Source organism: Streptomyces sp. NPDC001781 (assembly GCF_053596035.1).
Window position 1 is genome coordinate 111,555 of the sequence record NZ_JBSFFI010000015.1, and the last position, 42,946, is coordinate 154,500.

Here is a 42,946-nt window from a genome sequence, read left to right on the forward strand (position 1 = left end):
GCCGCACCTTCCGGCCGACCCGCAGCTCACCGCCGTGCGCCGCGCGCATGTTGCGCACCCACTGGGAGTGGCCGCGCGCCGAGACGAGGTACTGGGCGCCCTCGCAGGTGTGCGGGTTGACCGGGATGCGCTGCATCTCGCCGCTCCGGCGGCCGCGCACCGACAGCTCCGCGCTGCCCGCCAGGCTGACACCGAGGCGGGCGAGCTTGCCGACCAGCCCGTTGAACCAGGTGCCGAGCGGGCTTGCCTTCAGGTAGTACGGCGTGGACGACATGACGGCCCCCAGGGTTTCGGAGAGCGGTGCTCTCGCTTCGCCTCCCAGTGTGCCGAGATCACCGCTCTCGCGCAAGAGCGGTGCTCTGCTTTGTGTGCACTGCTCCGCCGCGTGGCACACTGATCCGCATGAGCACCGCAGAGGGCGCCCGTGCGCGGGCCAGGACCGAGGTCACCGCGGCCATCAAGGACGAGGCCCGCAGACAGCTCGCCGCCGAGGGTGCCTCGAAGCTCTCGCTGCGCGCGGTGGCCCGCGAGCTGGGCATGGTGTCGTCCGCGCTCTACCGGTACTTCCCGAGTCGCGACGACCTGCTGACCGCGCTGATCATCGACGCCTACGACTCGCTCGGCGCGGCGGCCGAGACCGCCCACGCGGGCGTCCCCGAGGGCGAGTTCCTGCGCCGCTGGACGGTGGCCTGCGAGGCGGTACGGGTATGGGCGCTGGGCCATCCGCACGAGTACGCCCTGATCTATGGCTCGCCGGTACCGGGATACGCGGCCCCCGCCACCACCATCCCGTCCGCCGCGCGGGTGGCCATGGTGCTGATCGGCGTCGTCCGCGACGCCGACCGGGGGCCGGGCCTCACCGGGCCGGCGCTCCCCGCCGAACTGCTGCCCGAGGCCGAGCGGATGGCGGCCGACATCGCCCCCGAGCTGCCCGTGGAGGCCGCGCCCGCCATGGTCGCCGCGTGGGCGGAGCTGTTCGGTCTGGTCGGGTTCGAGGTGTTCGGGCAGTTCGAACAGGTGGTGATCGACCGCGAGCGCTTCTTCCGGCACGCCGTGACCCGGCTCGGTGCGAGCGTGGGCCTGCCCGCCGCCTGATCCGGCCGGCTCAGACGGCCAGCACCCGAACGCCCGCCTCCTCGAACCGGCGGACGGTCTCCGGAGCGACCGCGGTGTCCGTCACCAGGGTGTCCACCGGGTCCGGGCCGCAGATCCGGGCGAACGCCCGCCGCCGAAGCTTGCTGGAGTCGGCCGCGACCACCACCCGCTCCGCGCGCTCGCACAGCAACCGGTTGACCGCCGCCTCCGACTCGTCGTGCGCCGCCGCGCCGTGCACGGGGTCGAAGGCGCCCACCCCGAGCACCGCCACGTCCAGTGTGACCGCGCCGAGCACCCCGTCCGCGAGCGGCCCGACCAGCTCGAACGACTGCGGCCGCGCCACCCCGCCGGTCACCACGATCTTGAACTGCGGCCGTACGGCGAGTTCCCCCGCGATGTTGAGCGCGTTGGTGACCACGGTCAACGCGGGCGAGCCGGCGGCCAGATCGGATCGCACGGCCAGCGCGCGGGCCACCTCCGTGGTCGTCGTCCCCCCGGTCAGTCCCACCGCCTCGCCCGGCGCCACCAGCTCCGCCACCGCCGCCGCGATCCGCTGCTTCTCGGAGGCGTTCCGGGCCGTCTTGTACCGCAGCGGCAGCTCGTACGACACCCCGTGTGCGACCGCCCCGCCCCGCGTCCGTACCAGCATCCGCTGCTCGGCCAGCCCGTCGAGGTCCCGGCGGATGGTCGCCGCAGACACCGCCAGTTCTGCCGCCGCCTCCTCGACCTCCAACCGGCCTCGTTGCGCGAGGAGTTCGAGCAGTGCCTGCCAGCGCGTGTCCCGTGCCATCGGGTCTCCGTTCCTGTGATCCCCGGCGACCCCGACGTACCGGCGATTTCTGTCTCGATGCTTGATCATGCTCGAAAGTCGGCAGTATCTTGCACGAACGATCAGCCTGGGGAGGGTACGCCATGAGCCATGTCGAGAACGAGCTGAGCAGCCAGCCGGAGTGCTGGGAGCGGGCGGCACGGGAGGCGGGCCCGTACGGTGCGGCCCTGCCGGTGCCGGGGGAGAGGGTCGCGGTCGTCGGCTGCGGGACCTCGTACTTCATGGCGCAGGCCGTGGCCGCGCTGCGCGAGGACGCCGGGCAGGGCGAGACGGACGCGTTCGCCGCCTCCGAGTTCCCGGGAGGCCGGGCCTACGACCAGGTCGTCGCCCTCACCCGGTCCGGCACCACCACGGAAGTGCTGGACCTGCTGGCCCGGTTGAGGGGGACGGTACGCACCACCGCGATCACCGCCGACCCCGGGACACCCGTACGGCAGGTCGCCGACGATCTGGTGGTCCTCGACTACGCCGACGAACGCTCCGTCGTGCAGACCCGGTTTGCCACCACCGCCCTCACCCTGCTCCGCGCTCATCTCGGGCTGCACACCCCGGCCGCCGTCACCGACGCCCGCGCGGCCCTCACCGCCCCGCTGCCCGAAGGGCTGCTGGACCGAAGGGAGTTCACCTTCCTCGGGCGGGGCTGGACCGTGGGACTGGCGAACGAGGCGGCGCTGAAGATGCGCGAGGCCTCGCTGTCCTGGACCGAGGCGTACCCGGCGATGGAGTACCGGCACGGCCCGATCAGCGTCAGCGCCGGGGACACCGCGACCTGGACGCTCGGCCCGGCCCCCGAAGGGCTCGCCGAACAGGTGCGCGCGACCGGTGCGCTGTGGATCGAGGGCGCACTCGACCCGCTCGCCGAACTGATCCGCGTCCAGCGGCTCGCCGTCGCCGTGGCCGCAGCACGGGGACTCGACCCCGACCGGCCCCGCCACCTCACCCGCTCGGTGATCCTCGCCCCCTGACAGCGGAAGGGACCAGCCCCCGTGCCCCTCACCACCACCGGCGAACTGATCACCCGGGCGGCCCGGACCCGTACCGCCGTCGCCGCCTTCAACATCATCACCCTTGAGCACATCGAGGCCGCGGTCGCCGGAGCCGAGACGGCCGGAGCGCCTGTGGTGCTCCAAGTGAGCGAGAACGCGGTCAAGTTCAGAAACGGCGATCTCAGGCCCCTCGCCCGCGCAGCCGTGTCCGCAGCCGAACAGAGCGTCGTGCCCGTGGCGTTGCACCTCGACCACGTCCAGAGCGACGACCTCCTGCGCCGCGCCCCGGACGCCGGGTTCAGCTCGGTGATGTACGACGCCGCCCGACTGCCCTACGCCGAGAACCTGGCCGCCACCCGCACGGCCGCCCACTGGGCACACGCCCGAGGTCTCTGGGTGGAGGCCGAGCTGGGCCAGATAGGCGGCAAGGACGGCAGACCCCCGCTGGACGCCCACGCCCCCGGCGCCCGTACCGACCCCGCCGAGGCGCGGGACTTCGTCGCGCGGACCGGTGTCGACGCGCTGGCCGTGGCGGTCGGCAGTACGCATGCCATGACCACCCGCACCGCCGCCCTGGACCACGTACTGCTCGAGCGGCTCTCCGCCGAACTGGCCGTACCCCTGGTGCTGCACGGCTCCTCGGGCGTGCCGGACGGCGAACTGGTCAGGGCGGTCGAGGGCGGCATCGGCAAGGTCAACGTCGGCACGGCCCTCAACACGGCCCTCACCCGGGCGGTCCGCGAGCACCTCGGGCGGCATCCCGACACCGTCGACCCGCGCACCTACCTCGCCGGCGGCCGGACGGCCATGGCCGACGAGGTGGCCCGGATCATCCGCGTCCTGGACGCCCGCCCTTCCTGACCGCCTTCAGCACCACGAACTTCGGGTCGCCGGCCACCAGTTCACAGTTGCCGAACAGCCGCTTCAGCTTCACGTGGTAGCCCAGGTGCCGGTTGCCGATCACCCACAGCTCACCGCCCGGCCGCAGCGCGCGCCCGGCACCGGTGAACATCCGCCAGGACGTGGCGTCGCTGGTCGCCTGGTGGGAGTGGAAGGGCGGGTTGTTCAGCACCACGTCCACGCTGCCGGACGCCACCCCGGCCAGCCCGTCCCCGACCCGGAACTCCGCGTGCCCCGGCACCCCGTTGGCCTTGTACGTGGCCTCCGCCGAGGCGACGGCCTGGAACGACTCGTCCACGAACAGCACCTCCGCCGCCGGATCGGCCAGCGCCACGGCCGTTCCCACCACGCCGTTTCCGCAGCCCAGGTCCACCACCCGGCGTCCGTGTGTCTCGGGCAGGTGCCCGAGGAAGAACCGGGTGCCGATGTCCAGCCGGTCGGCGCAGAAGACGCCCGCGTGATTGACCACCGGCCGTCCCGACGCCGCCCCGATCCCTTCCGGCAGGGTGTAGTCGTACGGCCACGGGTTCTCCGGCGGGACGAGCGCCGGGTCCGGGGTGCAGAAGATCAGCCGGGCCTTCTGCTCGGCCAGCGAGGTCCGGGTCGGCCCGAGCACACGCTCGAACAGCTTCAGTGTCGAGGTGTGGATCTCCTTCACCATGCCGGCGCCGATCACCACCGTCCCCGCGTGAACCGAGGGCGCGAGCCGCAGCAACTGGTCCTCCAGCAGCGCCAGGCTCTTGGGCACCCGCACCAGGAGCACGTCCACCCGCTCCGGTACCGGGTCCTGCGTGGTCAGCAGCCGTACCGCGCCGGGGCCGACCCCGGCCCGCGCCAGGTTGGCCCGCGTGGCCTCCTGGCCCAGGAAGGAGTCGGTGATCTGCGTCGGCCGGTGCGCGGCGAGCGCCGTCACCAGCGCGCCCCAGCGGTCGCCGAGCACCACGACCTCGCCCGACAGATCCACCCCCTCCCCGGCCAGATGCCGCAGCAGATACGCGTCGGAGGCGTCCCAGGCACGCAGCCGGTCGCGGGGGTCGTCGGGGAAACGGGACAGTTCGGTCTCGCCCCACGGAGTCGTCATGCGGTCGCTCATCGCCCCCCAGGCTAGCGGAGCACCAGCTCAGGACCGGTCGGGCGGTCCTGGGGCAGGATGGGGCGCATGGACGTGGAACTTTTCCCGCGGGAGCGGGCCGAAGCCGCACCGGGCGCCGTGCACGTCCCGTACTGGCTGGACGCGGACCGGCAGCACGCGCTGCTCGGCGCCTGCCGGGAGTGGGCCCGGCCGCCGGCCGGACTGCGCACCGTCCGCACCCCCGGTGGCGGCACCATGACCGCCCGGCAGGTCTGCCTCGGCTGGCACTGGTACCCCTACGCCTACGCCCGCACCGTCGTCGACGGCGACGACGCGCCCGTCAAACCCTTCCCGGCCTGGCTCGACGAGCTGGCCCGGACGGCGGTCGGGGACGCTCTCGGCCCCGAGGCGCTCCCCCGCGACCCCTATGACATCGCTCTGATCAACTTCTACGACGGCGACGCCCGCATGGGTATGCACCGCGACGGCGACGAGCGCTCCCCCGCCCCCGTGGTCTCCCTCAGCCTGGGCGACACCTGCGTGTTCCGCTTCGGCAACACCGAGACACGCACCCGCCCCTACACGGACGTGGAACTGCGCAGCGGTGACCTCTTCGTCTTCGGCGGGCCCTCCCGCCTCGCCTTCCACGGCGTACCGCGCGTGCTCCCCGGCACCGCGCCGCCCGCGCTCGGCCTGACCGGACGGCTCAACATCACCCTCCGGGTGAGCGGTCTGGCCGCCCCCGCCGGCTGACCATGTCACATCGGTCACGAGAGAGGTCACGACCGGCGCGGATCATGCGAGACTCGCCCCCATGAGCGGCATGGCGGACCCCCGGAAGGCGGGGGCAGGACCCATCTCACGGGCGCGGCTGGACCGGGGACGCGGTGCCCTCGGCCCCGCGCTGGAGCTGGTGCACACCGGACGTGCCCCGACCCGTGCCGTACTCACCGCCGAACTCGGCGTCACCCGAGCCACCGCCGGTGCCGTCGCCGCCGAACTGGAGGCGCTCGGCCTGATCAGGGTCGACGCCCGCCCCAGCGCCCCCGCCGGCTCCCAGGGCCGCCCCTCGCACCGCCTGGAGGTCGCCGAGGACGGGCCCGTCGCGCTGGCCGCGCAGGTGCACACGGACGGTTTCCGTGCCGCCCTGGTCGGCCTCGGCGGGCGGATCGTGGCGACCACGCCCGGCTGCGAGACCGTCGACGCCGACCCCGCCAAGGTGCTGGGCGCGGTGGTGGAGGCGGGCGCCGACCTGCTGCGTGCCACGGGCCGGCGCTGCGTGGGCGCCGGGCTCGCCGTGCCGTCCGCCGTCGCCGAGCCCGACGGGCTCGCCCTCAACCCCCTGCACCTGGCCTGGCCCGCCGGGGAGCCGGTCCGGCGCATCTTCACCGGCCTGGTGCACGCGGCCGGGATCAGCGGCCCCGCCTTCGCGGGCAACGACGTCAACCTCGCCGCCCTCGCCGAACACCGGCACGGCGCGGGCCGGGGCGCCCGGCACCTGCTCTGCGTGGCCACCGGGCACCGGGGTGTCGGCGGCGCGCTCGTCCTCGACGGCCGCCTGCACACCGGGAGTTCTGGCCTCGCCCTGGAGGTCGGCCACCTCACCGTGAATCCCGAGGGCCGCGTCTGCCACTGCGGCAGCCGGGGCTGTCTCGACGTCGAGGCCGACCCGCTCGCCCTCCTCATGGAGGCCGGCCTCGACCCCGGCCCCGAGATGTCCCTGCTCGCCCAGGCCGACGACCTGCTGCGCACCCGGTACGACGATCCCGCGGTCCGCGCCGCCGCCGAGACCCTGATCGACCGGCTCGGCCTGGGACTTGCCGGGCTGGTCAACATCCTCAACCCGGACCGCGTCATCCTCGGCGGACTGCACCGGGGCCTGCTCAGGGCCGACCCCGAGCGCCTGCGGGCCGTCGTCGCCGAGCGCAGTCTGTGGGGACAGAGCGGCAGCGTCCCCATCCTGCCGTGCACCCTGGACCACGACAGCCTCGTCGGCGCCGCCGAACTCGCCTGGCAGCCGGTCCTCGACGATCCGCTCGCGGCCCTGCGGTGACGGCGGAGCCGTGGGACGTCTCCCGACTCCGCTCCGAACAGAGCACTCCGCCCGTCCTCACCGCTGAACAGCGCACGACGTGCGCGTGAACTCCGTGAGAGACGAGCGGAGTCGGCGTGTGGTGAGAGGGCCTCCGGGGCGGAGCCCCAGTCCGACGGGTCGGAGTCGGTCGGATGTTGTCCGAACTCCGTTCACTGCGGGGCCCGTTGGTGTCCGACCTGGAGTTGGCGGCGGGTCGGTTCCTCGAGGCGGCGTAGCGCGGCCCGGTACGGCGCTCGGAGGCGGGTACCGGGCCGGGCGTTCCTGTCGGTCAGCCGGGTACGGGCGATGCCGCGGGAGCCGCTGCCGCCACCACGGGCTCCGGTGCGGCGGGTTCCGGTGCCGCGTGGGCCAGGGCCGGCTCCGGCGCCGGTGTGCCGGCCGGGGCGTGGGCCACGGCGGGCTCGGGGGACCGGGCCGGACCGTGCGTCACCGACGGCTCGGGCGCCGGGGCGTGGACCACGACCGGCTCGGGCGCGCGGACCGGGGTCCGGACGGTGAGCGGGGCGGGCTCGGGCCGCGGCTGCGCCGCGCGGAGCGGCTTCGGCGCCGGTGGACGGGAGACAGGGGTCGTGGACAGCGCGAACCACACGACCTTGCCGTCCTCGCCGTCCGGCCGGCACCCCCAGCTCTCGCTGACCGCGGCCACCATGCCGAGCCCCCGCCCACAGGTGGCGAGCGGTCCGGCGCCGGACGCATCGTCGCCGTCGGCCACCACGGGAAGACGCGGATCGCGGTCGCGGACCGACACGGTGAGCCGGTCCGACCGGAACTCCAGCTCCACCGTGCACGACTTGTCGGGCCGGGCGTGCCGGTGGACGTTGCTCAGCAACTCGGTCACACCGAGCGCGGCCCGGTCTATCAACGGGTCCAGACGCCAGTAGCGCAATTGCGCAGATACGATTCTGCGGACCTGGCCGATCCGCGACGGCAGGGCTTGGAGCTCCACCGTGCAGTGCCTGTTCGGGTAACTGATCACGGCTGCGACTCCCCGGTGTGAGGTCCGGATTGACCGGAGGAACACGGAGAACAACGGAAATCCGGGAGGGCGCCGACGTCCCTGTGACCGCCGCCGTCGAGGCCGACGGGCTGGTCCGCAGCGTTACCTCCGGTAGACCCAGAGTGACGTGAGATCAGCGTGCCGCAGTGACCGCCCTCCCGCAACTCGCCACGGTGGCCCGCAGGTCAGCCACCCCGGGCGGCGGCGCGGCGCACCGCCTCGACGAACCTGCCGGCAGCGGACGGCCCCGGCTCACCGGGTGCGGCATCACGTTCGGTGAGCGTGAGCTGGTAGCGCCGGCCGTCCAGTTCGGCCTGCGCCCGGCCCTTCGCGGCGAACCACGGTCTGGAGGCCCGCACGGCTCTGACAGGCGCGCTGTCGATCTCGCTGCCCTCACTGGTGAGCAGCTCCACCCTGCCGTCGCCGACCCGGACCCGGCCCGCCCGCGTCAGCGAGCGCACCCCTTTGCCGATGCGCACGCCTCTCGCCGTGAACTCCGGCTCCGCCATTCCGTACCGCCTCTCGTGCCGCCGGTCTACCGGCCCCCGCACGGCGGCCGGTCCACGCGGTGCAGTCTGCCCCGGCGTGGACGGGAGCACCAGTGCGCGAGGACGGGGCGCACGTGGCGCCGGGGCCCTCGCGCCAATGCGCCCCCGCGCCCCCTCGTACGGGTGTGCCCCAGGGCTGCCTTTGAGTGGCTCAAAGATGCGTTGATGCAGGTGAGAAGCGGTGCGATTGATGCCTATGATCGGGCTGCCGACCGCGCCGGGAGTCGTCGGCGCCCAAGGTAAGGAGCCCCGCCGTGACCACCACCCCACCGGCCCGGACCGGCGCCACCCTCGATGTCGACCGCAGTGACGCGGCCTACCGGGACTGGCTGAAAGAGGCGGTGCGCAAGGTCCAGGCGGACGCGAACCGCTCGGCGGACACCCATCTTCTGCGCTTCCCCCTGCCCGAGGAATGGGGCATCGACCTCTACCTCAAGGACGAGTCGACCCACCCCACCGGCAGTCTCAAGCACCGGCTCGCCCGCTCCCTCTTCCTCTACGGCCTGTGCAACGGCTGGATTCGCCCCGGCCGCCCGGTGATCGAGGCGTCCAGCGGCTCGACCGCCGTGTCCGAGGCGTACTTCGCCTCCCTGATCGGTGTCCCGTTCATCGCCGTCATGCCCCGCACCACCAGCACCGAGAAGTGCCGGCTCATCGAGTTCCACGGCGGCCGCTGCCACTACGTGGACGACCCGCGCACCATGTACGCCGAGTCCGCGCGGCTCGCGGCGGAGACCGGCGGCCATTTCATGGACCAGTTCACCTACGCCGAGCGCGCCACCGACTGGCGCGGCAACAACAACATCGCCGAATCCATCTTCCGGCAGCTCGCGCTGGAGCGGTACCCGGTGCCCGCCTGGATCGTCGCCACGGCCGGCACCGGCGGCACCTCGGCCACCCTCGCGCGCTATGTGCACTACCTCCAGCACGACACCCGGGTCTGTGTGGCCGATCCCGAGAACTCCTGCTTCTTCGAGGGCTGGACCACCGGCGACCCGGACGTCACCTGCGACTGCGGCTCCCGTATCGAGGGGATCGGGCGGCCGCGCATGGAGCCCAGCTTCGTGCCCGGCGCGATCGACCGCATGATGAAGGTCCCGGACGCCGCGAGCGTGGCCGCCGTACGCGCGCTGGAGCGGGCGCTCGGCCGCAAGGCGGGAGGGTCCACCGGGACCGGGCTGTGGAGCGCGCTGAAGATCGTCTCCGAGATGGTGGCCGAGGGCCGGAACGGCAGTGTGGTCACCCTGCTGTGCGACCCCGGTGACCGCTACCTCGACAAGTACTACTCGGACAGCTGGCTGGAGGAGCAGAACCTCGACATCGGGCCGTACACGGCCGCGATCGATTCGCTGCTGGCCACCGGGGTGTGGCCGGACTGAGAGAACGGCACCCCGGGCGCCGTCAGTCCTCCTCGGGACCCTCGGGCTCCTCGTCGTCCTCCGGTTCCCCCGCAACCACCAGGCGCCGCAGCCGCTCGGAGATCTCCGCGCGGGCCTCCGCGGGCAGCCCCCCGTCCGTGACGAGCGTGTCCACATCGTCCAGCGCGGCGAACGAACTCAGGCCCACCGTGCCCCACTTGGTGTGGTCCGCGACCACCACGACGCGGCGCGCCGAGCGCACCAGCTGCCGGTTGGTCTCCGCCTCGGCGAGGTTCGGCGTGGACAGCCCGGCCTCCGCGGATATGCCGTGCACCCCGAGGAACAGCAGATCGAAGTGCAGCGCGGCGATGGCCCGGTCCGCGACCGGCCCCACCAGCGAGTCGGAAGGGGTCCGCACCCCGCCGGTCAGCACCACCGTGGCCGCGCCCGGTCGCCGGCCCGAGCTGCGCTGCGCGGTGTGGAACACGTCCGCGACCCGCACCGAGTTCGTCACCACGGTCAGATCGGGCACCTCCAGAAGCTGCCGGGCGAGTGTGTAGGTGGTCGTGCCGCCGGACAGCGCAATCGCCGAACCCGGCGCCACCAGACGCGCGGCGGCCCGCGCGATCTCCTCCTTGGCCGTCGCCTCCAGACCGGACTTGGCCTCGAAACCCGGCTCGTGCGTGCTGGCCTCCACCACCGGGACCGCGCCACCGTGCACCTTCTCCAGCACACCCTGCCGGGCCAGCGCGTCCAGGTCGCGACGCACGGTCATGTCCGAGACGCCCAGCTGACGGGTCAGTTCATTGACCCGGACACCGCCGCGCCGCCGGACCTCGTCCACGATCAGAGCGCGCCGCTGCTCCGCGAGGAGGTTCTGATTCTCGCTCACGTACGCTCCGGTCCTTTCGCCACACCTGTCCGAGCCGCCTGGCGCACGTGCGGTTACCAGCCCGTTCCCGGATCCCACCACATGCGCCGGAGTCTCATCTTGTCACGGGCCGCCATGGGGCGCGCCGCTGGCTGTCACCACCCACACCGGGTGTGCGCGCACATGTGTGCGGCCACCATGGCCGCCGTCGTCACCCGGATCGGGGAGATTCCGTGACGACCCCTCCCGCCAGGTGTACGCCACCCCGGAAACGGAGAACCTGAAGCCCGCACGGACTTGAGACCCCTCAGGTGACGACGGAAGTGCGGACGACAAGTGGAACACGCGCGGGAACGCATCACCGATGCCCGGCCGGACCTCACGGACCCCCCGGACCCGGCGGTCGCGTCGGCGGAGCGCGGCCTGGAACTGCTGGTGCACGGCGTCGGCGGCACCACCTCCGAGAAGATGCTCGCCGACCCGCGCACGATCCGTGTCACCGGCGACGACACGGCCGCCGTCTACCGCCGCGCCGAGGACGTCCCGGAGTCCGCCGGCGGCGCCGGACCCGCACTGGACGCACGCCCCGGCGAGGGCCCGGTGCGCGAGGCGTACGTCTGGTGCAACCTCACCTCCGGCAACGGCACCCGCGCGCTGTGGCTGCTGCTGCTGCCCTTCATGGTGGTCAACCTCGCCCACTGGATGCGCCCCCGGGCCGAGCGCCCCGGCCCCTCGGTCCGCCTCTACGGTCTCCTCGTCCGGCTGGCCGCGCTCACCCTGACCGTCCTCCTGGTCGCCGCCGCCTGCGAGGTCGCGCTGGACCTGGTGGCCTGGCAGTGCGCCGGTGCCCCCGCCTGCGCCCGCCGCCACGCCTGGCTCACCTTCCTCTCGCCCGCCCTCTCCGGCGGAGGCTGGTGGAGCCGGCCCGGCCGCCGTCTCGCGCTCGCCTCCCTGGTGCCCACACTGCTCACCGCGCTGCTCTGGTACCTCTCCCACCGCACCTGGAGCGCGTACGAGTCCCACCGCCCCCTCACCACCACCGCCGAACCGGCCGCCGACGAAGGCGCGCTGGCCCGCCCCGGTTTCTGGTACGGCCGCCGCCTCGGCGCCCGGCTGCGGGCCGCGCACACCGCGGCGGGCCTGCTCACCGTCGCCGCCGCCGTCACCCTGCCCGCCACCCGCTTCGACCACCGCCCCGGCGGACCCGCGTTCCTCCACCTCCTCGGCGTCCTGCTCGTCGCGGGCATCCTCGCCTGGGCCTGCGTCGCCGTCGCGGTGGTGTGCCGCCGGGGCCGCAGCGAGCTTCTTCTCGATCAGACGCTCGACCGCCGTCTGCTGCGCGCCCTCCCGCTCGGCGCCCTCGCCCTGCTGCTGCTCGCCGCCACCTACGCCTGCTGGTCCCGGCCCGGCTGGGAGTCCGCCGGGAGACTGCCCGGCGACCCGGCGTTCGGCGCGACCATGCTGGCCCAGGGCGTCCTGGTCGTCGCCCTCGCGGTCGTCGCCCACCGGCTGCACCGGCGCCTGCCCGACTCCCGCGCCGCGATGCGCGGCCTCGGCGGACCGGCCGTCGCCCTGCTCGCGTGCGCGCTCGGCGGAGTCGCGTCCGGCGGGGTCGCCCAGCGCGTCGCCGACTGGCTGGACGGCACCCACGCCACGATCACCGGGCCGCCCGTCACCCTGACCTGGCAGGCGTCCGCGATCCCGCCCGTACTCGCGGTGCTTCTCGTCCTCGTCGCCGTCCTGGCCCGGCGCACCGCGCGCCTCGCCCGTGCCGAGCGCCGACGGGTGCGCGCCGAGCACCCCGGTGAGCCGGAGGACCCGCACCGCACCCGGCGCATCGCCCACGTCCGCGCGATGGCGACCCTCACCGACCGCGCGCCCCTGATCCTCGCCGTCGGCTCCGCCGCCACCCTGATCGCCGGTGCGGGAGCCCTCACCGGTGCCCTCTCCACCGGGCTGGCGCCCGCGCACGCCGCGCGGCACGCGTGGGCCCCCGTCCGTGTCGCCGCCGAGGTGTGCCAGACGCTCGGCTCCTGGCTGGTGGGAGTCGGCTTCCTGCTCTTCGTCACCTGGGGGCGCCGCGCCTACAAGGACGCCTCTGCCCGGCGGACCATAGGCATCCTGTGGGACGTCGGCACCTTCTGGCCGCGCGCGGCGCACCCCTTCGCGCCCCCGTGCTACGCCGAGCGCGCCGTGCCCGACCTGACCTGGCGCACCGCCACCTGGACCGAGCGCACCGGCGGCCGGCTCGTGCTCTCCGGCCACTCCCAGGGCAGCGTCCTGGTCGCCGCGGCGGCCTGGCAGCTCCCGCCCGCCGTACGCCGACGCGTCGCCCTGCTCACCTACGGTTCACCGCTCGAACGGCTCTACGGCCGCTGGTTCCCGGCCCACTTCGGGCCGTCCGCCCTCGCCGCCCTGCACCGGGACATCTGCTGCTGGCGCAACCTCCACCGCCGCACCGACCCCATCGGCGGCCCGATCCGGCTGCCCGCCGGGCACGGCACCGAGGTCGACCACGAGCCGCTGCCCGACCCGCGCGCCTACGGCCGCACTCCCGAACACCCGCTGCCCGCGCCCATCCTCGGCCACTCCGACTACCAGGAGGATCCGGCCTTCGCCCGCGAACGCGACCTGCTGCTGGCCCGCCTCCACCCCGACCTCCCCGCGCCCCGCCCGGAACGCGGCCCGACGTGACGGTGCCTCAGGGCAGTTCGGGCAGATCCTCCGGGTACAGCAGGGTCAGGTCGTCGGTACTCGGGTCGGCGAACTGAGCGACCCGGCCGGCGTGCCGCTCCACCATCGCCTCGAACGTCTGCCGTGCGGTACGGCCGTTGCCGAACGCCGGCCCCTTCGGCAGCGCCGTGAAGTACTTCAGCAGCGCCTCCGCCGTGCCGGACGCGAGCCGGTACTCGTGCTCGTCGGTCTGCTGCTCCACGATCCGCAGCAGCTCCTCGGGGCCGTAGTCCCCGAAGGTGATCGTCCGCGAGAACCGTGATGCCACACCGGGGTTGACCGACAGGAAGCGCTCCATCTCCGCCGTGTAGCCGGCCACGATCACCACGACCGCGTCCCGGTGGTCCTCCATCAGCTTCACCAGGGTGTCGATGGCCTCCTTGCCGAAGTCCCGCCCGGCGTCCTCCGGCGACAGTGCGTACGCCTCGTCGATGAACAGCACCCCGCCGCGCGCCCGTTCGAACGCCTCCTGGGTGCGGATCGCGGTGGAGCCGATGTGCTCGCCCACCAGGTCCACACGCGACACCTCCACGAGATGCCCTGTCTCCAGCACCCCGAGCGCGGCCAGGATCTCCCCGTACAACCGGGCCACCGTCGTCTTGCCGGTGCCGGGAGAGCCGGTGAAGACCAGGTGCCGCTTCACCGAGGCCGCCTTGAGCCCGGCCTTCCGGCGGCGCCGGCCCACCTCGATCATGTCGGTCAGCGCCCGCACCTCGCGCTTGACGCTTTCCAGGCCAACCAGCGCGTCGAGTTCACCCATCACGGCCTTCGGCGTACGGGTCTCCCGCTCCGGCACGGGCGGCACCGCCGACGGATCGGCGCCGGCCGCACGCTGTCCCGGAATCGCGCCGAGCAGCCCGCCGGTGGAGGCCGGAACCGTCTGCACCGCCGTGTCCTGCGCCGCCGGGGGCCGCAGCGCGCCGCTCTCGTCGCTGGAGCACTCCTCCACCACGGGTCCGGCCCCCGAGCCCGCGTCCGGGCCGCCCTCGGCGAACTCGTAACCACCCCGCACGCACCGCTCCGTACGGCACTTGCGCAGCGTCGTACGGCAGCCGTCGAGCACATGGAAGCCGTAGCCGCCGCTACCGGTCACCCGGCAGCTGACGAAGCTGCCCCGGCCGCCCGCCGAGACGTAGAACCCCGCCTCGGCCGGGCTCTCCACCACGCAGCGCTCGATCGTCGGATCGGCGCCCTTGGTGACGATCACACCTGTCTGGGTGCCGTCCACCGTGCAGTTGCTCAGGGTGCCGCCGCTGCCGTGGTCCCTGAACCAGGCGCCGGTCGCGGCGTCCCGGATACGGCAGTCGTCGAGCTGGGCGGTCGCGCCGTCGCTCACCGAGACCGCCGTGTTGCGCACCTGGGAGAGGTCGCTGTCGACCACGTCCGCGCGGGAGCCCCGGTCCAGGACGAACAGCGCGTCCGGCACGTCGTGCACCCGGCAGGAGTCCAGCACGGCCGTCGCGCCGTCGCTCACCCAGACCGCCGGGTAGTCGCCGGTGCTGTCGAAGATCTCGCACTGGTTGGCGTCCACACGGGTGCCCGGGTCCCAGACCGACAGGCCGTTGCGCCCGAACTGGCGCACCGTCGTCCGGGTCAGGGTCAGCACCGAGCGGGAACGCAGGTCGACCGCGTTCTCCGGGATGTCGTGGATACGGCAGTCGGCCAGGGTCAGCACCGCGTCGGTGTCGAGGGTGACACCGTCCGCGGAGGTGCGGTGCACCGCGCAGTCGGTGAGGTGGGCGGTGGCCCGCTGGGTCACCTGCACCCCGGCGCCCCGCACCTCGTACACCTCGCAGCCGAACGCCTCCAGCACGGTGTTCTCACCGGTCGCGCTCAACCCGGTGCCCGAGGCGTGGTGCACCCGGCAGCGGTCCAGGCGCGGATGGCCGCCGCCGCGCACCGCCACGCCCGCCTGGCCGGCCGCGACGACCTCGCACTCCTCGAACACCCCTGCCGCGCCGTCGAGGACGAGGACGCCGATACCGGCCGGATTGTCCACCGTGCAGCGGCGCACGGTCGGACGTGCCCCGCCGCGCACCTCGATGCCCGAGGCGGAGCGGGTCACGATCCGCACGTCCAGCAGCTCGGGCGTGCCCTCCTCCACCAGCAGCGCCGGGGCGGCGCCGTCCTGGCCCTCCACGTGCAGGCCCTGCACCACCGCGGAGGCCCGCACGGTCAGCGGGACGCCGTCCACGGGGGCGATCCGCACCGAGCCCGGCGCGTTGTCGGGGCCGCGCAGCGTCACCTCCCGGCGCACGACGAGGTTCTCCCGGTAGGTACCGGCGGCGATGGTGAGGACGTCGCCGTCGCTCGCGGCCTCCAGCGCGGCCGCGAGCGACGCGTACTCACCCGTGCGGCGCCGCCACCGCGATGTGCCGGTGTGCGTCACCTGGACCGTGCCCTGTGCCATGGCGTTGCCGTGCCCCCACCTCGTGGTACTTGTGCTCGTCCGCCTCAGGGACTCCGCCGCCGGTGCCGGGACGGCGACCGCGGGGCGCCACCGGGGCGTTCGCGTGTACGCGTGTTCCGGACTCCGGCGCGGCCTTCGGCTCGCTCGCGCGCGGGTCGATGCCGAAAGCGAGTCGGCCGGTCCACCGTAGCGTGCGCGCGGGTGGCGGGCCGACCAGAGCCGGAACCCCGTCCCGCGGGGCCGCGCCGCGCGCGCCTAACTACCCGTACCGGCCTTGCCCCAGTCCGGTCCCGCCCGGTCCCAGGCGCGGTCCCAACTCGCGTGACGGCGGCGGACCATGCGCCACACCACGAGGCGCCGCACGCTCTCGACGAGCCCTGCCGCCGCCACGGATGCGCCGAATCCGGCCAGCACCGCGTGCGCCAGCGCGGTGGCGGAGTCCAGCGGCCGGGTCGTCATTCGCCCGGCCGGGTCCGTCCACAGCCTGAAGTGCTCACCCGCGTGGGGAGACTTGACGTCCGCCAGTACCGCGCCCTGCCGGCGGGTGCCGTCCGGCGCCGTCCACCCGGCCACGACTCTGCTGCGGGAGGTACGGGCCGAGTCGGGGTCGGCCTCGGGCGGAGCCTGCCCCAGGGGGCGCAGCACGGTGGCCGTGACGAGATGACGGGTGTGCCGCTGCTCGCGCACAGCCCGCCGCAGAGAGTCCTGCGCGGCGGAGCCGGCGGCGATGCCGACGACGGGCGTCGCAACGAGTGTCAGCAGCAACGCCAGGAGGCACACCCACGCCTCCGCGACGTCGGTCGGGCGGCGCAGCGGGTTGCCCCGCCAGCGCCAGACACCGCTGATGGTCCGCACGCCCCCACCCCCTTCGCTCCGACGCCCCGTGTCGGTCCCGCTCATCACCCGGCCCGGCGAAGAGAGCCTGGAAGAAGGACATCACGCCCCGGGCGGTTCTCTCACGGATTTCTCATCTTCGCCCAACGAGCCGGGTACGGGAGGAGTTCCCCGTACCGCCGTCCGAACGGACGACCAGCGAATGACGGGGTGCGGGATGTGGACGGGAGCCGGTCCGCGCGGCCGGGAAAAATGATCGGCATGTTCTGCGTGTGACGGGGTACAGGCCACGTCAGGGAGGACGAGCGGGGGCGGACACACGCGTGCCGCCGACGGGCGACGGCCCGGCGACGGCACACGGGGGAACGAGGCGGTTCGGGCGGGGTGACGACCTTCCCCCCATCGTCCGGCCGGCACCACCGCTGGTCACGGTGGCCATCGGTCGATCGCGGAGCCGCGTTCCCGGAGCCGGACGGCCGCTACGACGCTACGAGGAGCACAACCGGCTCAGTAGCCCCGGTACTGCTGGTTGTTGTACGGCTCCTGGTACGGCTGCTGCGGCGGCCGGGGAGCGGCCGGGCGCATCGCCTCGTAGCCCGAGGGCGCCGGGCGGGGCGGCTGGGGCTGTGCGCCGGGGTAGCCGCGCGGGGCGCCGGCCTGCTGCGGGATGTACGCCGTCGGTGTCGGCTGCATCTGGGATGCCTGATGCGCCTGCGGGTAGCCGTACGCGGGCTGCGGCGAGGGGGCCGCGGGCAGCGCGGGAAGAGCGGAGGGCAGTGCGGGGAGGTTGCCGCCGGGGGAGGGCATGCCCGGGGAGGACTGCATGCCGACACCGGTGTCATAGGCGGCCGGGACCCTGATCGGGGCGATCTGCGGGGTGCCCCGCTCGGCCACGAGCGAGTCATAGATCGGGGTGTCCGGGAAGGAGGCGGAGTAGTAGCCGCCGCCATAGGTGGAGCGGGGGGAGGTCATGGCACATAAGTTAAGCCCACGATGTGCTGGTTGGGGAGACCGATAAGAGGGTTGTTTTCCGTGTCGACGGCGATCTGGGATCGCTAATCCGAGCGAACTTGCCAAAAATGGACTTCATTCGACGTCTGGATCGCGTAAAAGGCGAGTTCCTGTCCGGTTACCGACGGTTGACGGAGGGTCGGACAATGTACAGATGGGGGCGGACATGTCCATGGCCAAGGGGTCGAACACGCCGGTGCCCGTCACCTCGCTCCGCGTCGAGGTGACCCGCCGGGCGGGCCCCGGCATCCCCGACGTGGACGCCTCGGCACTGCTCCTCGTCAAGGGCAGGGTCCGCGCGGACGGCGACTTCGTCTTCTACAACCAGCCCGTCCACCCCTCCGGCGCGGTCCGCCACGCGGGCAGGGAGACGAACGGGCCGCAGGTCACCGACACCCTGCTCGTCGACCTCGAGCGCGTGGAGGCGGACATCGAGCGGATCGTCCTCGCGGCCTCGGCCGACGGCGGCACCTTCGGCCAGGTCCCCGGCCTCGCCGTCCGGGTCTCCGACCCCGCCACGGGAGACACCACCGCCCGTTTCGACAGCGCCGGCGCCACCGTGGAGACCGCCTTCGTCCTCGGCGAGTTCTACCGCCGCCAGGGCTCCTGGAAGTTCCGGGCCGTGGGGCAGGGCTACGACAGCGGGCTGGAGGGGCTGGCGACGGACTTCGGTATCACCGTCGACGTGCCCCGGCACCCGGCCGCGCCCCAGGCCCGGCTCTCCAAGGTCACGCTCACCAAGGCGGCCCCCTCGGTGTCCCTGGCCAAGCAGGGCGGTACCTCCGGCGTCATGCGCGTCAACCTCAACTGGCAGACCCGCGAGCACCTCACCGGCCGCCGCCGGGGCCCCGGGCCCGATGACCTGGACCTCGACCTGTGCGCCCTGTACGAACTCAGCGACGGCCGCAAGGGTGTCGTACAGGCCCTCGGCAACGCCTTCGGCGCGCTGGAGCGGCCGCCGTACATCCACCTCGACGGCGACGACCGCACCGGAGCCGCGGCGGACGGCGAGAACCTCACCATCAGCCTCGACCACAAGGAGCACCTCAGGCGGGTGCTGGTCTTCGTCACCGTCTACGAGGGCGCCGCCTCCTTCGCCGGCCTGCACGCCACCGTCACCCTCCGGCCGCAGCACGGCGCCCCGATCGACTTCGCGCTCGACGAGTGCACGGTCCCCTCCACAGTGTGCGCGCTGGCCCTGATCACCGAGGCGGGCGGCGACCTCGTCGTCCGGCGCGAGGCCCGCTATCTGGTCCCGGAACGCGGGGTGAGCCCGCAGCGCACCGTGGACCGGGCCTATGGCTGGGGCATGAACTGGACGCCCGGCCGCAAATGAGCCGGTCTCAGCCCTCGTCCGGCACGGCGCCGGGACGCGCGTAGGTGCGGCCCTTCCAGGCGGCGCCCCGCCCGCGGTGGTGCTGGACCGCCGAGTCGAGCGTCATCAGCAGATAGAGGAACGCCGTGAACGGCAACAGCGGAGCGAGCCACAGCGGCTGCCGGTAGTACCGCAGCATCGGCATGTACGTCGCCGCCATCACCGCCCACGCCACCGCGCCGAGCGCGCACGCCGGGGCATCCCCCGCGACCGCGCCCGCCGCCACCGCCGCGGGGGGCACCAGATACACCAGCGCCAGCCCGGCCACCGTGCCCAGCAACAGCGCCGGACTGTGCCTGAGCTGGGCGTACGCGCTGCGCGACACCATGCGCCACAGCTCGCCCAGACCCGGATACGGGCGCACGCTGTCCACCCGGTCCGCCAGGCCCAGCCAGAGATGGCCGCCGTTCGCCCGCACCGCGCGCGCGAGGGCCACGTCGTCGATGACCGCGTGCCGGACGGCGTCCGGAATCCGGGCCCGCCCGGCCATGTCCGCCCGCAGCAGCACACAGCCCCCGGCCGCCGCCGACGTACGGGCGCCCCGGCGGCCGATCCACCGGAACGGGTAGAGCTGGGCGAAGAAGTAGACGAAGGCCGGGACGACGAGCCGCTCCCAGGGACTCCGCGCGCGCAGCCGGGCCATCTGGGAGACCAGGTCGAAGCCACCCGTGCGTGCCGCCGCGACCAGGGAGCGCAGGCTGTCCGGGGCGTGCGCGATGTCCGCGTCCGTCAGCAGCAGGAACTCGGGGTCACGCGCGCGTGCCAGCGCGATCCCGTGCCGCACCGCCCACAGCTTGCCCGTCCAGCCCTCTGGAGGCTCGCCGGGGGAGTCCACCGTGAGCGGCAGCCCGCCGTGCCGCGCGGACAGCTCGCGGGCCAGGCCGCCCGTGCCGTCGCGGCTGCCGTCGTCCACCAGGAAGACCTCCGCCCGGCCCGGATAGTCCTGGGCGAGCAGTGAGGGCAGACTCGCCGGCAGCACGGCCGCCTCGTCGCGGGCCGGGACCACCACGCAGACCGGCGGCCACTCCTCCGGCTCGCGGCGCGGCGGGAGCCGTACATCGGTGCGCCAGAAGAACCCCTGGCCCAGCAGCAGCCAGCACCAGACGGCGACGGACACGGCGGCGGTCCACACGATGGCGCTCACGGCCGCAGTCTGCCCCACCGCAACGGCCCACCGGGGCTCATCGACTATCGTGGCCGGGTGAAGATCGCGCTCATGGACTCCGGAATCGGCCTCCTCGCAGCCACCGCGGCGGTCCGCCGCCTTCGGCCCGACGCGGATCTCGTGCTCTCCCTGGACCCCGACGGCATGCCCTGGGGACCGCGCACCCCCGAGGACCTGACCCGGCGCGCCGTGGCCGTCGCCGAGGCCGCCGCCGCGCGCCGGCCGGACGCCCTCATCGTCGGCTGCAACACCGCGACCGTGCACGCCCTGCCCGCGCTGCGCGCCCTGTGCGAACCCGGCATCCCGGTGATCGGCACCGTTCCCGCGATCAAGCCCGCCGCGGCCGGCGGCGGCCACGTGGCGATCTGGGCGACCCCCGCCACCACCGGCAGCCCCTACCAGCGCGGTCTCATCGCGGACTTCGCGCACGGCGTCCAGGTCACCGAAGTGCCCTGCCGGGGTCTGGCCGAGGCCGTCGAGCACGCCGACGAGCAGGCCGTCGCCGCGGCCGTCGCCGCCGCCGCGGAACTCACCCCGCCCGACGTCACCACCGTCGTCCTCGGCTGCACCCACTACGAACTCGTCGCCGAACGCATCCGCGCCGCCGTCCAGCAGCCGGGCGCCGCCCCGCTCGTCCTGCACGGCTCCGCCGGAGCCGTCGCCACCCAGGCGCTGCGCCGCATCGGGGAACTGCCCGCCCCCGGCGCCCCCGCCGAGGGCTCCCTCACCGTGCTGCTCAGCGGCCGCGAGGGCGGCGCCCTGCCCGCGGCCGCCCTGCACTACGCCGAGGGACGGCTGCTGCCCGCCGCCGGCCCGCTCGCCGACCGCATGTGATACCGGGTGCGGGCAGGCGAGGTCCGCCCGGTCCACCCGGAGCAGTGCCTCTGCGTGACCGGATACCGGCACGGCGGAACCTGGGTAACCTCATAGGCATGAGGGAGCACCGCGACGCCGAGGACGCCCCGCACCCCGACGTCTGGACCGGACGCGCCACCAACCGCGTGCAGTGGGTACTGGCGCTGGCCGGGGCCGCCTGCATGGCGCTCGGCATCGAGCTTGCCGTGCAGTCCGCGTGGACCTCCGGGACCATCGCCCTGGTCATGTCCGTGGTGGGCTGCATCGCGGTCGGGCTGCTCGTCCTGTTCGGCACGCTCGCCTTCGTGCACGTCGACCTCACGCTGGACCGGGACGAGCTGGAGGTGCGCTGCGGCCATGCGGGGCTGCCGCGCCGGCGCATCCCGCTCACCCAGGTCGCCGACGCCGAGTACATCCCGAACGTCACCCCCCGTCAGTGGGGCGGCTGGGGCTACCGCTGGCGTCCCGAGAAGGGCACCGCCGTGGTCGTCCGCCGGGGCGAGGGCATCGTGCTCAGCCTGTGGGACGGCCACACCTTCACCATCACCGTGGACGACGCCGAGTCGGCGGTCCGCGCCATCCGGGCCCGGCTGCGCGCCATCACCCCCGACAACGCGCACTGAGCGCGCTCAGCCCACCGTCTCCTGCCGGACCACCGGCTCCGCGCGGGCCGCCGCTCCTCCTCGCCCCACGGGCGCGCCGTCGCCCACCCGGCCAGCATTCCCGCGCCCGCCGTCACCGTGCTGATGCTCAGGGCGTCACCCACCGACGAGATCACCGCCGGCGCCGTGAGCGCCGCCCCGCCGTCAGCACCACCGGCGTCGGCCGGGGCACCCGCCACAGGGCGTGCAGCACCCACCCGAACACCGCGGCCAGCAGCAGTACCCCGACGATCCCCTGCTCGGCCGGCAACTGCAGCGGCGCCGAATGCGGCTGCCCCGCCGCATCACCCGCCGTCCCGAAACGCCCCGGCCCCACACCCCACACCGGCGCCTCACGGGCCAGTCGCACCGCCCGGCCCCACAGCCCCACCCGGTACGGCCCGATCCGCTCCGTGAACTCCGCGGCCGAGCCGCCCGGCAGCACCCCCGACGCCAGCCCGCACACCGCGACGGCATCCGGCCGGGACCGGCCGCACCGCCGAGGCCCGGATCACGCTGACGGCTGCGGGCCGATCTGTGGACGAGTCGCGCGGGAATGCCGTCATGACCGGCATGTCAGGGGGTGAGCGGGCCGCCGTACACTCCCCAGGGTGACCGTCACCGCAACTCCCGTGGACCTGCCGGACCGGCTCCGGCCCCCGGCCAAGGGCGCGCGCGCCCGCCTGATCCGCCTGGTCCCGGCCCTCGTGTCCGCGCTGAGCGGCGTGCTCCTCTACGTCAGCTTCCCGCCCCGCACCCTGTGGTGGCTGGCGCTGCCGGCCTTCGCCGGCTTCGCCTGGGTACTGCGCGGCCGGACCTGGAGGACGGCGCTCGGCCTCGGCTACCTCTTCGGCCTCGGCTTCCTGCTCCCGCTGCTGGTGTGGACCGGCGTGGAGGTCGGCCCCGGGCCCTGGATCGCACTGGTCGTCATCGAGGCGGTCTACGTCGCACTGGTCGGCGCCGGCATCGCCGCCGTGTCCCGGCTGCCCGGTTGGCCCGTGTGGGCGGCAGCGCTGTGGACGGCTGGAGAAGCGGTACGCGCGCGTGTGCCCTTCGGCGGCTTCCCCTGGGGCAAGGTCGCCTTCGGTCAGGCGGACGGCGTCTTCCTGCCCCTCGCCGCACTGGGCGGCACCCCGGTGCTCGGCTTCGGCGTCGTCCTGTGCGGCTTCGGCCTCCACGAGCTCGTCCGGCTGCTCCTGCGCCGCCGCGACGGCGAGGCACGGCGCTCCGCCGCCGCGGTCGCGCTGCTCAGCTTCGCGGTGCCGGTGACGGCCGCGGTCGGCGCGCGTGCGCTGGTCAGTGACAAGGCCGAGGCCGGGACCGCGACCGTGGCGCTGATCCAGGGCAACGTGCCCCGCGCGGGGCTGGAGTTCAACGCACAGAGGCGCGCGGTGCTCGACTACCACGCGCGGGAGACCCGCCGGCTCGCCGCCGACGTCGCGGCGGGCCGGGCGCCGCGTCCCGACTTCGTGCTCTGGCCGGAGAACTCCTCCGACATCGACCCCTTCGCCGCCCCTGACGCGGCCGCGGTCATCCAGGGTGCCGCCGAGGCCGTCGGCGCGCCCGTCTCGGTCGGGTCGGTCGTCGAGCGGGACAAGAAACTCCTCAACGAGCAGATCCTCTGGGACCCGGTCAAGGGACCCCTGCAGACCTACGACAAGCGCCAGGTGCAGCCCTTCGGCGAGTACCTCCCGATGCGTCCGCTCATCGGGGCGATCAACAGTGAGTGGACCGGCATGGTCCACCAGGACTTCAGCCGGGGCGACAAGCCGGGCGTCTTCGACTTCGGGCGCGTCAAGGTCGGCCTCGCCACCTGCTACGAGGCCGCGTTCGACTGGGCCGTGCGGGACACCGTCACCCACGGCGCCCAGATGATCTCCGTGCCCAGCAACAACGCCACCTTCGACCGCAGCGAGATGACCTACCAGCAGCTCGCCATGTCCCGCGTCCGCGCAGTGGAGCACAGCCGGACCGTCACCGTGCCGGTGACCAGCGGCGTCAGCGCGGTGATCATGCCGGACGGGCGGGTCGCGCGGCACACCGGGATGTTCGTCCCCGCCCACATCGACATGAAGGTGCCGCTGCGTACCTCGAAGACGCCCGCGACCCGGCTCGGCATCCTGCCCGAGCTGGTACTGCTCCTGGTCGCGGCGGGCGGTCTGGGCTGGGCGGGCGCGGCGGCGGCACGCGGGCGGCGGGCCGTCGGCGGCTAGGACCTGTCCGGCGGATCGTGGTGCGGGGAAGCGGCGGTGCCGGATACGGTGCGGCGCAAGGCGGCGGGTCGTCCTCGTACTGGGCGTATGCGGGCGATCCGGCAACGCGGCGAGGTGCCGTGGCTGTCGTCGCGTACCCGCCGGGGATCACGGCACAGCCCTTAGGGTCGGGGCCATGGCAACACCAGAATTCATCACCGCGCTCCGAGCCACGGCGGGCACGCAGTTGCTCTGGCTGCCCGGTGTCACGGCGATCGTCCTCGACGACGAGGGGCGGGTGCTCCTGGGCCGCCGCACCGACACCCGCAAGTGGTCGGTGGTCGGCGGCATCCCGGAGCCGGGCGAGCAGCCCGCCGCGTGCGCGGTGCGCGAGGTCTTCGAGGAGACGGCCGTGCACTGCGTGCCCGAGCGGGTCGTCCTGGTGCAGGCCCTCCAGCCGGTCACCTACGGCAACGGCGACGAGTGCCAGTACATGGACATCACCTTCCGCTGCCGGGCCGTGGGTGGCGAGGCGCGGGTCAACGACGACGAGTCGCTGGACGTCGGCTGGTTCGCGGTGGACGCGCTGCCGGAGCTGAACGAGTTCTCACTCTTCCGGATCAAGCAGGCCCTGTCCGACACACCCACATGGTTCGACCCCATGACTCTTGGCTGAAGTATGGGTGCTCGCCCTATGTGGTGAGCCGGGAGCGCCTCACTAGGGTCGGGACATGATCTCGCCCAGCCCCCAGCCCAGCACCCCTTCCGCCCTGGACCTCACCGGCCGGGTCGCCCTCGTCACCGGGGCCGCCGGAGGCATCGGCAGCGCGTGCGCGCTCCGGCTCGCCGCGGCCGGGGCGGAGGTGCGCGCGCTCGACCTCGACGCGGGGGGTCTGGCGGAGCTGGCCGGACGGGCCGGGGGGCTTCCCGGCCGGGTCGTGCCCCAGGTGCTGGACCTCACCGACCTCGACGCGGCCGAGCGGGCCGCGGCCGGGACCGACGTCCTCGTCAACAACGCCGGGCTGCAACTGGTGCGGCCACTGCAGGAGTTCCCGCCCGAGGTCTTTCACACGGTGCTGACGGTGATGCTGGAGGCGCCGTTCCGGCTCATCCGGGGAGCGCTGCCCCACATGTACGCGCAGGGCTGGGGGCGCATCGTCAATGTGTCCTCCGTCCATGGGCTGCGCGCCTCTGCCTTCAAGTCGGCCTATGTGGCCGCCAAACACGGGCTGGAGGGGCTCTCCAAGACGACGGCACTGGAGGGCGCCCCCCATGGGGTGACGTCGAACTGCGTGAACCCCGCCTACGTGCGCACCCCGCTGGTGGAGAAGCAGATCGCCGACCAGGCCGAGGCGCACGGCATCCCCGAGGAGCAGGTCCTCTCCGAGGTGCTGCTCAAGGACAGCGCGCTGCGCCGGCTGATCGAACCCGAGGAGGTCGCCGAGGCCGTCGCCTATCTGTGCGGCCCGCAGGCGTCCTTCGTCACCGGTACCTCCCTGGTGCTGGACGGCGGCTGGACGGCCCACTGAACCGCTGCCCCGATGGTCCTCGTGGAGTTGTCCACAGGGCCGACGAGCCGAGCCCACGATGAGCGATCCTGTGGCCATGTCTCCCGATCGAATCCAGTCGGCCGCGCGCCCCGCCACCGGGACCGCCGCGGCGGGGGCCGTCGCCTGTGCGGAGGCCCCCTACCTCGAACTGCTCGCCCGCGACGCCTCCCCGGAGGCGTACGAACGTCCCGTCCTCGTCGCCCGCGCCGCGGGGGAGTCCGTGGACCGGGTCGCCGCACTGGAACACGCCAAGTTCCTCGCGCTGCGCGTCCGCGCGGAACTGGAGGGGCGCCGCCGCCGGGAGGCGGAACTCTCCGCCCTCTTCGAGACCGCCCACGACCTGGCCGGGCTCAGGGACGTCGACGCGGTCCTCCGCGCCATCGTGCAGCGCGCCCGCTCCCTGCTCGCCACCGACATCGCCTACCTCAGCCTCAACGACCCGGAACGCGGCGACACCTACATGCTGGTCACCGAGGGTTCCGTCTCCGCCCGCTTCCAGCAGCTGCGGCTCGGCATGGGGGAGGGGCTCGGCGGACTCGTCGCCCAGACCGCCCGGCCGTACGTCACCGACGACTACTTCCAGGACGCCCGCTTCCAGCACACCGACACCATCGACGTCGCGGTGCGCGACGAGGGCCTGTTCGCCATCGTCGGGGTCCCGCTGACGCTAGGCTCGCAGGTCATCGGCGTCCTCTTCGCCGCCGACCGGCGCGCACGGGTCTTCGAACGCGAACAGATCGCCCTGCTCGGCTCCTTCGCGGCCCTCGCCGCGGCCGCCATCGACACCACCAACCTGCTCACCGGGACCCAGGCCGCCCTCGCCGGACTCGAACGCGCCAACGAGGTGATCCAGGACCGCAGCGGCGTCATCGAGCGGGCCTCGGAGGTGCACGACCGGCTCGCCGAACTCGTCCTGCGCGGCGGGGGAGTCCACGACGTGGCCGCGGCCGTCGCCCGAGTCCTGGACGGCGCGGTCGAGTTCACCGAGACCGGCACCACGCCGGCCGAGGCGCTGGAGGCGTCCCGCCACGAGGGGCACGCCGTGCGCCACGGCCCCGACTGGATCGCGGCCGTGGCGGCGGGGGAGGAGGTGTTCGGGGCACTCGTCCTGCACGGCCACCCCGACCTCGACCCGGTCGACCAGCGCACCCTGGAGCGGGCCGCGATGGTCACCTCCCTGCTCCTGCTGGCCCGCCGCTCGGCCGCAGAGGCCGAACGGCGCGTGCGCGGCGAACTCCTGGACGACCTCCTCGACGCCCGCGACCGCGACCCGCGGCTGCTCCGGGAACGCGCCGCACGGCTCGACGCCGACCTGGACGCCACCCACGCCGTCCTCGCCACCCGCCTGGACGCGCCCGCAGCCGACGCCGACGAGGAGGCCGCCGCCCGTCGCCGCCTGTGGTCCGCCGCCTCCCACCTCGCCACCACCCGGCACGGCCTGGCCGCCGCCCGCGACGGCGGCACCGTCCTGCTGCTCCCGCTCGGCCCCGGCGACACCGCCACGGAACTGGCCCGGCGCACCGCACGCGAACTCGGCACCGCCGTCCGCCAGCCGGTCACCGTCGGAGCCTCCGCCCCCGTCACCGGGCTGGCGGGAAGTCCCGAGCAGGTGGCCGCCGCCTACGCGGAGGGGCGTCGCTGCCTGGACGCCCTCCACCTGCTCGGCCGTGGAGGGGACGGCGCGGCCGCCGAGGACTTCGGCTTCCTCGGGCTGCTGCTGGCCGGGGACCGGGACATCGGCGGCTTCGTGGAACGCACCATCGGCCCCCTCGTGACGTACGACGCCCGGCGCGGCACCGATCTGCTGCGCACCCTGGACGCCTACTTCGCCGCCGCGATGAGTCCGGCGCGCACCAAGGACGTCCTCCATGTCCATGTGAACACCGTGGCCCAGCGGCTGGAGCGGGTGGGCCGGCTGCTGGGCGAGGACTGGCAGACACCGTCCCGCGCGCTGGAGATCCAGCTCGCCCTGCGGCTGCACGGGCTGGCGGGCCCGGGACGCCGCTGACCGGCACCCGTGCGGGTGCCGGCCCCGGATGGGCTTCGCGGGGGCGGGAGGAGCGGTGCGGTCGCCTGCCATGTGCGCCACCACCCTGTGGGCGGTGGCGGCGGGTGATGCCGGCACACCGCAGGAAAGGTCCGCTCAGCGGGCACATGCGAGGGGTCGCGCGACAGCCGTGCGGGTCAGCCGGCTGACAGGCGGCGCGCCAGGTGGTCGGCGGTGGGCGTGCCGCCGGCCCGGACGACGTCCTCCGGCCTGCCCTCGGCGACGATGCGGCCCCCGTCGTCCCCGGCGCCCGGACCGAGGTCCACGATCCAGTCCGCGGCGGCGACCGTGCGCAGGTCGTGCTCCACCACGACGACCGTGTTCCCGGCGTCCACCAGACGCTGCAACTGCCCGATCAGCAGGTCCACGTCCGCCGGGTGAAGTCCCGTGGTCGGCTCGTCCAGCAGGTAGAGGCTGTGGCCGCGAGGCGCCCGGTGCAGCTCGCTCACCAGCTTGATGCGCTGCGCCTCGCCACCGGAGAGTGTCGTGGCGCTCTGGCCCAGGGTCAGGTAGCCCAGCCCGATGTCGGAGAGCAGCTCGAGGATGCGGGCGGCGGGCCGTACGTCGGCGAGGAAATCGTGCGCCTCCTCCACGCTCATCGCCAGCACGTCGGCGATGGTCCTGCCGCGATGACGCACCATCAGCGTGCCGGGGTTGTAGCGGGCGCCCTGGCAGACCGGGCAGGGGGAGGTCTCCGTGGGCAGGAAGAGGAGTTCGATGCTGACGACTCCGTCGCCCAGGCAGTGCGGGCAGCGGCCCTGGGCCACGTTGAACGAGAACCGGCTCGCCGTGTAACCGAGTTCGCGCGCGGCCGGCTGGGCGGCGAACAGCTTGCGGACGCTGTCGAAGAGGCCGGTGTAGGTGGCGAGGTTCGAGCGCGGGGTGCGTCCGATGGGCTTCTGGTCCACGATCACCACGCGGTTGATGTGCCCGAGTCCCGTGCTCGAGGACACTGTCACCCGGTCCGCCGCCGGATCCCAGACCGGCACCCCGGCCTCCTCCTCGTCGGCGGTCTCCACCGGGGCGGGGTCCCGGGCGGTGTCCTCGGCGGTCCCGTCGGCACGCAGGTGATCTCGGACCGTCTCCGCGAGCGCGCGACGGACCAGGGTCGACTTGCCGGACCCGGAGACGCCGGTGACCGCCGTGAGTGTGCCGAGCGGGAAACTCGCGTCCAGGTCGATGAGGTTGTGGCCCGTGACCCCGTCCAGGCGCAGCCAGCCCGCAGGCCGGCGCGGCTCCTCGGGTCCCGGCACAGTGGGCGCGTCCAGCGGGAGGTACCGCGCGGTCACCGAGTCCGGTGCCCCGCTCAGCCCTTCGACGGGCCCGTTGTAGAGGACCTGGCCGCCGTGCCGGCCGGCGCCCGGGCCCATGTCGACGATCCAGTCGGCCGAGGCGAGCACCTGCGCGTTGTGCTCCACCACGAAGACGGTGTTGCCCGCGCCCCTGAGCCGGTCCAGCGCGGTGAGCAGCAGTTCCGTGTCGGCGGCGTGCAAGCCGGCCGACGGCTCGTCCAGCACGTACAGCACCCCGAACAGGCCGCTGCGGAGCTGGGTGGCCATGTGCAGCCGCTGCAGTTCGCCGCTGGAAAGGGTGGAGGTCGCACGCCCGGTGGCGAGGTAACCGAGCCCCAGGTCGGTCAGCGTGCCGAGCTGGTCCCGGAGGCCGGCGACGAGTGCGTGCGCGGCCTGCCTGCGCTCGGCGGGCAGGGCCAGGGTGTCGGGATGGTCGCGGGCCGACTCCAGGAAGGCCGCGAGCCGGCTCAGCGGCATCGAGGTGGCGACCGAGATGTCCTGCCCGGCGATGGTCACCGCCAGCGCGTCCGGGTTCAGCCGCTTGCCGTGACAGGCCGGGCAGATCTCCTCGGCCATGAACGAGGCGGCCTTGGCCCGCAGGTGCGCCGCCTTGGAGGTGGCGAACGTGTGCAGCACCCACTTGCGGGGGCTCATGTATGTGCCCTGGTACGAGCGCTGCACCCGGTGTGCGTCACGCACCGGATGCACCGTGACAATGGGCTGCTCGTCCGTGGTCAGCAGCCACTCGCGCCGTGCGGCGGGCAGCTCGCGGAAGGGCACGTCGATGTCGATGCCCAGCTCGGCGAGGATGTCCCGGTAGTTCTTGCCCTGCCAGGCGCCCGGCCAGGCCGCGATCGCGCCCTCCCGGATGCTCAGGGAGTCGTCGCCCACGAGTCTGCTGTCGTCGACGCTGTGCAGCCGCCCGAGGCCCGAACAGGTGGGGCACGCGCCCGCGGCGGTGTTGGGTGAGAAGCTGTCCGAGTCCAGCGGCGCCGCGTCGCGGGGGAACGTTCCGGCGAGGTCCTCCGGGGTCCGCCCGGCCGGATAGGTACCGGCTCGGGAGTACAGCATGCGCAGGACGTTGGAGACCCGGCTGACGGTGCCCACCGTGGAACGGGTGCTGCCGCCGCTGTGCTGCTGGCGCAGCGCCACGGCGGGCGGCAGGCCGGTGATCGAGCCGACCCTGGGGGCCGCGCCCTGGTCGATCAGGCGCCTGGCGTACGGTGCGACGGACTCCAGGTAGCGCTGCTGGGCCTCCGCGTAGATGGTGGCGAACGCGAGCGACGACTTGCCGGACCCCGACACCCCGGTGAAGGCCACGATCTGGTCACGGGGTACGTCCACATCGACGTGCCGCAGATTGTGTTCATCGGCCCCACGGACTCTGATCAGCCCTTCCTGACTGGCGTCCGGCGGTGCGGCGGGTGACGGTGCGGGCGTCTGTCGTGGGGGTGGAGCCATGGGCAAAACCTAACCCGACCGGCCGGTCCGTGCCGCGAGCGCCTGCTGATCGAGTGAGGACGCGACGCCCACGCCGGGCCGGTCGCACGACCGAGTGCGGCAGCCCTACGGCGCGAACGCCGTTGAGGCATGAATGAATTGGCGTTCCCGCCGGTCAGGCGCACCGCCCCCGGCTGCCGGTCGGCACCGACGACCATCTCCTCCTGGACGGTCGTCGTCGGCGCCGGGAGGATGGACACGATCCCGTACAACCACCGGGTCGCCCTGGTCCACTCCTCCACCGCGATCGTCACCGGGGCCTGCCCCGTGTCCAGCCGGGTTCACCGGCCGACGATGTGACGGCGCGTCGGGGGGCGGACGAAGAAGGGGCGCTCGGCCCGGTGGCCGCCCTCTCCCACCGGACCACAGCGCTGTGCGAAGGCAGTCCCTGGGACACCCGCAGGAGGAATCAGTGACGTACCCGCCCCCGCTCACCCCGACGGACGAACTCACCGAGGCGAAGAGGCGGCTGAGCCTTCCGCGCATCGTGGTGATCTGTGGCTCGACCCGTTTCATGGCCGAGATGGCCGAGGCGGATCTGCGGGAGACCGCGGCCGGACGGATCGTCGTCAGACCGGGCTGTGACTTGAAGTCGCCGCACGAACTCTGGTCCGATCCTGCCGCGGCCGAGGCGCTGAAGGCCCGGCTCGACGATCTGCACCGGGCCAAGATCCAGCTCGCCGACGACGTGCTCGTGGTCGGCGACCACATCGGAGAGAGCACTCGGGCCGAAATCGCCTATGCCCGCTCCCTGGGCAAGCCGGTGCGGTTCACACACGCCGAGGTCGACCCTGACGCCTGAGTGCCCGCTTGCCACCGCGACGTCGCCACGCACCGGTGGCTCAGCTCGGCGACCAGTTCGCGGCCCGTCCGGTCTCGCCGAGCAGCCGCTCGAACCGCGTCGCCCCGGCCGGGACCGGAACCGCCTCGGCGTACACCCCCGCGTTGCGGCCCATCGGTGCGATCTTCTCCAGTTCCGGGGCCACCTCCTCGACGGTCGCCGCGTCCGGGGCGTACTCCTGGCCGGTGGCCCGCGCCAGGTCCCAGCCGTGCACCAGGAGGTCGCCCAGCACCATGTACGCCAGCGTGCGCTGCGGCAGGCCCATGCCCGGGGAAATGCCCTCCACCGAACCGGGCGTCGCCCACGCCTGCGCGAGCCGCGTCCCCTCCTCGCGGAACCGGCTCCGCCAGTCGCCCGAGGCGAGGTACTCGCCGGCCGACGCCAGGTCCGCGGGCTCCCCGACGGCCAGCTTCTGGAAGCTGGTGACGACGTGGAAGAGATGGTTGAGCAGGTCGCGCACGTCGTACCGGGAACAGGGCGTGGGAGCGCCGAGCTGTTCGTCGGTGACGCCGTCCACCACGGGGGCCGTCGCCCGGACGGCGTTGTCGATCAGGGAAGAGACTGAATTCGCCATCGCTCCACCTTAGGGACGCACGCCGGGCGGCACCCGGACGAACCGCCGGGCGTGCGCTCGCGCGGGCGAGGGCCACCGGAAAGGCACCGCACCTTCACAGAGGCCGCCCGCTGGCCGCAGGCGGGGCGGGCAACCGTACAGGGCTGTCTGCCGGGGAGGAGCCCCCACCGTGGCCATCGTCGCAATTCTGCTGCTGCCGGTCGTGACCATGCTGCTGTACGGGATGGACCGGACCGAGGACTGGCTCGCGCGCGGCCCGAAACCGCCCCGCCGCGCCCGAGGCCGCCATCTGCGCCTGGTCCACGGCGACCGGCGACAGGCCCCGGTTGCGGCCGACCGGGCCGCGACCGAGGCCGCTTAGGACCTCAGCCGCGCGGGCCGCTGATCCGCTCCGGCTCGATGACGTAGATCACGCGCACCTGGTCCCGCCCGCCGAACCACGGGTAGGGGCCGCCCAGGTACTTGCGCGCCAGCGCCTCGATGTGATCGACCGCACCCTCGGTGGTCACCCGCACCACCCGGCCGCGGATCTGCGTGTACGACGACGGGTCGGCCGGGTCGGAGACCGCGAGGGCCACCCGCGGGTCCCGCGCGATGTTCCGGGTCTTCTGGTGTGACTCCACGCTGTTGATCAGGACGTGCTCGCCGTCGGTGTCCACCCAGGTCTGGGTGAGCTGCGGCGAGCCGTCGGGCATCGTCGTGGCGATGTAGCAGGTGCTCGCGCTGCGCAGCAGCGCGAGCAGATCGTCATCGAGGGGTACGGGCACGGGGAGATCTCCGGCAGATCGAGGGTCGATCAGGTGAAGGAACACAGGTGTGTCTGGGAGCGCCCAGGGTAACCGGCTGCGTGTAGGACCCATGTGATAGCTGGTCAGAGGGAGACCCCAAGATGCTGATGGCCCACCCCGCCGTGCTGCAGGACCTGATCGAGCAGTACGACACGCTGCGCGTCCTGCACGCCCAGGAGGGCGGCGCCGAAGTGCGGCAGCGGATGGACGACATCTCCTACACCCTGTGCGTCGCCACCGGCACCCGTGACATCGACGCGGCGCTGATCGCGGCCCGCCACCGGCTGTCCGGCGCGCGTCCGCAGGACGACTCCCTCCTGCCCGCCTGACCTCTTCCCGCCCACAGCCCGGTCGGCTCGTCAAGAGGACGATTTGGGTTGTGTGTGGCGAATGCGTGTGGAAATCTGTCGGGCGTTGCACGTGGCCGGTGGATGCGAGACCGTTGTCATTGGTAAACGTTCTCGATCGACTGAGAGGTGGTGGAGCGCACGCTCGCGCTCCCCGACTGTGATTTCTTCTCCGGGTACACCCGATAGTCCGCCGACCGGCGGTGTCGTCGTCGGCACCGCCTGGAACGGCGCACCCTGTCCCGTCCTGGTGGTCGATGCCGACGGGGCCGTGATCGAGACGAACGAGGCGGCACGCCGCCTGATACCGCTCGTGGCAGGGGACTCGGCCACGGCGGCGGCCGTGCCGGGCTGGCTCGCCGCCGCCGATCGTGAGCTGCGTCGGGCGAAGACCCCGGCACGGACCGTCTCGGGCGAGGTGGCCGGCCGCAGCTTCGAGGCGCACCCCTCCGTCTGCGGCGACGGCAAAGTGATGTGGTGGCTGCTGGAGGACACCGACCGCCGCCTCGCCGAGCAGGCCCTGCGCGGCGAACGGGAGCGGGCCGCCCTGCTCGCCGAGGTCTCCAGCGCCCTGCTGTCCTCCTTGAACGTCGAGCGGTGCATGACGGTGACCGCGCGGATGGCGGCGGGGCATCTCGCGGACGCGGCGATCATCGTCGCGCCAGGTCAGGGCCGTCGCTACCCGCTGACCTACGCGGGGGCGGACGGCGAGGTCAGCCAGAAGATGCTCCAGATCGACCCGCGCTCGGTCGCCGGGCTCGCGGAGGCCCTCCAGGGCTTCCCGCCGGTCCCCGCCCGCTGGATCGACCCCGACGAGCTGCCCGGCTGGGCCGTGCCCGAGGGCTTCGGCGGCCCGATCGGCTCCGTCATAGTCACCCCACTGCCGGGCCACGGCGTGCCCGCCGGCGTCCTGATCCTGCTGCGCTCCAGTACCCACCAGGCGTTCACGGAGGGCGAGGAGGTCTTCGCACGGCTGTTCGCGGCACGGGCCGGCGTGGCGCTCTCGGCCGCACGCCTGTACGCCGAACAGCGGTCGATCACCACCACCCTCATGCGTGAACTTCTGCCGCCGCGCCTGGAGCGCGTCCACGGCGTCGAGTACGCGGGCGCCTACCGGGCGGCACGGGACCACGAGCGGGTGGGCGGCGACTTCTACGACGTCCACCCGGGCACGGACCCGGGTGAGGAGACGTTCGTCGTCCTCGGTGACGTCGCGGGCAAGGGGCTGGAGGCCGCCGTGCTCACCGGCAAGATCCGCAGCATCCTGCAGGCACTGCTGCCGCTGTCCGGGAACCACCAGCAGGTGCTCTCCCTGCTCAACGGCGCACTGCTCAACTCCCACCACACCCGGTTCGCCACCCTGGTGCTGGCCTCCGTCACCCGCCGCTCGGGCCAGGTACGGCTCCGGCTGACCAGCGCGGGGCACCTGCCGCCGCTGATCATCAGGAGCGACGGCCGGGTGGAGGAGGTTCCGACGCAGGGGCAGCTCATCGGCGCGATGCCGGACGTCACCGTGCACAGCGCCCAGGTGTCGCTGGCGCCGGGGGAGACCTGCCTGCTCTACACGGACGGCATCACCGAGGCGTCCGGCGGCCCGTTGGGCGATCAGTTCTTCGGCGAGGAGCGGCTGCGGGCGGCCCTCGGCGCGTGTGCCCGGATGCCCGCGGAAGCGGTGGTGGAACGGGTGCAGATGCTGGCGGCCCAGTGGCTGGGGGGTGGCCGGCACGACGACATGGCCACGCTCGCCATCACCAACCCGGCGGGCGGCCACGGCGCCCTGCACGCCGTCAACGGCCACCACGACGCGACGGCCCGGCACGGGGCGGCGCACCGATGAGCGGTACCGGTGCCGCGGTGGAGGGCCGCGCGGAGCTGTCGGAGCGGATCTGGACGGCCGTGATGGCCAAGGACGAGGCGGCGGCCGTGCGCGAGGTGTTCGCGGCGGCCGACGCGGGAGCGGCCCGGGAGACGCTGCTGCTGGAGGTGCTCGGCGGGGTCCAGCGCCGGGTCGGCGTGGAGTGGGCCGCGGACCGGATCAGCGTCGCCGAGGAGCACGCGGCCACCGCGATCATCGACCGGGTCATCGCGGCCCTCGCCCACCGGGTCCCGGCACCGGACGGGCTGCCGGACAGACCGCGCGTCACGGTCGCGTGCGTCGACGGCGAGTGGCACGTGCTTCCGGCACGGCTGCTCGCCGAGGTGCTCACCGGGCGCGGCTGGCAGGTGGACTTCCTGGGCGCCCACACCACCACCCCGCATCTGATCGCACACCTGCACGCGACCAACCCGTCGGCCACGCTGCTGTCGGCCTCGCTGCCCCTGCACCTGCCGAGCGCGCACACCGCGGTCACGGCCGTGCAGTCCATCGGCATCCCCGTCATGGTCGGCGGAGCGGCGTTCGGCGCGGACGGCCGCTACGCCCGTCTCATCGGCGCCGACGCCTGGGCCCCCGACGCCCGCGCGGCCGCGGACCTGCTGGCCGACGGCCTGATCCACCCCGAGCCGACGACCAGGCAGCAGGTCGACGACCTGCCCCACCTCGCGGACCAGGAGTACACCCTGATCAGGGGCAACCGTTCCGCCCTGGTCCGGCAGGCCCTCACGGACCTGGAGGCACGCTGGCCCGGCATGCGGGCGTACAACGAGGCGCAGCGCGAGCGCACCGCCGAGGACCTCGCGCACATCGTGGACTTCCTGGCCACCGCGCTCTACGTGGACGACCCCGAACTGTTCACCGGCTTCATCACATGGACGGCGGAGATCCTCGAAGCCCGCCGCGTGCCCCCGCACAGCCTGCGGACCGGACTGGACATCATCGGGGAAGAGCTGCACGACTTCCCCCGCGCCCTCGATTTCCTCAGGGCGGCCGCCGAGGCCCTCCCCGCGACGCCCTCCCCCCGACCCAGCCCCGGCCCAGGAAAGACCGCATGACCCTCCACCAGCCAGTCGGCTTCTCCGTCCTCGTCGAAGCCCTCGACTCGCGCTCGATACGGCTGACGCTTCAGGGAGTCCTGGACTTCGAGTCCGGGGACGAGTTCCTCGACACCGTGAACCGGACACTGGACGCGCACGCCCTGGAGCACGGCCCGGCGCTGCGGGAGCTGCACATGAACTGCGCGGGCCTGCGTCTGGTCGACTCCAGCGGGCTGTCCGCCCTGCTGACACTGCGGCGCCGGACCCATCCGGCGGGCGTCACCCTGCGTCTGCGGCACCGGCCCGTGCAGCTGACCCGGATGCTGGCGCTCACCGGCACCGCCGAGTACCTCACGGCCGGCCCGGACGGCGCCGCCGGGGCGGGCGGAGAACTCAGCGACGGCGCCGAGTCCACCTCGTCCTGAGCCTCACCGCTTCGAGGCCTGCCCCCCCGCGTGGTCACCGGTGGGCAGCTTCCACCACACGGTGATCGTCTTGCCCCGCGCGGTGGGGGCGACGGCGGTCCGGTCGCTCAGCTTCTCCACCAGCCCGAGACCCAGGCCACCACGGCCGTCCAGGGGCGGGTCGGTTCGCGGGGTGGGCAGCTCGGGGCTGTCGTCGGTGATCTCCAGGACGAGCTGCCCCTCCTCCAGTCTGAGGACCAGCGACCAGGTGCCGTCGGGGGTGTGCCGGACGGCGTTGGTGACCAGTTCGCTCACGACGATCTGCACCGCCTCCGCGTCCGCGCCAGGACAGTGCGCGTCCAGGTACGCCGCCGCGAGCCGACGGGCGTCGGCCGGTGACGAAGCCTGGGAGTGTGCGGTGAACATGGGCCCCTTTCGCGCGGGCGTGCTTTCCCTCCGCGTGCCCCCGCCCGGTCCGGACACGCCGCCGAGCCGGGTGGAGCCGGTCACGGCCGCGCCTGACGGGGCACGGTGGACAGGGCGCCACGGAGTGATTCCAGGTCGGGCCGGGAGGGCAGCAGACGCTCCGCTCCCGTGAGGTCGAACAGGCGCCGCACGGTCCCGTCACCGCCGAAGACGCCGACGCTCCGGCGCCGCGCCGTACGCAGCAGGTGGTTGAGCAGCGACGAGTCGCAGAAGCCGACCTCCCGAAGGTCGAACGCGAGCGGCCCGGCCCAGCGGACCAGGGCGTCCTCCGTGGCGTCCTCGACGGTGTCCAGTTCCTCGGGATCGAGGTGCCCCCGCAGTCCGATCACCCATAGCTCTCCGTCGGCGCGCGAGTACGCTACCGCCGGGGGGATCGGTTCCTCGAACGCCTGACTGCGGTTCATCATGAGGCCATGGTGCCAAACGGGGTCCACCGAGTCACAGTCCAGGGTGTTCCCGGCCGGAGGACGTCACGCTGGGAGCTCGTGCGCGTACTCTATGCAACCCGCGTAGACGCGCGCATCATGGGAGCGCTCCATCGCTCCACCCCGTCAAGATTGTCATGTACCTGCAATCAGGGAGGACCGTACGATGGCTTGCGGATCGACCAGCCTGTGGGCCGGTGAGACCAGTTGGTTCTGCTGCGGCAACTCGTGGGGGCCCTGTGGCAGCGCCGGCGGCGGCGCATGCGGCAACTGCCAGTCCAGCGCACACCACGGCGCCTGGCCCAACGCCTCGGCGGCGTGTTTCGACATCACCCGCCCCGACCTCTGCGGCGAGAACATCCCCCGGCGCGGTTGCGGTTCGGTGATGAACGTCCGGCACCAGTGCTCCGGCGCCACCGTGTGCATCACCATCACCGACTGCGGCCCCCGCACCAAGGACTGGTGCGGCGAGGCGACCTGCTGCAACGGCACCTGCCGCACCAACCGCGTGCTCGACCTGACCCCGGCCGCCTTCTCGGCGATCGGCAACCTCAGCTCCGGCAGGCTCCCCGTCTACATCTACGAGTGAGGAGGCCCGACATGAACGCACGGAACGCCACGGGAGTGCCGTCCGGAGGAATGCGCCGCCGCCGCTTCCTCACCACCGCCGCCCTCGGGGGCGCGACCATCGTCGGAGCCGGCGCCCTCGGCGGCCTCGACGCCGACGCGGCCTTCGCCGCCGAGCCCTCCCTGGACCCGGCCATCGCCCGGTCCACGTTCGTGGAGGGGAGGATCACCGGCATCACCGGCAGCGTGCTGGTGGTGGCCGGCTCCGGCGGCCACCGCGCGCGCGTACAGATGACCAACGTCACCAGCGTGTGGAAGGTACGGCCCACCACCGCCGAGGTCATCGAGGTCGGCGACGGACTCTACGCGCGCGGAGTCCCCATGCCCGACGGCACGGTGGCGGCCGACGCGGTCTGGGTGAACATCGTCAACCTGGACACCACGATCCGGGGCATCGCGAAGAACCGGGTCCACCTCGCCCACGGAAGGCACGAGGTCGTCGGCAACATCCTCGCCGACACCGGGGCCTCCTACGCCGGACGAGGACTGACCTCCGACCTGTCACGGCTGCGCATCGGGCAGAGCGCCCAGGTGCTGGGCGCCTGGCGGCCGTCCGACGACTCCGTGGACGTCGTCCGTATCTCCGTCGGGCACTGAAGCGGACGTGGGGAGAGGCGCAGATGCTGTCACTGACCGCGGGACTCCTCCCGCTCCTCCTCGCCGGGCTGCTCGCCGGCACCGGTGCGGCCAAGGCCCTCGGCCCGGACGTCGCCCGCACGGCGCCGCGGACCGCGCTGGCCCGCCTGCTGAGCAGCAGCGAGCGCGCCGTCCTGGTGCTGCGGGCAACCGGGTGGGCCGAACTCCTCCTGGCCGGGGCCCTGCTCGTGGCCCCCGGCACCGTGCTGCCGGGGGCGGCCACCGCGCTCCTGGGAGCCGGATTCCTCGGCTACCTCGGCTATGGCCGGACGCGGGCCCCGCAGGCGTCCTGCGGCTGCTCCGCGAGCGAGGACACGCCGGTCACCTGGCGCGCCTTCGCCCGCGCCGCGCTCGTCACGGCCGGCGGGCTCACGGCGGCCGGGACTCGCCGCACGTGGTGGGACGCCCTCGGGGACCGGCCGGTGGCGTCGGCCGCCGTGCTGGCCGCGGGAGCGCTGATCCTGTTCGCCCTCTCGGCGGACCCGGACCGCTGGTGGCGGCTACCCCTGCGCCGCACCCGGCTGCGGATGTTCGGCCACCCGCTGACCGGCGGTGGCGGGACACGGCAGGTCCCGGTGGCCGCCAGCGTGGAGCTGCTGGAGAACTCCCTGGCCTGGCACGCCACGGCACCCGTGGTGCGCTCCGCGCTGCTCGACCACTGGGAGAGCGACGGCTGGCGCATCCTGCACTTCTCCGGCGTCCACGGGGTGGGCGAGGCGGCCCGCCCGGTGGCGGTCCTGTTCGCCCTGGACGCCGCAGCGAGCCGTGACACGCCCGGCGATCCGGTGATCCGCGTCAGCTACGTCGACGCGGACACGGGGGCGCCGGTGGCCGCAGGGGAACTGCGCGCGACCCCGCCCCGCCGCTCGCTGCGCCTCGTCGAATAGGAGACGGCCCGGTGCGGCCGCCGGGAAGGGCGGTCGCACCGGGCCGGGGCGTGGCGCGGGGGCCCTCAGCGGCCGTGCCAGTCCAGGCACACCACCAGCGCGTCGTCGTCCGGCGCCGGAGTGCCCCGGTGCTCGGCCAGCTCGCGCAGCACCGCTCCCGGCACCTCCGAGGCCGGAAGCAGCCGGGTGGCCTGGATGGCCCGCGTCAGCGCCGCGTCACCGTACGCCTCACCCTTGGGTGAGGCGACCGTGTACACGCCGTCGCTGACGAAGACCAGCCGGTCACCGGGCCGCACCTGGAGCTCCTGCGCGACGTAGTCGGTCTCCTCGAACATGCCGAGCGGCAGCTGCGCCTCGAAGCCGATGTGCTCCACGGCACCGCCGCGCAGCCGGAGCAGCTGCGGGCAGCCGGCGTCCACCACCCGGGCGTGGCCGGTGGCGAGGTCGAAGTCCAGCATCAGCACCGACAGATGCCGCTGCCCCCGGTACTGCGCGTACACCGCCTGGTCGGCCAGGGCCGCCTGGTCGGCGAGCGGGATGCCGGCCCGGCGGGCGTTGCGCAGCGCGTTGACCGCGAGGTTGGTGAGCAGCGCGGCCTCTATGCCCTCGCCCATGCCGTTGGAGACGTACAGGGTGAGCCGGTCCGCGCTGGACGACCAGTCGTAGTTGTCGCCGTGCATGGCGTAGGCCGGTTCGAGCTGGGCCCCGAGGTCGAACTCGGGCAGTGAGCAGGAGTGGCCGGGCAGGAGCTGCCACTGCATCTCGGCGGCCAGGGTGAGCCGGTCCTGCCGTCGGGCCTGGAGGTACAGATCGGTCTCACGGTCGGCGACCAGCACCTCGTGCCCCAGCACCTGGGCGATGTCGGCCAGCTCGGGCAGCGCGGCGCGGGTGTCCTCGGTTTCGGGCAGGGTCACCGTGAGCACGCCGAGCCGGTCCCCGTGCACGGTGACCGGCAACTGGACCCGCAGCCGGTTGTCGGCCAGGCTCTCCAGGAAGGGTTCCTGTGCGCCGAAGGCCCGGCCCGCGGGGCCGTTGCGCAGGGACACCGGGGGGAGCGTGTGCGGCGGGGTGGTCACCGGCTGGAGCATGGTGAGGCCGTAGTCGGCCAGCAGGAACTCCACCGTCTCGGCCGCGTAGAGCCCGGCCAGCTCCCGGCGGACGGTGTCGGCCAGGGCGTAGGGAGGCGCCGTACGCAGCGCCCGCTCGACAGCCATGAATCTGTTCACGATCGTAGGTATGCCAATCTCTCACCCGTAAGAACGCTACGCCCGCCCCGCGATGGGCCGAGTGGTGGACGTATCGTGCCGTTTTCCTGAATATTTCGGACCGTCTTGCCTGCTAGTAGGCTGTGGGTCGTCCCCGTACCTGCGAGAGTGTGACCGTGACGAACTTCCACCCCCGCCCAGAGCCCGTCGAAGTCGCGCGTGTGACCTCCACGGCTGCGGAACTGCTGGAAGTGCTGTGGGGCCGGGCATCCACGGCTCCCGCCTCTGCGTCCCAGTTGCGTGTACTGCTCATTCTGGAACACCAGGAGGGCATCAACCTGCGGACGCTCGCGGACCATCTGGCCTCCACGCCGCCCTCGACCAGCCGGCTGTGCGACCGGCTCCAGGCGGCGGGGTTCGTCGAGCGCGAGCTGAGCCGCACCGACCGGCGCGAGGTGCGCCTGTACCTCAGCAACCGGGGCCGTGCTTTTCTGACGGACCTGCGCGCCCGGCGCGAGGAGACGCTGCGCTCGGTGCTGGAGCGGATGTCTGCCGGGGAGCGCAGTGCCCTGCTCACCGGCCTGGAGGCGTTCTGCGCGGTCGCGTCGGAGCAGATACACGGGTACGACGAGTCCTCCGGCTCCCGGACCGCCTGAGCGGACCGGTGCGCAGCCGAACGGGCTGCCGTGGATCGTGGCCGGTGACCGGCGAACGGAGCGGCCTCCGCCGACCGGAACATCCCTGATCCTTCCCCTCCTGCTGTGAACACCGGATACTTTCTTGCCTCTTGGTCATAGTTGTCAAACGGCAAGTGTTTCACCGGACAGCCATGAGATCGACAACACAGGAATACGCCCCCCCACCTGCGCGGTCCCGCCGCACCGGGCACCGATCGAGGAGTGGCAGCGATGACCGACCGGCACTGGCTGTTCGGAGACCAGCTCGGCCCCCACTTCCTCACCCCCGGCCCGGACGGACCCGCCCACGACGCCCCCCTGGTGCTCATCGAGGCCCGCTCGGTCTTCCGCCGCCGCCGCTTCCACCGCGCCAAGGCCCACCTGATCCTCTCCGCGATGCGTCACCGGGCCGCCGAACTCGGCGACCGCGCCCGGTACGTCCGCGCCGAGACCTACCGCGACGGTCTGCGCGAGGCGGTGGGCACCGGCCGGGCCACCGTCCATCACCCCACCTCGCGTGCCGCCCTCGGCCTGGTCCGCTCACTGGAGAGGGTGCGCGTGCTGCCCGCCCGCGGCTTCCTCTTCCCGCAGGACACCTTCCGCTCCTGGGCCGACGGACGTGGCGGACACCGGCTGCGCCAGGAGGACTTCTACCGCTGGGTCCGCCGTGAGCTGGACCTCCTGATGGACGGCGGCGAACCCGCCGGCCGCCGCTGGAACCACGACCACGACAACCGCGAGCCCCCGCCCAAGGGCGCCCGCACCCTCGGCGCGCCGAAGCCCTACCGGCCCCGCGAGGACGAGATCGACGAAGAGGTCCGCGCCGACCTCGACCGCTGGGAGCGCGAGGACGGCATCACCTTCGTCGGCCGCGACGGCCCGCGCCGCTTCCCCGCCACCCGCCGTGAGGCGCTGGCCGCGCTGCGCCGCTTCACCGGCCACCGGCTCGCCGGGTTCGGCCCGCACGAGGACGCCATGCTCACCGCCGACCCGGTGATGAGCCACAGCCTCCTCTCCTCCTCCCTCAACCTCGGCCTGCTCGACCCGGCCGAGGTCGTCACCGCCGCCGAGGACGCCTGGCGCGCTGGCGAGGTGCCCGTCTCCAGCGCCGAGGGGTTCGTCCGGCAGGTGGCGGGCTGGCGGGAGTACGTGTGGCAGCTCTACTGGTACTTCGGCGAGGACTACCGCGACCGCAACGCCCTGCACGCCCGCAACCCGCTGCCCGAGTGGTTCCTCGAACTCGACGCCGACGCCGTCACCGCCCGCTGTCTGTCCACCGCCCTGGCCCAGGTCCGCGACACCGGCTGGACCCACCACATCCCGCGTCTGATGCTGCTGGGCAGCCACGCCCTCCAGCAGGGCTGGGAGCCGCGCGCGGTGACCGACTGGTTCCACCGCTGCTTCGTCGACGGCTACGACTGGGTGATGCTGCCCAACGTGATCGGCATGTCCCAGTACGCCGACGGCGGCCGGATGACCACGAAGCCGTACACCTCCGGTGGGGCGTACATCCACCGGATGAGCGACTTCTGCGGCGGATGCGCCTACCGGCCAGGCGACCGGACCGGCCGGCGGGCCTGCCCGTACACCACCGGCTACTGGGCCTTCGTCCACCGCCACCGCGACCTGCTCGCCGCGAACAACCGCACCTCCCGCGCCGTACAGGGCCTGGACCGGCTCGCTGACGTGGAGGACGTCCTGCGCACCGCCCGCGAGCGGGGCGACTCGCCGCCCTGAGCGAGGACGCGGAACGCCGCGCGCCGCCGCCCACGAGGGGCGG

The 42,946-nt window shown here is 73.4% G+C and carries 42 protein-coding genes and 1 pseudogene (1 of these 43 running past the window's edge); 26 read left to right on the forward strand and 17 right to left on the reverse strand.

All coding sequences use genetic code 11. From position 1 onward, the window contains the following. On the reverse strand, positions 1–274 hold the 5' portion of the coding sequence (locus ACWCV3_RS16465) for a nitroreductase/quinone reductase family protein (protein ID WP_451223707.1). The gene continues 179 nt to the left of window position 1, outside the view; only the first 274 of its 453 coding nucleotides appear in the window; the start codon lies at positions 272–274; the stop codon falls past the left edge of the window. Positions 275–402: 128 nt separating this feature from the next. On the opposite strand from ACWCV3_RS16465, the gene ACWCV3_RS16470 reads away from it, so the two are divergent. Further along, entirely contained in the window at positions 403–1,095 is a 693-nt protein-coding gene (locus ACWCV3_RS16470) for a TetR/AcrR family transcriptional regulator (RefSeq protein ID WP_451223710.1), read from the forward strand. Positions 1,096–1,105: 10 nt separating this feature from the next. On the opposite strand, the gene ACWCV3_RS16475 is transcribed toward ACWCV3_RS16470, so the two are convergent. Next, positions 1,106–1,885 carry a DeoR/GlpR family DNA-binding transcription regulator gene (locus ACWCV3_RS16475; protein WP_451223713.1) on the reverse strand — a complete coding sequence of 260 codons (780 nt, stop codon included), beginning with the start codon at positions 1,883–1,885 and terminating at the stop codon, positions 1,106–1,108. Positions 1,886–2,007: 122 nt separating this feature from the next. Here ACWCV3_RS16475 and ACWCV3_RS16480 point away from each other — a divergent pair, with 122 nt between their 5' ends. Together ACWCV3_RS16480 and ACWCV3_RS16485 are read left to right on the forward strand one after the other, a co-directional pair. Then, a complete protein-coding gene (locus ACWCV3_RS16480; protein ID WP_451223716.1) occupies positions 2,008–2,889 on the forward strand; it encodes an SIS domain-containing protein in 882 nt (293 codons plus the stop codon). Positions 2,890–2,910: 21 nt separating this feature from the next. Then, entirely contained in the window at positions 2,911–3,771 is an 861-nt protein-coding gene (locus tag ACWCV3_RS16485) for a class II fructose-bisphosphate aldolase (RefSeq protein WP_451223719.1), read from the forward strand. Here ACWCV3_RS16485 and ACWCV3_RS16490 read toward each other — a convergent pair. Next, entirely contained in the window at positions 3,740–4,891 is a 1,152-nt protein-coding gene (locus tag ACWCV3_RS16490; RefSeq protein ID WP_451223722.1) for a methyltransferase, read from the reverse strand. The two genes, ACWCV3_RS16485 and ACWCV3_RS16490, sit on opposite strands and share 32 nt — an antisense overlap. A 78-nt stretch (positions 4,892–4,969) precedes the next feature. On the opposite strand from ACWCV3_RS16490, the gene ACWCV3_RS16495 reads away from it, so the two are divergent. Together ACWCV3_RS16495 and ACWCV3_RS16500 are read left to right on the forward strand one after the other, a co-directional pair. Next, entirely contained in the window at positions 4,970–5,635 is a 666-nt protein-coding gene (locus ACWCV3_RS16495) for an alpha-ketoglutarate-dependent dioxygenase AlkB family protein (protein ID WP_451223726.1), read from the forward strand. A gap of 61 nt (positions 5,636–5,696) precedes the next feature. After that, entirely contained in the window at positions 5,697–6,935 is a 1,239-nt protein-coding gene (locus ACWCV3_RS16500; RefSeq protein ID WP_451223729.1) for an ROK family protein, read from the forward strand. Between the two features lie 439 nt (positions 6,936–7,374). Here ACWCV3_RS16500 and ACWCV3_RS16505 read toward each other — a convergent pair. Together ACWCV3_RS16505 and ACWCV3_RS16510 are read right to left on the reverse strand one after the other, a co-directional pair. Continuing rightward, positions 7,375–7,953 (reverse strand): annotated as a pseudogene (locus ACWCV3_RS16505) (ATP-binding protein); the annotation flags it as partial. Positions 7,954–8,159: 206 nt separating this feature from the next. Continuing rightward, positions 8,160–8,483: a hypothetical protein gene (locus ACWCV3_RS16510; RefSeq protein ID WP_451223732.1), complete on the reverse strand. Its 324-nt coding sequence runs from the start codon at positions 8,481–8,483 to the stop codon at positions 8,160–8,162. 293 nt (positions 8,484–8,776) lie between these two features. Between ACWCV3_RS16510 and ACWCV3_RS16515 the strand changes: the two genes are divergently transcribed. Then, a complete protein-coding gene (locus ACWCV3_RS16515) occupies positions 8,777–9,901 on the forward strand; it encodes a PLP-dependent cysteine synthase family protein (protein ID WP_451223735.1) in 1,125 nt (374 codons plus the stop codon). A 22-nt stretch (positions 9,902–9,923) separates the two neighbouring features. On the opposite strand, the gene ACWCV3_RS16520 is transcribed toward ACWCV3_RS16515, so the two are convergent. Further along, complete coding sequence (locus tag ACWCV3_RS16520; RefSeq protein ID WP_451223738.1) at positions 9,924–10,772, reverse strand: DeoR/GlpR family DNA-binding transcription regulator; 849 nt, start codon at positions 10,770–10,772, stop codon at positions 9,924–9,926. Between the two features lie 315 nt (positions 10,773–11,087). Here ACWCV3_RS16520 and ACWCV3_RS16525 point away from each other — a divergent pair, with 315 nt between their 5' ends. Beyond that, positions 11,088–13,445, forward strand: coding sequence for a hypothetical protein (locus ACWCV3_RS16525; RefSeq protein ID WP_451223741.1), 2,358 nt, complete (start codon positions 11,088–11,090; stop codon positions 13,443–13,445). A gap of 7 nt (positions 13,446–13,452) precedes the next feature. On the opposite strand, the gene ACWCV3_RS16530 is transcribed toward ACWCV3_RS16525, so the two are convergent. The 3 genes from ACWCV3_RS16530 to ACWCV3_RS16540 form a co-directional block, all read right to left on the reverse strand. Continuing rightward, the gene (locus ACWCV3_RS16530; protein ID WP_451223744.1) at positions 13,453–15,894 is read right to left on the reverse strand and encodes a right-handed parallel beta-helix repeat-containing protein; all 2,442 of its coding nucleotides are present in this window, start codon (positions 15,892–15,894) and stop codon (positions 13,453–13,455) included. A gap of 255 nt (positions 15,895–16,149) precedes the next feature. Next, positions 16,150–16,749, reverse strand: a complete 600-nt coding sequence (locus ACWCV3_RS16535; protein ID WP_451223747.1) for an Rv1733c family protein — start codon at positions 16,747–16,749, stop codon at positions 16,150–16,152. Positions 16,750–17,235: 486 nt separating this feature from the next. Continuing rightward, positions 17,236–17,700, reverse strand: coding sequence for a DUF6643 family protein (locus tag ACWCV3_RS16540; protein ID WP_451223750.1), 465 nt, complete (start codon positions 17,698–17,700; stop codon positions 17,236–17,238). Between the two features lie 193 nt (positions 17,701–17,893). Between ACWCV3_RS16540 and ACWCV3_RS16545 the strand changes: the two genes are divergently transcribed. After that, a complete protein-coding gene (locus ACWCV3_RS16545; protein WP_451223753.1) occupies positions 17,894–19,075 on the forward strand; it encodes a TerD family protein in 1,182 nt (393 codons plus the stop codon). Between the two features lie 7 nt (positions 19,076–19,082). Here ACWCV3_RS16545 and ACWCV3_RS16550 read toward each other — a convergent pair whose 3' ends face one another. Further along, positions 19,083–20,258 (reverse strand): glycosyltransferase, encoded by a 1,176-nt coding sequence (locus ACWCV3_RS16550; RefSeq protein WP_451223756.1) that lies wholly within the window; start codon positions 20,256–20,258, stop codon positions 19,083–19,085. A 57-nt stretch (positions 20,259–20,315) separates the two neighbouring features. Here ACWCV3_RS16550 and ACWCV3_RS16555 point away from each other — a divergent pair, with 57 nt between their 5' ends. Both ACWCV3_RS16555 and ACWCV3_RS16560 read left to right on the forward strand, forming a co-directional pair. Continuing rightward, on the forward strand, positions 20,316–21,113 hold the full coding sequence (locus ACWCV3_RS16555; RefSeq protein WP_451223759.1) for a glutamate racemase: 798 nt from the start codon (positions 20,316–20,318) through the stop codon (positions 21,111–21,113). 98 nt (positions 21,114–21,211) lie between these two features. Continuing rightward, positions 21,212–21,757 (forward strand): hypothetical protein, encoded by a 546-nt coding sequence (locus tag ACWCV3_RS16560; RefSeq protein ID WP_451223762.1) that lies wholly within the window; start codon positions 21,212–21,214, stop codon positions 21,755–21,757. 151 nt (positions 21,758–21,908) lie between these two features. On the opposite strand, the gene ACWCV3_RS16565 is transcribed toward ACWCV3_RS16560, so the two are convergent. Continuing rightward, a complete protein-coding gene (locus ACWCV3_RS16565) occupies positions 21,909–22,241 on the reverse strand; it encodes an O-antigen ligase family protein (protein WP_451223765.1) in 333 nt (110 codons plus the stop codon). Positions 22,242–22,386: 145 nt separating this feature from the next. On the opposite strand from ACWCV3_RS16565, the gene lnt reads away from it, so the two are divergent. The 4 genes from lnt (at position 22,387) to ACWCV3_RS16585 (ending at position 27,525) form a co-directional block, all read left to right on the forward strand. Next, entirely contained in the window at positions 22,387–23,988 is a 1,602-nt protein-coding gene (gene lnt / locus ACWCV3_RS16570) for an apolipoprotein N-acyltransferase (RefSeq protein ID WP_451223768.1), read from the forward strand. Between the two features lie 175 nt (positions 23,989–24,163). Next, positions 24,164–24,643 carry an NUDIX hydrolase gene (locus ACWCV3_RS16575; RefSeq protein ID WP_451223771.1) on the forward strand — a complete coding sequence of 160 codons (480 nt, stop codon included), beginning with the start codon at positions 24,164–24,166 and terminating at the stop codon, positions 24,641–24,643. 55 nt (positions 24,644–24,698) lie between these two features. After that, on the forward strand, positions 24,699–25,496 hold the full coding sequence (locus ACWCV3_RS16580) for a 3-hydroxybutyrate dehydrogenase (RefSeq protein WP_451223774.1): 798 nt from the start codon (positions 24,699–24,701) through the stop codon (positions 25,494–25,496). Positions 25,497–25,572: 76 nt separating this feature from the next. Beyond that, complete coding sequence (locus tag ACWCV3_RS16585) at positions 25,573–27,525, forward strand: helix-turn-helix domain-containing protein (RefSeq protein ID WP_451223777.1); 1,953 nt, start codon at positions 25,573–25,575, stop codon at positions 27,523–27,525. 176 nt (positions 27,526–27,701) lie between these two features. Here the strand turns inward: ACWCV3_RS16585 and ACWCV3_RS16590 are convergent, their stop codons facing one another. Continuing rightward, complete coding sequence (locus tag ACWCV3_RS16590; protein ID WP_451223779.1) at positions 27,702–30,317, reverse strand: ABC transporter; 2,616 nt, start codon at positions 30,315–30,317, stop codon at positions 27,702–27,704. 129 nt (positions 30,318–30,446) lie between these two features. Between ACWCV3_RS16590 and ACWCV3_RS16595 the strand changes: the two genes are divergently transcribed. Both ACWCV3_RS16595 and ACWCV3_RS16600 read left to right on the forward strand, forming a co-directional pair. Further along, positions 30,447–30,656, forward strand: coding sequence for a hypothetical protein (locus ACWCV3_RS16595; protein WP_451223782.1), 210 nt, complete (start codon positions 30,447–30,449; stop codon positions 30,654–30,656). Positions 30,657–30,768: 112 nt separating this feature from the next. After that, positions 30,769–31,158: a hypothetical protein gene (locus ACWCV3_RS16600; protein ID WP_451223785.1), complete on the forward strand. Its 390-nt coding sequence runs from the start codon at positions 30,769–30,771 to the stop codon at positions 31,156–31,158. A gap of 40 nt (positions 31,159–31,198) precedes the next feature. On the opposite strand, the gene ACWCV3_RS16605 is transcribed toward ACWCV3_RS16600, so the two are convergent. Next, on the reverse strand, positions 31,199–31,771 hold the full coding sequence (locus ACWCV3_RS16605; RefSeq protein WP_451223788.1) for a TIGR03086 family metal-binding protein: 573 nt from the start codon (positions 31,769–31,771) through the stop codon (positions 31,199–31,201). A gap of 169 nt (positions 31,772–31,940) precedes the next feature. Here ACWCV3_RS16605 and ACWCV3_RS16610 point away from each other — a divergent pair, with 169 nt between their 5' ends. Next, a complete protein-coding gene (locus ACWCV3_RS16610; RefSeq protein ID WP_451223791.1) occupies positions 31,941–32,132 on the forward strand; it encodes a hypothetical protein in 192 nt (63 codons plus the stop codon). A 4-nt stretch (positions 32,133–32,136) separates the two neighbouring features. Here ACWCV3_RS16610 and ACWCV3_RS16615 read toward each other — a convergent pair whose 3' ends face one another. Next, the gene (locus ACWCV3_RS16615; RefSeq protein WP_451223794.1) at positions 32,137–32,538 is read right to left on the reverse strand and encodes a PPOX class F420-dependent oxidoreductase; all 402 of its coding nucleotides are present in this window, start codon (positions 32,536–32,538) and stop codon (positions 32,137–32,139) included. A 122-nt stretch (positions 32,539–32,660) separates the two neighbouring features. Between ACWCV3_RS16615 and ACWCV3_RS16620 the strand changes: the two genes are divergently transcribed. The 4 genes from ACWCV3_RS16620 to ACWCV3_RS16635 all read left to right on the forward strand — a co-directional run bounded on the left by ACWCV3_RS16620 (position 32,661) and on the right by ACWCV3_RS16635 (position 36,244). Further along, the gene (locus ACWCV3_RS16620; RefSeq protein WP_451223797.1) at positions 32,661–32,888 is read left to right on the forward strand and encodes a DUF5133 domain-containing protein; all 228 of its coding nucleotides are present in this window, start codon (positions 32,661–32,663) and stop codon (positions 32,886–32,888) included. A gap of 178 nt (positions 32,889–33,066) precedes the next feature. After that, positions 33,067–34,743: a SpoIIE family protein phosphatase gene (locus ACWCV3_RS16625; protein ID WP_451223800.1), complete on the forward strand. Its 1,677-nt coding sequence runs from the start codon at positions 33,067–33,069 to the stop codon at positions 34,741–34,743. Continuing rightward, positions 34,740–35,837 carry a cobalamin B12-binding domain-containing protein gene (locus ACWCV3_RS16630; RefSeq protein WP_451223803.1) on the forward strand — a complete coding sequence of 366 codons (1,098 nt, stop codon included), beginning with the start codon at positions 34,740–34,742 and terminating at the stop codon, positions 35,835–35,837. Before ACWCV3_RS16625 ends, ACWCV3_RS16630 begins: the two co-directional genes overlap by 4 nt. Beyond that, complete coding sequence (locus ACWCV3_RS16635) at positions 35,834–36,244, forward strand: STAS domain-containing protein (protein ID WP_451223806.1); 411 nt, start codon at positions 35,834–35,836, stop codon at positions 36,242–36,244. The genes ACWCV3_RS16630 and ACWCV3_RS16635 overlap by 4 nt, the downstream gene beginning before the upstream one ends. Positions 36,245–36,247: 3 nt before the next feature. Here the strand turns inward: ACWCV3_RS16635 and ACWCV3_RS16640 are convergent, their stop codons facing one another. Further along, complete coding sequence (locus tag ACWCV3_RS16640) at positions 36,248–36,649, reverse strand: ATP-binding protein (protein ID WP_451223809.1); 402 nt, start codon at positions 36,647–36,649, stop codon at positions 36,248–36,250. A gap of 80 nt (positions 36,650–36,729) precedes the next feature. After that, positions 36,730–37,116 carry an STAS domain-containing protein gene (locus ACWCV3_RS16645; protein ID WP_451223812.1) on the reverse strand — a complete coding sequence of 129 codons (387 nt, stop codon included), beginning with the start codon at positions 37,114–37,116 and terminating at the stop codon, positions 36,730–36,732. Between the two features lie 184 nt (positions 37,117–37,300). Here ACWCV3_RS16645 and ACWCV3_RS16650 point away from each other — a divergent pair, with 184 nt between their 5' ends. From ACWCV3_RS16650 to ACWCV3_RS16660, 3 genes are read left to right on the forward strand one after another with little or no spacing between them, the layout of a single operon-like run. After that, entirely contained in the window at positions 37,301–37,723 is a 423-nt protein-coding gene (locus ACWCV3_RS16650) for a hypothetical protein (RefSeq protein ID WP_451223815.1), read from the forward strand. Between the two features lie 11 nt (positions 37,724–37,734). After that, a complete protein-coding gene (locus tag ACWCV3_RS16655; protein ID WP_451223817.1) occupies positions 37,735–38,358 on the forward strand; it encodes a cell wall protein in 624 nt (207 codons plus the stop codon). A gap of 23 nt (positions 38,359–38,381) precedes the next feature. Then, on the forward strand, positions 38,382–39,284 hold the full coding sequence (locus tag ACWCV3_RS16660) for a MauE/DoxX family redox-associated membrane protein (RefSeq protein ID WP_451223820.1): 903 nt from the start codon (positions 38,382–38,384) through the stop codon (positions 39,282–39,284). 65 nt (positions 39,285–39,349) lie between these two features. Here ACWCV3_RS16660 and ACWCV3_RS16665 read toward each other — a convergent pair whose 3' ends face one another. Further along, positions 39,350–40,498, reverse strand: a complete 1,149-nt coding sequence (locus ACWCV3_RS16665) for a PP2C family protein-serine/threonine phosphatase (RefSeq protein ID WP_451223823.1) — start codon at positions 40,496–40,498, stop codon at positions 39,350–39,352. Between the two features lie 161 nt (positions 40,499–40,659). Here ACWCV3_RS16665 and ACWCV3_RS16670 point away from each other — a divergent pair, with 161 nt between their 5' ends. Together ACWCV3_RS16670 and ACWCV3_RS16675 are read left to right on the forward strand one after the other, a co-directional pair. After that, entirely contained in the window at positions 40,660–41,145 is a 486-nt protein-coding gene (locus tag ACWCV3_RS16670; RefSeq protein WP_451223826.1) for a MarR family winged helix-turn-helix transcriptional regulator, read from the forward strand. Positions 41,146–41,397: 252 nt separating this feature from the next. Further along, entirely contained in the window at positions 41,398–42,903 is a 1,506-nt protein-coding gene (locus ACWCV3_RS16675; RefSeq protein WP_451223829.1) for a cryptochrome/photolyase family protein, read from the forward strand. Positions 42,904–42,946: the final 43 nt, after the last annotated feature.

Bases quoted from the DNA above. Each gene is read 5' to 3' on its own strand.
- ACWCV3_RS16470 (WP_451223710.1), top strand. From the start codon at position 403: ATGAGCACCGCAGAGGGCGCCCGTGCGCGGGCCAGGACCGAGGTCACC.
- ACWCV3_RS16475 (WP_451223713.1), bottom strand. From the start codon at position 1,885: ATGGCACGGGACACGCGCTGGCAGGCACTGCTCGAACTCCTCGCGCAA.
- ACWCV3_RS16480 (WP_451223716.1), top strand. From the start codon at position 2,008: ATGAGCCATGTCGAGAACGAGCTGAGCAGCCAGCCGGAGTGCTGGGAG.
- ACWCV3_RS16490 (WP_451223722.1), bottom strand. From the start codon at position 4,891: ATGACGACTCCGTGGGGCGAGACCGAACTGTCCCGTTTCCCCGACGAC.
- ACWCV3_RS16495 (WP_451223726.1), top strand. From the start codon at position 4,970: ATGGACGTGGAACTTTTCCCGCGGGAGCGGGCCGAAGCCGCACCGGGC.
- ACWCV3_RS16500 (WP_451223729.1), top strand. From the start codon at position 5,697: ATGAGCGGCATGGCGGACCCCCGGAAGGCGGGGGCAGGACCCATCTCA.
- ACWCV3_RS16510 (WP_451223732.1), bottom strand. From the start codon at position 8,483: ATGGCGGAGCCGGAGTTCACGGCGAGAGGCGTGCGCATCGGCAAAGGG.
- ACWCV3_RS16530 (WP_451223744.1), bottom strand. From the start codon at position 15,894: ATGGCACAGGGCACGGTCCAGGTGACGCACACCGGCACATCGCGGTGG.
- ACWCV3_RS16540 (WP_451223750.1), bottom strand. From the start codon at position 17,700: ATGACCTCCCCCCGCTCCACCTATGGCGGCGGCTACTACTCCGCCTCC.
- ACWCV3_RS16545 (WP_451223753.1), top strand. From the start codon at position 17,894: ATGGGGGCGGACATGTCCATGGCCAAGGGGTCGAACACGCCGGTGCCC.
- ACWCV3_RS16560 (WP_451223762.1), top strand. From the start codon at position 21,212: ATGAGGGAGCACCGCGACGCCGAGGACGCCCCGCACCCCGACGTCTGG.
- ACWCV3_RS16575 (WP_451223771.1), top strand. From the start codon at position 24,164: ATGGCAACACCAGAATTCATCACCGCGCTCCGAGCCACGGCGGGCACG.
- ACWCV3_RS16580 (WP_451223774.1), top strand. From the start codon at position 24,699: ATGATCTCGCCCAGCCCCCAGCCCAGCACCCCTTCCGCCCTGGACCTC.
- ACWCV3_RS16585 (WP_451223777.1), top strand. From the start codon at position 25,573: ATGTCTCCCGATCGAATCCAGTCGGCCGCGCGCCCCGCCACCGGGACC.
- ACWCV3_RS16590 (WP_451223779.1), bottom strand. From the start codon at position 30,317: ATGGCTCCACCCCCACGACAGACGCCCGCACCGTCACCCGCCGCACCG.
- ACWCV3_RS16595 (WP_451223782.1), top strand. From the start codon at position 30,447: ATGAATGAATTGGCGTTCCCGCCGGTCAGGCGCACCGCCCCCGGCTGC.
- ACWCV3_RS16605 (WP_451223788.1), bottom strand. From the start codon at position 31,771: ATGGCGAATTCAGTCTCTTCCCTGATCGACAACGCCGTCCGGGCGACG.
- ACWCV3_RS16620 (WP_451223797.1), top strand. From the start codon at position 32,661: ATGCTGATGGCCCACCCCGCCGTGCTGCAGGACCTGATCGAGCAGTAC.
- ACWCV3_RS16630 (WP_451223803.1), top strand. From the start codon at position 34,740: ATGAGCGGTACCGGTGCCGCGGTGGAGGGCCGCGCGGAGCTGTCGGAG.
- ACWCV3_RS16635 (WP_451223806.1), top strand. From the start codon at position 35,834: ATGACCCTCCACCAGCCAGTCGGCTTCTCCGTCCTCGTCGAAGCCCTC.
- ACWCV3_RS16640 (WP_451223809.1), bottom strand. From the start codon at position 36,649: ATGTTCACCGCACACTCCCAGGCTTCGTCACCGGCCGACGCCCGTCGG.
- ACWCV3_RS16645 (WP_451223812.1), bottom strand. From the start codon at position 37,116: ATGATGAACCGCAGTCAGGCGTTCGAGGAACCGATCCCCCCGGCGGTA.
- ACWCV3_RS16650 (WP_451223815.1), top strand. From the start codon at position 37,301: ATGGCTTGCGGATCGACCAGCCTGTGGGCCGGTGAGACCAGTTGGTTC.
- ACWCV3_RS16655 (WP_451223817.1), top strand. From the start codon at position 37,735: ATGAACGCACGGAACGCCACGGGAGTGCCGTCCGGAGGAATGCGCCGC.
- ACWCV3_RS16660 (WP_451223820.1), top strand. From the start codon at position 38,382: ATGCTGTCACTGACCGCGGGACTCCTCCCGCTCCTCCTCGCCGGGCTG.
- ACWCV3_RS16665 (WP_451223823.1), bottom strand. From the start codon at position 40,498: ATGGCTGTCGAGCGGGCGCTGCGTACGGCGCCTCCCTACGCCCTGGCC.
- ACWCV3_RS16675 (WP_451223829.1), top strand. From the start codon at position 41,398: ATGACCGACCGGCACTGGCTGTTCGGAGACCAGCTCGGCCCCCACTTC.